Here is a 57,671-nt window from a genome sequence, read left to right as displayed (position 1 = left end):
GCTCTGACTGAAGTCGCCTTGACAGGTGGGGTCAACTATCAATATACTGAACGCCGATTTTACGTCCCGTCTTCGGTACCAAATCCCAGCATTATTTGCAAATTCTGTCCAAAACGCGTAGAATTTGCCACGTTTCAGGCGCGGGGTGGAGCAGCCTGGTAGCTCGTCGGGCTCATAACCCGAAGGTCGTCGGTTCAAATCCGGCCCCCGCAACCACTTTCCCATAAAGTTCTTTTTCAAATATACTGTGAAGACTTAGAGCCTTCGTAGCTGGATTTGAAAAAATTCTTTCGGAGAGTGCTCCAGGCCACAGTTGTGGCTATAGGGTTCAGTTATCTAAAGCCCCGATTTATCGGGGTTTTTTGTTATCTGACTACAGAATAACTGGGCTTTACGCCCTTTTTTTATGTCTTGGGGGTGGGCTTGTCCACATTAGAGCAAAAATTAACAGAGATGATTACTGCACCGGTCGAAGCACTGGGCTACGAACTGGTCGGCATCGAATTCGTTCGCGGCCGTACATCGACGCTGCGCATCTATATTGATAGTGAAGATGGCATCAATGTTGATGATTGTGCTGATGTTAGCCACCAGGTGAGTGCGGTTCTTGATGTTGAAGACCCGATTACCGTTGCGTACAACCTGGAAGTTTCCTCACCTGGCCTCGATCGCCCGATGTTCACGGCCGAACACTATGTGCGTTTTACCGGTGAAGAAGTGGCTCTCGTTCTGCGTATGGCCGTACAGAACCGCCGTAAATGGCAGGGAATTATCAAAGCCGTTGATGGTGAAATGATCACGGTAACAGTCGAAGGCAAAGATGAAGTGTTCGCGCTGAGTAATATCCAGAAGGCGAACCTGGTTCCCCACTTTTAACAGTCTGGATTGAGGTGAAAAGCCCGCGATGAACAAAGAAATTTTGGCTGTTGTTGAAGCCGTCTCCAATGAGAAATCACTGCCGCGTGAGAAGATTTTCGAAGCGCTGGAAAGTGCACTGGCTACAGCAACCAAGAAAAAATACGAGCAAGAGATCGATGTTCGCGTAGAAATCGATCGTAAAAGCGGTGACTTCGATACATTCCGTCGTTGGGTAATCGTTGAAGAAGTGACCCAGCCGACCAAAGAGATCACCCTGGAAGCGGCACGTTTTGAAGACGAAAGTCTGAACGTGGGTGAATACGTTGAAGATCAGATTGAATCTGTGACTTTCGACCGTATCACGACCCAAACCGCGAAACAGGTTATCGTGCAGAAAGTGCGTGAAGCCGAGCGCGCGCTGGTTGTTGACCAGTTCCGCGATCAGGAAGGCGAAATCATTACTGGCGTGGTGAAGAAAGTGAACCGCGACAACATCTCTCTGGAAATCAAATCCGAAGGGATGCCGGGTAACGCTGAAGCGGTAATTCTGCGTGAAGATATGCTGCCGCGTGAAAACTTCCGTCCAGGTGACCGTATTCGCGGTGTTCTGTATGCCGTGCGTCCTGAAGCGCGTGGTGCACAGCTGTTCGTGACCCGTTCTAAACCAGAAATGCTGGTTGAACTGTTCCGTATCGAAGTACCGGAAATCGGCGAAGAAGTTATCGAGATTAAAGCAGCGGCTCGCGATCCGGGCTCTCGTGCGAAAATTGCGGTGAAAACCAACGACAAGCGTATCGACCCAGTCGGTGCTTGCGTCGGTATGCGTGGTGCGCGTGTTCAGGCTGTCTCTACTGAGCTTGGCGGCGAGCGTATTGATATCGTTCTGTGGGACGATAACCCGGCGCAGTTCGTGATCAACGCAATGGCTCCAGCTGATGTGGCGTCTATCGTTGTTGACGAAGATAAACACACCATGGATATCGCTGTTGAAGCGGGCAACCTGGCTCAGGCAATCGGCCGTAATGGTCAGAACGTTCGCCTGGCGTCACAGCTGAGCGGCTGGGAACTCAACGTCATGACCGTTGATGACCTGCAGGCTAAGCATCAGGCTGAAGCCCACGCGGCGATCGATACCTTCACGAAGTACCTGGATATTGACGAAGATTTCGCCACTGTTCTGGTTGAAGAAGGTTTCTCTACGCTGGAAGAACTGGCCTATGTGCCAATGAAAGAGCTGCTGGAAATTGACGGTCTGGATGAGCCAACCGTTGAAGCCCTGCGTGAACGCGCTAAAAACGCACTGACCACCCTGGCACTGGCTCAGGAAGAAAGCCTTGGCGATAAGAAGCCGGCTGATGACCTGCTGAATCTGGAAGGTCTTGATCGTGCGATTGCGTTCAAGCTGGCTGCCCGTGGTGTTTGTACGCTGGAAGATCTCGCTGAGCAAGGCGTTGATGACCTGGCTGATATCGAAGGTTTAACCGACGAGAAAGCCGGCGAGCTCATCATGGCCGCACGTAATATTTGCTGGTTCGGCGACGAAGCGTAATAAACTGTAGCAGGAAGGAACAGCATGACTGATGTAACTGTAAAATCGCTGGCTGCTGAGATTCAGACCTCCGTGGACCGCCTGGTACAGCAATTTGCTGATGCAGGGATCCCGAAGTCCGCTGATGACTCGGTGACCGCGCAAGAAAAACAAACCTTGTTAACGCATCTGAACCGTGAACACGGTTCGACGCCTGACAAGTTAACGCTGCAACGCAAAACGCGTAGCACGTTAAACATCCCAGGTACCGGCGGCAAAAGCAAATCGGTACAAATTGAAGTCCGCAAGACGCGCACCTTTGTAAAACGTGATCCGCAAGAGGCAGAACGCCTTGCCGCGGAAGAGCAGGCACAGCGTGAAGCGGAAGAACAAGCTCAGCGTGAGGCGGAAGCAACCGCTAAACGTGAAGCAGAATTAAAAGCTGAACGTGAGGCCGCAGAAAAAGCGAAACGCGACGCAAGTGATAAAGTGAAGCGTGACGCTGCGGAAAAAGACAAAGTGAGCAATCAACAGACAGACGAAATGACCAAAACCGCCCAGGCTGAAAAAGCCCGCCGTGAAAATGAAGCTGCCGAGCTGAAGCGTAAAGCGGAAGAAGAAGCCCGTCGTAAGCTGGAAGAAGAAGCACGTCGTGTGGCTGAAGAAGCACGTCGTATGGCAGAAGAAAACGAGAAGAACGGTGTTGATACCGCTGAGCAGTCTGAAGATACCAGCGACTATCACGTGACCACTTCTCAGCACGCACGTCAGGCTGAAGATGATAACGACCGTGAAGTTGAAGGCGGTCGTGGTCGTGGTCGCAATGCGAAAGCAGCGCGTCCGGCGAAAAAAGGCAATAAACACGCCGAGTCTAAAGCTGACCGTGAAGAAGCGCGTGCAGCGGTACGTGGTGGTAAAGGTGGCAAACAGCGTAAAGGTTCTTCTCTGCAGCAGGGCTTCCAGAAGCCAGCTCAGGCCGTTAACCGTGACGTTGTGATTGGCGAAACCATCACCGTTGGCGATCTGGCGAACAAGATGGCAGTTAAAGGCTCTCAGGTCATCAAAGCGATGATGAAGCTGGGCGCAATGGCGACCATCAACCAGGTTATCGACCAGGAAACCGCACAGCTGGTTGCCGAAGAGATGGGCCACAAAGTTATCCTGCGTCGTGAAAACGAGCTGGAAGAAGCGGTAATGAGCGACCGTGACACCGGTGCAGCGGCTGAACCGCGTGCGCCAGTGGTGACCATCATGGGTCACGTTGACCACGGTAAAACCTCTCTGCTCGACTACATTCGTTCTACGAAAGTGGCCTCCGGTGAAGCGGGTGGTATTACCCAGCACATCGGTGCTTACCACGTAGAAACTGACAACGGTATGATCACCTTCCTGGATACCCCAGGCCACGCCGCGTTTACCTCAATGCGTGCTCGTGGTGCTCAGGCGACAGATATCGTTGTTCTGGTTGTTGCTGCTGACGATGGCGTTATGCCACAGACTATCGAAGCTATCCAGCACGCGAAAGCGGCGGGTGTGCCGGTCGTGGTTGCAGTGAACAAGATCGATAAGCCAGAAGCGGATCCGGATCGTGTTAAAAACGAACTGTCCCAGTACGGCATCATGCCAGAAGAGTGGGGCGGTGAAAGCCAGTTCGTACACGTGTCTGCGAAAGCAGGTACTGGTATCGACGAGCTGCTGGACGCGATCCTGCTGCAGGCTGAAGTTCTGGAACTGAAAGCGATCCGTAACGGTATGGCGAGCGGCGCTGTTATCGAATCCTTCCTGGATAAAGGCCGTGGCCCTGTAGCTACCGTTCTGGTTCGCGAAGGTACGCTGCATAAAGGCGATATCGTCCTGTGTGGTTTCGAATACGGTCGTGTTCGTGCGATGCGTAACGAACTGGGTCAGGAGGTCCTGGAAGCAGGTCCGTCCATTCCAGTGGAAATCCTGGGTCTGTCCGGTGTTCCGGCTGCCGGTGATGAAGTGACCGTTGTGCGTGACGAGAAGAAAGCGCGTGAAGTTGCACTGTATCGTCAGGGCAAATTCCGTGAAGTTAAACTGGCTCGTCAGCAGAAATCTAAACTCGAGAACATGTTTGCCAACATGACCGAGGGCGAAGTTCACGAAGTGAACGTTGTTCTGAAAGCCGACGTTCAGGGTTCTGTGGAAGCGATCTCCGACTCCTTGCTGAAACTGTCCACCGACGAAGTTAAAGTGAAGATCATCGGTTCTGGTGTAGGTGGTATCACCGAAACTGACGCAACCCTGGCTGCAGCGTCCAACGCCATCCTGGTTGGCTTCAACGTGCGTGCTGATGCTTCTGCTCGCCGCGTGATCGAAGCGGAAAGCCTGGATCTGCGTTACTACTCCGTCATCTATAACCTGATCGACGAAGTGAAAGCTGCGATGAGCGGTATGCTGTCTCCTGAGCTGAAACAGCAGATCATCGGTCTGGCTGAAGTACGTGACGTGTTCAAATCACCGAAATTCGGTGCGATCGCGGGCTGTATGGTTACCGAAGGTATCATCAAGCGTCACAACCCAATCCGTGTCCTGCGCGACAACGTGGTTATCTATGAAGGCGAGCTGGAATCTCTGCGCCGCTTCAAAGATGACGTGAACGAAGTCCGTAACGGTATGGAATGTGGTATCGGCGTGAAGAACTACAACGACGTTCGCGTTGGCGATATGATCGAAGTGTTCGAGATCATCGAAATTCAGCGTACCATCGCTTAATGACCGATTGTAGGCCGGGATCGCCTCGCGCCACCCGGCAATAATTTAAAAAAGGGGCTTTAGCCCCTTTTTTGTCTGGAGAATTTATTATGGCGAAAGAATTTGGTCGCCCTCAGCGCGTAGCGCAGGAAATGCAGAAAGAGATCGCCCTCATTCTGCAACGTGAAATTAAAGACCCTCGCGTGGGTATGATGACCACCGTGTCTGGCGTAGAAATGTCCCGTGACCTGGCGTATGCCAAAGTGTTCGTGACTTTCCTGAACGATCAGGATGAAGCCGCAGTTAAAAACGGTATCAAAGCCCTTCAGGAAGCCTCTGGTTTCATCCGCTCTCTGCTTGGTAAAGCGATGCGTCTGCGTATCGTGCCTGAGCTGACCTTCTTCTACGACAACTCGCTGGTCGAAGGTATGCGTATGTCTAACCTGGTAACCAGCGTGGTGAAACATGACGACGAACGTCGTGTTAACCCAGCGGACGACAGCAAGGAGGACTAATGAGTCGTCCTCGTCGTCGTGGTCGCGACGTGCATGGTGTGCTGCTGCTGGATAAACCCCAGGGCGCTTCCAGCAACGACGTGCTGCAAAAAGTTAAGCGTATTTTTAACGCCAACCGTGCGGGCCACACGGGTGCGCTGGACCCTCTGGCAACCGGTATGCTGCCGGTTTGCCTGGGGGAGGCGACAAAGTTTTCCCAGTACCTGCTCGACTCCGATAAGCGTTACCGCGTTATCGCCAGACTAGGACAGCGTACGGATACTTCCGACGCGGATGGTCAGGTGGTAGAAGAGCGTCCGGTGACATTCAGCGCGGAACAGCTTGATGCTGCGCTGGAGAGCTTCCGTGGGGACACGATGCAGGTGCCGTCGATGTATTCGGCGCTGAAATATCAGGGAAAAAAACTCTACGAATATGCGCGCCAGGGCATTGAAGTCCCGCGTGAAGCCCGTCCCATAACTGTGTATGAACTGCTGTTTATTCGCCACGAAGGGGATGAGCTGGAGCTGGAAGTACACTGTTCGAAAGGCACCTATATTCGTACCATCATCGACGATCTCGGTGAAAAACTGGGCTGTGGCGCGCATGTTATCTACCTGCGCCGCCTTGCGGTGAGTAAGTATCCAGTAGAGCGGATGGTGACCCTTGAACATCTTCGCGCGTTGGTTGAACAGGCTGAAGCCCAGGGGATTGCTCCGGCAGATTTACTGGATCCATTGCTGATGCCAATGGACAGTCCGGCAGCGGACTTCCCTGTTGTTAATCTTCCTTTAACATCGTCCGTTTACTTTAAGAACGGAAACCCCGTTCGTACGGCTGATGCGCCGCTGGAAGGTCTGGTACGCGTGACTGAAGGTGATGAAGGCAAGTTTATTGGGATGGGCGAAATGGATGGTGAAGGGCGCGTTGCGCCGCGCCGTCTGGTCGTCGAATACCCGGTAGAAGCGTGACGGCGATAACGGCTCACCTTGCGATAAGCTGGGGAGGCGAGTAGAATATTGCCGCTTAACGTCTGGTAAATTGTTTAACAATTTGCGGGGCGTACATTGGATTGCTGAATTAGAGATCGGCATCCTTACATTCTTTATACTTTGGAGTTTTAAAATGTCTCTAAGCGTTGAAGCTAAAGCTAAAATCGTTTCTGAGTTTGGTCGTGGTACTAACGACAGCGGTTCTACCGAAGTTCAGGTTGCACTGCTGACTGCACAGATTAACCACCTGCAGGGTCACTTTGCAGAGCACAAAAAAGATCACCACAGCCGTCGTGGTCTGCTGCGCATGGTTTCTCAGCGTCGTAAACTGCTCGACTACCTGAAACGTAAAGATGTTGCACGCTACACCGCGCTGATCGAGCGTCTGGGTCTGCGTCGCTAAGTCTTGCGAGTTTCAGAAAAGGGGGCCTGATGGCCCCTTTTTTCAACCAGACGGCAGCAATTCACTGGAAACTATTGTATTGTTGCTATAAATGATCTTCATTGCAGAGGTTCGCGCGGCTAATGAGAGGCTTCACCCATGAGGGTGTCGGTTGTCATTAGTCGCGAGGATGCGAAGAAGGTCGGGTTAAATCGACAGCACGCCGTGGGTGTGCTGTCAAACATTTAAGAAAGGACAGAACTTTGCTGAATCCGATCGTTCGTAAATTCCAGTATGGTCAACATACCGTCACGCTGGAAACCGGCATGATGGCACGTCAGGCTACTGCTGCCGTTATGGTAAGCATGGATGACACCGCGGTATTCGTGACCGTAGTGGGCCAGAAAAAAGCAAAACCAGGTCAGGACTTCTTCCCGCTGACCGTTAACTACCAGGAGCGTACTTACGCTGCCGGTAAAATCCCAGGTGGTTTCTTCCGTCGTGAAGGCCGTCCAAGCGAAGGCGAAACCCTGATCGCGCGTCTGATTGACCGTCCAGTTCGCCCGCTGTTCCCGGAAGGTTTCGTGAACGAAGTTCAGGTTATCGCGACCGTTGTTTCCGTTAACCCACAGGTTAACCCGGACATCGTAGCGATGATCGGTGCATCTGCTGCCCTGTCACTGTCTGGTATTCCATTCAATGGCCCAATCGGTGCCGCGCGCGTAGGTTACATCAACGACCAGTACGTACTGAACCCAACTCAGGAAGAGCTGAAAGAAAGTAAGCTGGACCTGGTGGTTGCAGGTACTGAAGCGGCTGTCCTGATGGTTGAATCCGAAGCTGAACTGCTGAGCGAAGACCAGATGCTGGGCGCCGTGGTCTTCGGTCACGATCAGCAGCAGGTTGTTATCCAGAACATCAACGACCTGGTGAAAGAAGCGGGTAAACCACGTTGGGACTGGCAGCCAGAAGCGGCAAACGACGCACTGAATGCACGCGTTGCTGCACTGGCAGAATCTCGTCTGAGCGATGCGTACCGTATCACTGACAAACAGGAGCGTTACGCTCAGGTTGACGTGATCAAATCTGACGTTACCGCTGCCCTGGTTGCTGAAGACGAAACGCTGGACGCTAACGAAATTGGCGAAATCCTGCACGCAATCGAGAAAAACGTTGTTCGTGGCCGCGTTCTGGCTGGTGAGCCGCGTATCGATGGCCGCGAAAAAGACATGATCCGTGGTCTGGACGTTCGTACTGGCGTACTGCCACGTACTCACGGTTCTGCATTGTTCACCCGTGGTGAAACTCAGGCGCTGGTGACGGCAACTCTGGGTACTGCCCGTGATGCACAGATCATCGACGAACTGATGGGCGAGCGTACTGACAGCTTCCTGTTCCACTATAACTTCCCTCCGTACTCCGTAGGTGAAACCGGTATGGTGGGTTCGCCGAAGCGTCGTGAAATTGGTCACGGTCGTCTGGCGAAGCGCGGCGTGCTGGCAGTGATGCCAGACGCAGACAAATTCCCGTACACCGTTCGTGTGGTTTCTGAAATCACCGAATCTAACGGTTCTTCTTCTATGGCTTCCGTGTGTGGTGCCTCTCTGGCGCTGATGGATGCAGGCGTGCCAATCAAAGCCGCTGTTGCGGGTATCGCAATGGGTCTGGTGAAAGAAGGCGACAACTTTGTTGTTCTGTCTGACATTCTGGGCGACGAAGATCACCTGGGCGATATGGACTTCAAAGTAGCGGGTTCCCGCGACGGTATCTCTGCACTGCAGATGGATATCAAAATTGAAGGTATCACCAAAGAGATCATGCAGGTTGCTCTGAACCAGGCTAAAGGTGCGCGTCTGCACATCCTGGGCGTGATGGAACAGGCGATTAACGCACCGCGTGGCGATATTTCTCAGTTCGCTCCGCGTATTCACACCATCAAGATCAATCCAGACAAGATCAAAGATGTTATCGGTAAGGGCGGTTCTGTTATCCGTGCTCTGACCGAAGAAACTGGCACCACCATCGAAATCGAAGATGACGGTACAGTGAAGATTGCTGCAACCGATGGCGAGAAAGCGAAATTCGCTATCCGTCGTATCGAAGAAATCACCGCAGAAATCGAAGTGGGCCGTATCTACGCTGGTAAAGTGACCCGTATCGTTGACTTTGGCGCGTTCGTTGCCATCGGTGGCGGTAAAGAAGGTCTGGTTCACATCTCTCAGATCGCTGACAAGCGCGTTGAGAAAGTGACCGATTACCTGCAGATGGGCCAGGAAGTACCGGTTAAAGTTCTGGAAGTTGACCGCCAGGGCCGTATCCGTCTGAGCATTAAAGAAGCAACCGAGCAGTCTCAGCCAGCTGCTGCGCCAGAAGCACAGGCAGCAGAACAGCAAGGCGAGTAAGTTGCCATTTGCCCTCCGCTTTGCGGAGGGCCTATTATCAGGCAGGACGCCTTGTTAAGCCGCCGGGGGACAGGACGTTCATCCAATAGTTGTCTTCGGGAGTGGGAAATGAAGCCTTTTTTGCGCTGGTGTTTCGTTGCGACAGCTCTAACGCTGGCAGGATGCAGCAACTCTGCCTGGCGTAAGAGCGAAGTCCTCGCAGTGCCATTGCAACCGACTTTGCAGCAGGAAGTGATTCTGGCACGCATGGAACAAATTCTTGCCAGTCGGGCTTTAACCGATGACGAACGCGCACAGCTTTTATATGAGCGCGGAGTGTTGTATGATAGTCTCGGTCTGAGGGCATTGGCGCGAAATGATTTTTCACAAGCGCTGGCAATCCGACCTGATATGCCTGAAGTATTCAATTACTTAGGCATTTATTTAACGCAGGCAGGCAATTTTGATGCTGCCTATGAAGCGTTTGATTCTGTACTTGAGCTTGATCCAACTTACAACTACGCGCACTTGAATCGCGGTATCGCATTATATTACGGCGGTCGTGACAAGTTAGCGCAAGATGATCTGCTGGCGTTTTATCAAGACGATCCTAATGATCCTTTCCGTAGCCTGTGGCTTTACATCGTTGAGCGGAAGCTCGATGAGAAGCAGGCAAAAGAGGCACTGAAACAGCGCTTCGATAAATCGGACAAGGAACAGTGGGGATGGAACATTGTCGAGTTCTACCTGGGCAACATTAGCGAAGCAACGCTGATGGAACGCCTCAAGGCGGACGCAACGGATAACACCTCGCTCGCTGAGCATCTCAGTGAAACCAACTTCTATTTAGGTAAGTACTACCTAAGTCTGGGGGATAAGGACAGCGCTACGGCACTGTTCAAATTAGCGGTTGCTAACAACGTACACAACTTCGTTGAGCACCGTTATGCATTGTTGGAATTATCGCTCTTGGGCCAGGAGCAAGACGACCTGGCAGAATCGGACCAGCAATAGCTGACGACATAAACATCAGCCCGTAATCTTTTGATTGCCATCACCTTAACTGGTGAGGGCGTTGTTGTTCGTCAATACATCTAATTTGAGCCGGTTCACACTTTTCAATGAAAATTGCAGATCATTTTCACGATGAGCTAAGTAGACTGGCCGCCATTGACATTGAGGCACTCGTACTACATGGCTGAATTCGAAACCACTTTTGCAGATCTGGGCCTGAAGGCTCCTATCCTTGAAGCCCTTAACGATCTGGGTTACGAAAAACCATCTCCGATCCAGGCAGAATGTATCCCACATCTGCTCTCTGGTCGTGACGTGCTGGGCATGGCCCAGACTGGTAGCGGTAAAACTGCGGCGTTCTCGCTGCCGCTGCTGAACAACATTGATCCGGACCTGCGTGCACCGCAGATCCTCGTCCTGGCTCCAACCCGTGAACTGGCTGTTCAGGTTGCTGAAGCAATGACGGAATTCTCTAAACATATGCGCGGCGTAAACGTGGTTGCCCTGTACGGTGGCCAGCGTTATGACGTGCAGTTACGCGCCCTGCGCCAGGGCCCACAGATTGTTGTCGGTACGCCGGGCCGTCTGCTGGATCACCTGAAGCGCGGTACTCTGGACCTCTCTAAACTGAGCGGCCTGGTACTGGATGAAGCAGATGAAATGCTGCGTATGGGCTTCATCGAAGACGTAGAAACTATCATGGCGCAGATCCCGGACGGTCATCAGACCGCGCTGTTCTCTGCAACCATGCCAGAAGCGATTCGTCGCATTACCCGCCGCTTCATGAAAGAGCCGCAGGAAGTGCGTATTCAGTCCAGCGTCACCACTCGCCCGGACATCAGCCAGAGCTACTGGTCTGTATACGGCATGCGCAAAAACGAAGCGCTGGTACGTTTCCTCGAAGCGGAAGATTTTGATGCGGCGATTATCTTCGTTCGTACCAAAAACGCGACCCTGGAAGTGGCTGAAGCGCTTGAGCGTAGCGGCTACAACAGCGCAGCGCTGAACGGCGACATGAATCAGGCTCTGCGTGAGCAGACTCTGGAGCGTCTGAAAGACGGTCGTCTGGATATCCTGATTGCAACCGACGTGGCAGCACGTGGTCTGGACGTTGAACGTATCAGCCTGGTTGTTAACTACGACATCCCGATGGACTCCGAGTCTTACGTTCACCGTATCGGCCGTACCGGTCGTGCGGGTCGTGCGGGTCGTGCTCTGCTGTTCGTTGAGAACCGTGAGCGTCGTCTGCTGCGTAACATCGAACGCACCATGAAGCTGACCATTCCAGAAGCTGACCTGCCAAACGCAGAACTGCTGGGCAAACGCCGTCTGGAGAAATTCGCCGCGAAAGTTCAGCAGCAGCTGGAAAGCAGCGATCTGGATCAGTACCGTGCACTGCTGTCGCAGATTCAGCCAACCGCTGAAGGCGAAGAGCTGGATATGGAAACCCTGGCTGCAGCACTGCTGAAAATGGCGCAAGGCGAACGTAGCCTGATCGTGCCACCAGATGCACCAATGCGTCCTAAGCGTGAATTCCGTGACCGTGACGATCGCTTCGAACGTCGTGGCGACCGTAACGATCGTGGCCCACGTGGTGACCGTCCAGAGCGCGGTGGTGAAGACCGTCCACGTCGTGAGCGTCGTGACGCGGGCGACATGGAGCTGTACCGCATTGAAGTGGGCCGTGATGATGGTGTTGAAGTTCGTCACATCGTTGGCGCGATCGCTAACGAAGGCGACATCAGCAGCCGTTACATTGGTAACATCAAGCTGTTCGCATCCCACTCTACCATTGAGCTGCCAAAAGGCATGCCGGGCGAAGTACTGCAGCACTTTACTCGCACCCGCATCCTGAACAAGCCGATGAACATGCAGTTGCTGGGCGATGCACAGCCACGTCCTGACCGTGGCGGCGAACGTCGTGGCGGTGGTCGCGGTTTCGGTGGTGAGCGTCGTGAAGGCGGTCGCAGCGAAGGTCGTGGCGGTGAAGGTCGTCGTTTCTCCGGCGAGCGCCGTGAAAACCGTGGCCCACGTCGTGACGAAGGTTCAAGCCGTCGTCGTGACGCGTAAGCCTTACGCCACTGACGTAAAGTAAAATATACAGCCCCGATAAACGCTATCGGGGCTTTTTTTATTTCTTTTGTACTCCTGTACTGGTACAGTGCTGCACATTAAAATGCATCACCGCATTATTGACTGGAGAAATGGCTGTATGGCGACACTAACCACCACCCAAACGTCACCTTCGCTGCTTGGCGGCGTGGTGATCATCGGCGGAACCATTATTGGGGCCGGGATGTTCTCCCTGCCCGTGGTCATGTCCGGTGCGTGGTTCTTCTGGTCGCTGGCGGCGCTGGTCTTTACCTGGTTCTGTATGCTCCATTCCGGGCTGATGATCCTCGAAGCGAACCTGAACTACCGTATTGGTTCGAGCTTCGACACCATTACCAAAGATCTTTTAGGTAAAGGCTGGAACCTGGTGAACGGCCTCTCCATCGCGTTTGTGCTTTACATCCTGACCTACGCCTATATTTCAGCAAGCGGCTCGATTCTGCATCACACCTTTTCGGAGATGTCGCTGAACGTTCCGGCGCGTCTGGCGGGGCTGTGTTTTGCCCTTGGCGTGGCGTTTATCGTCTGGATGAGTACCAAAGCGGTGAGCCGCATGACGGCGATTGTGCTGGGCGCGAAGGTCATCACCTTCTTCCTGACCTTCGGCAGCCTGCTGGGGCACGTCACTCCCGCTACACTGTTTAACGTTGCCGAAGTGAATACCTCCTATACGCCGTACCTGCTGATGACGCTACCGTTCTGTCTGGCGTCGTTCGGCTACCACGGCAATGTGCCGAGCCTGATGAAGTACTACGGCAAAGATCCGCGTACGATTGTGAAATGCCTGGTCTACGGCACGCTGCTGGCGTTGGGTCTGTATGTGATTTGGCTGCTGGGGACGATGGGTAACATCCCGCGTCCGGAATTTATCGGCATTGCGCAGAAGGGCGGTAACATCGATGTGCTGGTGCAGGCGCTGAGTGGTGTGCTGAACAGCCGTAGTCTGGATCTCTTGCTAGTGGTGTTCTCCAACTTTGCCGTGGCGAGCTCTTTCCTCGGCGTAACGCTGGGCCTGTTTGACTACCTGGCAGATCTGTTTGGCTTTGATGATTCTGCTATGGGGCGCTTCAAAACCGCGCTGCTGACCTTCCTGCCACCGATTGTGGGTGGCCTGCTGTGGCCGAACGGCTTCCTGTACGCCATCGGCTATGCCGGACTGGCGGCAACCATCTGGGCGGCAATTGTGCCGGCGCTGCTGGCGCGAAAATCACGTAAACGCTTCGGTAGCCCTAAATTCCGCGTCTGGGGCGGCAAGCCGATGATTGTGCTGATTCTGGTGTTTGGTGTTGGTAACGCGCTGGTGCACGTGCTGTCGAGCTTTAACCTGTTGCCTGTATATCAGTAAACGCCTCTTTTCACCCTCTCCCACCGGGAGAGGGCCGGAGTAACAAAACACACTTCCCTACATTTCTTCTTTCACCTGCATCGCCAGCTCAAACGAATGCAAACGCGCCTGGTGATCGAAAATCTGGCCGTTAACCATAATCTCATCTGCCTGCGTTTCACGCAGCACCGCTTCAAGCCCGTGCCGCACTTTCGCCTTATCGCCCACCAGAGACATGCTCAGCGCCTGCTGCACGCCATACTGCTCGGAAGCGGACCACAGCTGATGCATATTCTCCACCGGCGGCGGGAGTTGACCCGTCTCGCCGCGGCGCAGCTTCACAAACGCCTGCTGCATGGAGGTGAACAGGAATTCCGCGTCGCGATTGCTGTCGGCGGCAATGATGTTGATACACACCATCGCGTACGGTTTTTCCAGACGTTCAGATGGTTTGAAGTTCGTGCGGTAGAGATGCAGCGCCTGATGCAGCATATCCGGCGCGAAGTGTGAGGCAAACGCAAATGGCAGCCCCAGCTGTGCGGCAAGCTGTGCGCTGTAGAGGCTTGAGCCCAGCAACCACACCGGGATCTTCTCGCCGTAGCCCGGAACCGGGCGCACGTGTGGGTTCGGGTCCCGCGCATCGAACCAGTCCACCAGTTCCGCCACATCGCGTGGGAAGTTGTCGATATCCCCACTCATATGGCGACGTAGCGCGCGCATGGTCGGTTGATCGCTGCCCGGCGCACGGCCAAGCCCTAAATCAATGCGCCCTGGATAGAGGGTATTGAGCGTACCAAACTGCTCGGCAATCACCAGGGGCGCATGGTTCGGCAGCATGACTCCACCGGATCCGAGATGCAGCGTGGTGGTGTTCGCCGCCAGATAGCCAATCAGTACTGATGTCGCGGCACTGGCGATACCCACCATATTGTGGTGTTCCGCCAGCCAGTAGCGGTGATAGCCACGTTTTTCGGCAAGAAGAGCAAGATCCAGAGAGTGGGAAAAGGCCTCGCCCGCTGAGGAGCCTTGTGGTATCGGCGCCAGATCCAGCACCGAAAACGGAATGGTTTTATCAGTCATAACAGCTCACTTTGTCGACGGTGAATCTTTTAATAGTGCATTAAAAATTAATAACCGTTGTTAACAAAGTGAGCCTTTACACTTTATCGCTATGCCTGCAGTTCCAGCCCGGCGAGGCGCTTCCAGTAACCGTTGCAGTCGCTGTTAGCGGTCAGCGGCAGCGGAGATGTCCCGTTTTCATTGGCGCGGAAGGCGTCCAGCATTGCGAACACGCTGGTATCCAGCGGCGACAGTCGCACCATGTCTACCAGCCCGTTCATCGATGCCAGCTCATTGCCCAGGTTATAGACATAACCGCTCATGGTCTGAATACCGTTCAGAACAAATACCTGCTGATTCTCCTGAGACAGCATGCTGCGCCCGTTCGGGTACTTGATGCAGCAGGTTTCGCACTCGTCTTTCGGGCGATCTTCCGAGCGCGCGGTAAAGCAACGGGCAGAGTAGGCCAGCGGCAGGTGGCCGTAACTGAGCACTTCCACTTCAAACTGATTGCGAATGCCTAACTCTTCGCACTGAGTCAGCAGGTTTACCAGCCAGTCGCGGGAGAGTTCTACCGGCATGCACCAGCGCGTCATCCCCTGTTTGAGCAGCAGACGCAGGGTGACGGCGTTATAGCAGTTCAGCGCATGACCCGCGACAAACGGCAACTTGCGTTCAGCGCACATGTTCACCACGCCCAGATCGCTCGCTTCCAGCAGGAACTCGCCGTTCTCAACATAACGCTTCAGTTCTCCCAGTTCGGAAGAGGCTTGTACCAGTGCGAGCGTTGAAAGCACCACCTGTTTGCCGCTTCCGGCCAGGTTTTTTGCCATATCCAGCCAGTCGCCGACCTTAGTGGCGCGGCGTTTGCTGCACACGGCTTCACCGAGATAAATCACATCGGCACTGCTGGTGGCGGCCTGTTGGTAAAAATCTTCCAGCGTTTCTTTTGACCAGTAGTAGAGCACCGGCCCTAATGAATATTTCATGGTTATCTCACTGCCATTTACGGTGATACGCGCCAAGCGTGGTTTGCGTGCCTTCGGACATCGAGCCGAGCGTCTCCATCCAGGCCGGTTGTGGGGCGTAGTTCTGCGGATCGGCCATGCAGCGGTCGATGGCCTGACGCCAGACTTTCGCCACCTGGCTCACGTACGCCGGGCTGCGCTGGCGACCTTCGATTTTTACCGAGGCAATATTGGCCGCCAGCAGTTCCGGCAGCAGTTCCAGCGTGTTGAGGCTGGTGGGTTCTTCCAGCGCGTGGTAACGCTCGCCATCGACCAGATAGCGACCTTTACACAGCGTCGGATAGCCAGCGTTTTCACCATCCTGATAGCGGTCGATCAATACTTCATTCAGACGAGACTCCAGCCCCTGCGGCGTTTGCTGCCAGCGAACAAATCGGGCAGGGGAGCAGGCCCCGACGGTATTCGGCGATTCACCGGTTAAATAAGAGGAAAGATAGCAACGGCCTTCAGCCATGATGCACAGGCTACCAAAAGCAAAAACTTCCAGCGGCACTGGCGTGACGCGCGCGAGTTGCTTAACCTGATGAATAGAGAGCACGCGCGGCAACACCACGCGGGCCACGTCAAAGTGTTGATGGTAAAAACGTACGGCCTCTTCGTTAGTGGCAGATGCCTGAACAGAGACGTGGCGCTCAATATGGGGATAGCGTTCTGCCGCATACTCAAGCATAGCGAGGTCGGCCAGGATTAGCGCATCCGCACCCAGTTGTGCCGCCATATCCACCGCACGCTGCCAGCGGGCATAGCCATCAGGATGGGCAAAAGTATTGATGGCGATATGCAGTTTGCGGCGGTGCTGGTGAACGAAGTTAACGGCTTCCTGAAGCTTTTTCTCCGTAAAGTTGAGGCCAGCAAAATGGCGGGCGTTGGTGTCATCTTTAAGCCCGATGTAGACCGCATCGGCCCCATTTTCGATGGCCGCCTTAAGCGCCGGCAGGTTTCCGGCTGGGCAGAGCAGCTCCATAATTTATCCTGATGTAGTCGATCGCAAAATTGTTAACGAGCTGGGATTTTAATTAACCCATACGCGACAATTTTTGATTTAAGGCAGCTAATGGCGTATTGATGGCACCAATAATGAGGTACGGCGGACGACGGTTTGTTGATTTACGCCGCTATGTTGCGCTTCGGATATGGCAAAATAGCAGGACTATAGATATGAGGGAGTAAAGCTCGTGCTGGATAAACTGCGTTCACGTCTCGTACAATTTGGTCCATCAATGCTGAGCGTGCCGGTCAAGCTGGCACCGTTCGCGCTTAAACGCCAGGTGCTGGAGCAGGTCCTGAGCTGGCAGTTCCGCCAGGCGCTGCAGGACGGCGAGCTGGAGTTCCTGGAAGGCCGCTGGCTAAGCATTGAAGTGCGTGACATCGGGCTACGCTGGTTTACCTCCGTTGAGAATGACCAGCTGATCGTACGTGAATCCGCTGACGCGGATGTGAGCTTTAGCGCCAACGCCAGCGATCTGCTGATGATTGCCGCGCGTAAGCAAGATCCGGATACGCTCTTCTTCCAGCGTCGTCTGGTCATTGAAGGCGATACGGAGCTGGGCCTGTACGTTAAGAATTTAATGGATGCCATTGAGCTGGAGCAGATGCCAAAAGCGCTGCGTGTCATGTTGATGCAAATGGCAGATTTCGTTGAGGCTGGGCTGAAGAGCCCGCCGGAAAGCAAACACACTTCAGTAGGTGAGCCATGCTGATTCGAGTTGAAATTGGGATTGATGCGCCGGGGATCGATGCGTTGTTACGCCGTTCTTTTGAGAGCGATGCCGAGGCCCAACTGGTCCACGATCTCCGTGAAGACGGCCTGATTACGCTGGGGCTGGTTGCTACCGATGACGAAGGTCAGGTGGTCGGCTATGTGGCCTTCAGTCCGGTCATCGTTCAGGGCGAAGATCTTCAGTGGGTGGGAATGGCACCGCTGGCGGTAGATGAAAACTATCGCGGGCAAGGGCTGGCACGTCAGCTGGTCTATGAAGGGCTGGATTCGCTCAATGAGTTCGGTTATGCAGCCGTTGTCACGCTGGGCGATCCGGCGTTCTATGGACGATTGGGCTTTGAGCAGGCCGCGCATTACGATCTGCGCTGCCGCTGGCCGGGTACGGAATCTGCTTTCCAGGTCCATCGTCTGGCGGACGACGCGCTCAACGGGGTCAATGGCCTGGTCGAGTACCACGACCATTTCAATCGCTTTTAATCAGGTGCTCGCGTAGCGCCTCAAACGAGCCGTCTCCGCTCACGAGGCGCTCTTTCTGGCGCTTCGTCAATTGCTTAATACGGTATTCCAGTCTTAGCGCCAGCGATCTGTCACCAACAGGTGCTGAAAAGGCGAGTTGTAGTTCTCCTTTCCCCCGCAGTGCTTTTGCCCCTTTTCCCGTTTGATGTTGTAAAAAACGCCGCGCCACATCGGTAGTGATCCCGGTGTAGAGTGCGTTATCAGCGGTTCGGACAAGATAGAGAAACCAGCACACGGTAAACAGATTCAGTATGTTAAGGTGAACGCACCATAGCATGAGAGAGAATGAAAATGGAAACACTGGCCACCATTAACCGCTGGCTGGCGAAACAGCATGTCGTCACCTGGTGCGTGTACAGCGAGGGTGAGATGTGGTGCGCAAACGCGTTTTACTACTACGATCCGGAGCGTGTGGCCTTTTATATCATGAGTGAAGATAAGACACGTCATGCGCAGATGACTGGCCAGCAGGCGGAGGTCGCGGGCACGGTGAATGGCCAGCCTAAAACGGTCGCATTGATCCGTGGGGTGCAGTTTAAAGGGGAAATCCGTCGTCTGGACGGAGAAGAGAGCGACGCGCGTCGTAAGCTTTACACGCGCCGCTTTCCGGTTGCCGCTGCGCTAAAAGCCCCGGTATGGGAAATCCGCCTTGATGAGCTGAAATTTACCGACAACACGCTGGGCTTTGGCAAGAAGCTGCACTGGCTACGCGCCGAGCAGGCGTAGCGCTTCGCGGTTAAATGCCGGAAGATCGTCCGGGGTTCGGCTGGTGATCAGCTGGTCTTTGTCGTTGACCACTTCCTGATCGTAAAACTCGGCTCCCGCATTTTTCAGATCGATAACGATCGGTTTCACAGCCGTGAGCTTACGTCCGCGTACAACCTCAGCGCTGATGAGCAGTTGCGGGCCGTGGCAGATGGCAAAGACCGGTTTGCCGGTAGAGACAAAGTCCCGTGTAAAGGTCACGAAGCGTTCGTCGCCGCGCAGGGAATCCGGTGAATGGCCGCCGGGTAACAGCAAGGCGTCAAAATCTGACGGGCTAACGTTATCGATAGTCTCGTCGATGGTCACGCTGGCCTCACCCTTATGGCCTTTCACCGTTTTGCCCGCTTCTTTCTCAATGGTGATGACCTCATGTCCCGCCTTGCGGAACGCCTCGGCTGGAGAGGTGAATTCTGAATCTTCAAACTCGTCGGTAATCAAGACTGCGATTTTTTTGCCCATGCTTCCTCCGTTGTTTTGGCTTCAGACTGATTTTTCTCCGCTTGTGGTAAATACTTACCTGTAACAGACTTCTAAGTGTGGTCGACGACGCTGAGTTCGCAAACGGACAATTCTGTAAAGGGGATACGATGAGTCAGGTATTGATTACCGGGTCTACCGGGCTAGTGGGCGATCATCTGCTGCGGCTGCTGATTCAGGATCGCCGCGTGAACTACATCGCCGCTCCGACGCGTCGACCGCTGGCGGACATCTCCGGCGTCTTTAATCCGCATGATCCTCAGCTGACGGATGCGCTGGCGCAGGTGCACGACCCGATTGATATCGCGTTTTGCTGTCTGGGCACCACGCTGCGGGAAGCGGGGAGCAAAGAGGCATTTATCCACGCCGACTATACGCTGGTGGTGGACACCGCGCTTACGGCGAAAAAGCTGGGGGCCAGACATTTTCTGGTGGTCAGCGCGCTGGGCGCCAGTGCCGGATCGCCTTTTTTCTACAACAACGTGAAGGGCAAAATGGAGGACGCGCTGATTGCGCAGAGATGGGATTACCTGACGATTGTTCGCCCCTCCATGTTGCTGGGACACCGCGACGAACGGCGTTTTAATGAGTCTATTTTCGCACCGCTATTTCGCATTCTTCCGGGGAACTGGAAATCCATTGAGGCGCAGGATGTCGCGCGTGCGATGCTGAAAGAGGCACTTTCGCCTTCGAAGGAAGGGGTGAACATTATCCCTTCGGCAAAACTGCGTGAAATCGCGCAGGGCGAGGCGTAAACTCCCCCGGCTAATTACCTACTACTCTCCGGGGAATGCTATGACTGGTCAGTCTTCATCTCAGGCGGCAACACCTGTTCAATGGTGGAAGCCCGCGCTCTTCTTTCTTGTGGTCATTATCGGCCTCTGGTATGTGAAATGGCAGCCCTACTACGGCAAAGCCTTCACCGCCGCCGAAACGCACAGTATCGGTAAATCTATTCTCGCTCAGGCTGATGCCAGCCCGCTGCAGGCGGCGTGGGATTACGCCATGGTCTACTTCCTTGCCGTCTGGAAAGCCGCCGTTTTAGGCGTCATTCTGGGGTCACTGATTCAGGTACTTATTCCGCGGAACTGGCTGGTGAAAACCCTTGGGCAGTCGCGTTTTCAGGGCACGCTGCTGGGGACTATTTTCTCTCTGCCGGGCATGATGTGCTCCTGCTGTGCGGCTCCTGTTACCGCGGGGATGCGTCGCCAGCGTGTCTCGATGGGCGGCGCGCTGGCTTTCTGGATGGGTAACCCGCTGTTAAACCCAGCGACGCTGGTGTTTATGGGTTTTGTTCTGGGATGGTATTTTGCGTTCATCCGTCTGGTGGCTGGATTGCTGACGGTGCTGGTGGTCGCGACGCTGGTACAAAAATGGGTGAAAGATAATGCCGTTGAACCGGCGTCAGTTGAGCTGAACGTCAGCGAGCCTCAGGGGAGTTTCTTCATGCGCTGGGGTCAGGCGTTATGGCAGCTTTTCTGGAGCACCATCCCGGTCTATATCCTTGCGGTACTGGTTCTGGGGGCTGCGCGCGTCTGGCTTTTCCCACATGCGGATGGCGCTATCGACAACACGCTGATGTGGGTCATTGCGATGGCCGTTGCAGGCTGCCTGTTTGTGATCCCAACGGCGGCTGAGATCCCGATTGTGCAGACCATGATGCTGGCTGGCATGGGTACTGCACCGGCGCTGGCGCTGCTCATCACACTGCCTGCGATTAGCCTGCCGTCGCTTATCATGCTGCGTAAATCATTCCCGGCCAAAGCGCTGTGGCTGACTGCGGGGCTGGTGGCGTTGAGTGGGGTGGTAGTGGGGTGTTTTGCGTTGGTTTAAGGCAAAAAAATACCCGGCATTGCCGGGTATTGTTTGTTACTTGATATAAGTAAATGCGGTGGTGACGTGTTTCACGCCGCTCACCCGGCTGGCGATATCAGCCGCGGCTTTTCCTTCACGGTCGGTTACCAGACCCAGCAGGAACACTTCACCGTTTTCCGTCGTCACTTTCACGTTGGAAGATTTCACCTGGTCAGAACCCAGCAGTTGGGAACGCACTTTGGTGGTGATCCAGGTGTCAGACGATGCGGTGCCCAGGCTGACAGGCTGTCCCTGGCGCACTTCGTTGAAGACTTCTGTCGTACCTTCTACACCCATCGCAATCTGTTTGGCGCGGGAGGCGAGTTCCATGTTAGGGGCCTGGCCTGCAAGCAGCACTTTGCCCTGATAAGCCGTCACATTGATGCGCGCTTCTTTCTTAATCTGTTCGTCTTTCGACAGCGCACTGTTGACGCGCAGCTCAAGCGTACCGTCATCCACCTGCGTCCCGACAGAACGCGGATCGGTTGCCGCTTTGGTGCCTACAGCAGCAGTACCCACGACAGCCGCAGCGATACATCCCTGAAGCAGTAATGCAGACATAAGGACTGCGAGGGTCGATAAAGCCTTCATAAGAACTCCTTAATCATCCTGGTGAGGGAAAAGCGTGTTATCGATCAGGTCGCATAAGCAATTTACCGTCAGCATATGCATTTCCTGAATACGCGCGCTACGGTGAGAAGGAATGCGGATTTCCACATCCTGCGGCCCCAGCAGACCCGCCAGCTCACCACCGTCATAGCCGGTTAAAGCTACGATAGTCATGTCCCGGGTTACGGCGGCTTCAACGGCTTTAACAATGTCCCGGCTGTTGCCGCGTGTGGATATTGCCAGCAGTACATCTCCGGCATGGCCGAGGGCTCGCACCTGCTTAGCGTAAATTTCGTCATGCAGACGATCGTTAGCAATCGCTGTTAAGACCACATTATCGGTATTAAGTGCAATGGCAGGTAAACTCGGGCGTTCTGTTTCAAAACGATTGATCATGCTGGCAGCAAAATGCTGTGCGTTGGCGGCTGACGTTCCGTTGCCACAACAGAGGATTTTGTTGCCATTAAGCAGGGATTGCACCAGCGTCATCGCGGCACGGGAGATCGCATCCGGTAGCGCTTCCGCCGCGGCAATCTGAGTCTGGATGCTTTCTGTGAAGCACACTTTAATTCTTTCGAGCACGTTATCCCTTTTAAATCTTAATTATGCGTCTTCGCCAAAAGCGTTTTTAAGCCATTCGATCTCATTTCCGGTGAAGGCTATCACATCGAACCGGCAATCCACAGTATCAAAGCTCCCATTATGGCGGGCAAGCCACAAGTGGGCAGTCTGTAATAATTTATGTTGTTTGGCGAGCGTCACGCTGGCGGCAGCGCCGCCAAAACGGGAGGACTGTCGAAAACGGACTTCTACAAACACAATGACCTGAGCCTCTTTCATGATCAGGTCAATCTCGCCGCCGCGCCCACGGACGTTAGCGGCGATAAAGCGCAGTCCTTTGCCTTCAAGCCAGCGACGCGCCTTTAACTCCCACGCATCGCCGGTCTCTTTACGGCTTAACTGGCCGGGACGATTTGCCCCTGCTGGTATTTGAGCCATGATAACTTCCTGTTGATCACGCAATCCTGAGTAGCGGTCAGATCGCCGGTGTTGCCGTTAAGCTCAAAGCCTGGCACCTGACGCATCTGGGTAAAGTGGTTCGCCAGCGCCCACGCATCGACACCCATCGCATACAAACGCGCCAGAGAGTAGTCGTTACGTACTGCCCCCAGCGCCTGCTGCATCAGTGCCGGATTGCTGCCTGCCAGCATAGGGATTTCGCTGTACTGCAGACCGTCCATTTCCAGACGGAAATCCGGGCCTGCAGTGCCCTGCGCGCTGCGTGAACTCGCGTACAGCGTTGCACTGCTCTGGCTGCCGTTACGCATTGCAATCATCGGTTTGATAAAGGCGATCTCTTGCGGCGTGGCGACAATATAGGCGGCATCCACTTTACCGCCACCGCTGATTTGTGCGTCGGTAGGTGGGGCCGGGATTGTCAGACCGCCAATTGTCACGCCCTGCTGCTGCGGCAGGCTTGCGGTTACCGGGCTACCGTTCAGCGCGATGCCTGCTCCGCCATTTACGCCAGCGCGCAGTTCAGAGACTGAACCGAATTTCTGCTGCAGTACTATACCGCCACCGAGCTTCTGCCATTCATTGGCAAAGGCATTCGCGACGCGATCGCCCAGCGTACTGCGTGGGATGAGCAACAGAGGAGCCTGTTTACCCTGCTCGTGGATATGTCGTGCGGCATCGCGGGCTTCATCTTCAGGGGAAAGTGCGAAGTAGCAGATATTGGCGCGGTTCTGAACCTGCTCAGGCTGATTGAGCGCCAGCACGTTCAGCGTGGTATTGCTCTTCATCAGTTCTTCCACGTTGTTTTTCAACAACGGGCCGACAACGATGCTTGCACCGTCCTGTTGAACCTGCGCCAGAACCTGGTCAAGCGGCTGTGAGCTGGTGTCGTAGATTTTTAGCTCAGCACCCGGGTTGGCGCTGGAGGCTGCCACGGTTTGCGGCTGCGCAGCAGGTTGGGCTGCGGGTTGCGCAGGTTGCTGTTCAGACGGTTGTGCTGTGGCAGCAGGTGCCGGCGCCGCTTGTGTCTCAGCCGGAGCCTGTGTTGCAGGCGCAGGCGCAGTTGCGGCTGCCGGAGGTGTCGTTGGTGCGGTAACCGGGTTTTGCATCGTGCCCTGCGCCGGGGTTTGGGCGGTGGTCAGGTCACTGGTCTCGGCTGCGGACGGGCTGACAACATCGTTCACATTTGCTGCCTGTGCTGCTTGTGCTGGAACGGCACTGCCTGTCACCGGCGTGGTACCGTTTTTCGCCGCTTCAAAACCCTGCTGAATAGTGCGACCAAATACCGCCGCCTGACCGTTTAGCGGCAGAAGCAGGGCGATTTTGCTGGTCGATGCGGGCTTAAAGTTCTGCACGTTTACCAGCTGTGTTGGCAGCATTTTCGCGCCCGGATTCTGCGGGTAGCGGGTTTGCCAGTCAGTAATACCGGCTTTCAGCATCTTCGGATCGTTGCGGTTGTTAAACCACATCTGCTGCAGATCCAGCCAGCCCTGCAGTACGTTCTCATCGGCATTGATGACCAGTGCCTGCGCCTGTTCCTGGGTCATGGAGGCAAGCGCCTGCCAGGTGGCATCAATATTTTTCTGCTTGTCGGCACCGCCGAGCAGCGGTTCCTGGGCAATCAGTGCACGGAGCAGTGTCAGGGAAGGACGACCCTGCTCAGCAGCAATACCTGCCTGCCAGAAGCGAGCCTGCTGATTTTTATCCAGCGCGCTGACGTCGATATCACCCAGGAGCTTTTTCGCGCCATCATAATCTTTCAGTGCGACTTTCAGTTCAGCGGAAAGCAAACTCTGCTCACGGCGTTGGGTGTCGTTAAGATCTTTCGGTAACTGATTGAACAGTTCGGCGGCCTGCTGGGTTTTCCCCTCTTTCAACAGTGCACGAATGGCGAGTAATTGCCAGTTGGTCTTGGTATCATTTGAACTCTGCGACATTTGTTGCAGATAAAAACCAGAATCAGCCTGAGCGGAACCCTGCAGATGTGCAGTGCTCTGGTCAGGTGCCTGGGTGCCACAGCCTGCAAAGATCAGCGCTGCCAGCAGAAGCGGCACGCTGCGAGTGGCTTTTTTTCGAAGAAACGTTAACGGTACCATACTGTATCCAGTGATTTTTTTTACGCAATGCTCAATATTAAATCGGCAATACGGACTAAACAATGAAACAACACGAAACGGCGGATAATTCTCAAGGCCAGCTCTATATTGTACCTACTCCTATCGGGAATTTATCTGATATTACCCAACGTGCGCTTACCGTGTTGCAAGCTGTTGATTTGATTGCTGCTGAAGATACCCGGCACACCGGTTTACTGCTTCAACATTTCGCGATCACCGCCCGTTTGTTTGCCCTGCACGATCACAATGAGCAACAAAAAGCCGAAACGCTGGTGGCGAAGCTGAAAGAGGGGCAGAACATTGCGTTAGTTTCCGATGCAGGAACCCCGCTGATTAACGACCCTGGTTACCATCTGGTACGTACCTGCCGCGAAGCAGGGATTCGGGTTGTACCTTTGCCGGGCCCCTGCGCCGCCATTGCTGCGCTGAGCGCTGCGGGGTTGCCGTCTGACCGTTTCTGCTATGAAGGCTTCCTGCCTGCCAAATCCAAAGGCCGCCGCGACGTGTTAAAAGACCTGGAAGCGGAACCGCGCACCCTGATTTTCTACGAATCCACGCACCGCCTGCTTGAGAGCCTGGAAGATATGGTGACCGTGTGGGGAGAAGCCCGCTACGTGGTGCTGGCGCGCGAACTGACCAAAACCTGGGAAACGATCCACGGTGCACCGGTGGGTGAACTGCTGGCGTGGGTGAAGGAAGATGAAAACCGCCGTAAAGGTGAAATGGTGCTGATTGTCGAAGGACATAAAGCGCAGGAAGACGCGCTGCCAGCCGACGCGCTGCGTACGCTGGCGCTGCTGCAGGCGGAACTGCCGCTGAAGAAAGCCGCTGCGCTGGCGGCGGAAATTCACGGCGTGAAGAAAAATGCGCTGTATAAGTATGTGCTGGAGCAGCAGGGGGAGTAAACGTATGAGCCGCTACCTGCCTCCATTCGCTATCACGCCATCAATTCTCAATCAGGTTGTTGAGATTGGTGAGTTGCTGGGGCATTGGGCGGCTCATTCCGGAAGGACATCTCCTTTACTGCGTAAAGAGAACCGTATCCGCACTATCCAGGCATCGCTGGCCATTGAACACAACTCGCTGACTACCGGGCAAGTGACGGCAATCATGGATGGCAAGCGAGTGCTCGCGCCTGAAAAAGATATTCAGGAAGTACGCAATGCTATCCTGGCATATGAGAAATTGTCTGAATGGAAGCCATGGAAGCTCAATGACTTACTCAATGCACACCGGTTATTAATGACTGGTCTGGTCGATCTCCCTGGAAAGCTCAGGAATGGAGACGTAGGGGTATACCGTGGAAACAAGTTAGTCCACATGGCTCCTCCTGCCTCCCAGATGAACAGTCTGATCGACGATCTTCTTTCCTGGCTTAAGCAAACTGATCTCCACCCGCTTATTGCCAGTTCGGTATTTCATTACGAGTTTGAGTTTATTCATCCCTTTTCAGATGGAAATGGCCGCATGGGGCGGCTGTGGCAAACGTTGATCTTAAGCCAGTGGCGTGCGGAACTGGCATGGCTACCCGTCGAGACACTCATCCATTTTCAGCAGGCGCGCTATTACCAGATATTAGGACAATGCGATCGGGCCAGTGATTGCACGGCATTCGTGGAGTTTATGCTGCAAAATATGGCTGAAGCTTTGCGGGAAGGCATAGGTATGTCGTCAGTATTGTCGGAAGAATTGTCGGAAAAGGAAAATACTATCCTTGAGCTTCTTACCGTTCAACCGCAAATGACTGCGGTAATGTTGGCATCTGTTTTGGGCGTAACTTCCCGCACTGCGGAACGTTATCTCCGTTCTTTGCAATCAAAAGGTAAATTAAAACGCGTGGGGGCAAGGAAAGGGGGAAGATGGCAGGTCATAGCTTAACCTGCCAACTGAACACTTTTTATTTTTCTGGTAATGCTTCAAATACCAGCGTTTCCAGCGGTTGCAGCGTAATCACCACCGCGTTTTTGTACGCCTCCGGTACGGTTGAATTACGTCCATACACTGCCTTCAGACTAAACTGCGACGCGTTTCCTGTCGGGACTTCGAAATCTCTCGTCAAATCCAGGTAGTAGCTTTGCGGCTTATCCGACGGGTTACGTAAGCCGAGAATCGCTTTATTCTTACTCCAGGATGCCCAACCGTAAACCTGCAGCGCAGTTGGGTCACCGCCAATCCAGTGCGTATCCGCCAGCACGCTGGCGTTATCCCGCGACCATTTCGCCGCCTGCGCCAGGGTATCCCACTTCGCCTTATTCAGCATTGAAGGGGTGATGTAGAGCTCCTGCAACTGCGTGCCGGTGGCAAAGTAACTCCAGACCTGGTCGGCAAAATCGCTGTCCGTTTGCACTTTCTCCAGCCCGTAATAGGCGTTTTCTGCACTGACGATCCCGTGATACATCAGCGAGTTTAGTGGGAACAGAGGGCCTTTGCGCACAATGGAACGGTACGTTTCAGCGTCGCGGTAAGTCATCCACTGCTGTACCGGCGTACCAGGGCCATAAAGGTTTATGTCATCACCCTGACGCCAGATGGAGTCAGCGTAGAACAGCCAGGATGGACTGGCATTGGTTCCGGTCGTCAGGTTGATAAACAGGTTCGGATTGGCGTTGCGCATGTTATGCAGCAGTGCAATAGAGGCGTCAAAATCCGAGGCGAACGGGCTGCCTTTGATATGCGAATTGGCGTTGCCCATTCCGTCCAGCTTAAACGAGGTAATATGCTCGTTTTTTATCAGCTTACTAATCTGCTCATTAAAGTTTTTAAAGTAGTTCGGGCCTGACAGCGCCAGCTTCCCGTCTACCGTTTCGAAACCATACTCTTTTGCATGTGAGACGCGAGTATCGCGCGGTTTGTTATATCCGCCCCACGGCGAGAGCCACAGGCCAACGGAGCTGCGCAGGCTGTCAGCTTTCTCTCGTACCTTGCCAAAACCGTTGCTAAATGCCGGGCCAAACAGCCAGCGCCCTGTAAGATCATCCCAGCCATCGTCAAGCAGGAAAGCATCCAGCGCTACGCCCCGCCCGGTGATAAATTCTTTGTTCCATTCGTCCATACGCCCCAGCACATCCTGCTCGGAGTAAGGGGTAAAGAAGCCGATGTCCATCCAGCTGTTGTAGTGTAGATAAGGCTTATACGGATGCGGGCGGACGGCATCAATAAACTGGTTTACGCTACGTCGCAGCTGGCTGGTTTCCGGGAAGGTACCGAAGTAGGTGGTATAGCTGACTGGCGTTGCCGGCTGAATGGGCGTTTTCAGCTCCACATTGAGGTTGGTCGTCGCTTCATAGGCGTAAGTATTAACGATGGGTTTATCCGGCAGGATAAAGAACGAGTCTGCGATAATCGGCGAGCTGTTAATTGCCCCGTCTACATAAGGTGCCTGAGACTGCTTTTTGGTTGGGAAGAAGGTGATTTTCGCCACTTCACGAGGCTGCCCGACGGCTGCGATGGTGTAGTCGATGCTGGCGTATTTCCCCTTCACCAGGTTCAGCTTCACCGTGACGTTAAAGTCCGGATGGGTGAAGTCGATGACAATTCCGTTGTCCTGCTTTTCGACATGCTTGATCTTAAAATCCGCCGTGTGGATTTTTTTCTCATCTGGCAGCGTCAGAAAGAACAGCTCCTGCGGTGTCAGAGGATGGTTGGCCCTGGTATCTTTAACCACGACCGTCGAGTTTGCGTCATCAAATGACAGGGCAATATTGTCGTTATTAAGGCTGTAGTTTGCTGCCATCGCGCCATGAGAAACACACAGGGCAAGCATTGAGAGGGAGAGGATTTTTTTCATCAGGGTAAGATCCTTTTCAATCAGGCTTCTGCCGGCAGCAGCAAGCGATTTGCCGAGCCACAAACGGTAATTTTGCTTCTGACCACCTCTTTCATGGCATCCATGCCGACCCGCATATAGAAGCGTGGATCGTTACCTTGCGGGTTGTCGGCAAACCAGGCTTTGACGGCGTCAGAAAAGGCGATTTTCAGCTCGGTTGCCACGTTGACTTTGCACACGCCCAGCTCAATGGTGCGGCGAACATACTCATCCGGTACATCGCTCGCGCCATGCAGCACCAGCGGTACGGTGACCACTTCGCGAATTTCGGCCAGTCGCTGGAAGTCGATTTTGGGTCGTTTGGTATAGAGGCCGTGCGCGGTGCCGATGGCCACTGCAAGGCTATCGACGCCGGTCAGCTCAACAAAGCGCTTCGCTTCTTGTGGGTCGGTGAGAAATGCGCTTTCGGCGTCGACGCTCATGTCATCTTCCACGCCACCCAAACGCCCCAATTCTGCCTCGACGCTACAGTCGTTGAGATGGCAAAAATCGACCACGGATTTCACCAGCTTCACGTTCTGCTCAAATGGATAATGGCTTCCGTCGATCATTGCGCTGCGTACACCGGCATTCACTTTGCGGCGAATATCGTCCAGTGATTCGTGGTGATCGAGATGCAGCGCCAGCGGCATGTCATAAGTGACGGAATAAGCGCTGCACAAGGCGTAGATCTCTTCGAGCGCAATGTGTTTAAACGTCCCGGGCGTGCCCGCAAGGATCACCGGCGATCGCATTTCGCTACACACTTCGAGGATCGCCTGGATCGTCTCTGCGTTATGGATATTGAACGCCGGCACGGCGTAGCCTTTTGCCTGGGCGTCCTGCAGAAGATATTTAGTCGAGATAATGCTCATGATGAGATCCTCTTAAGCCTGCCACGGATGAATAACAACGCCCTGAACCACACGGTTGACCGTGCCGCTGGCGGATGGTGTATCGGGGGTGTTGCCTACGCTGAGCGACTGGGAAAGTGCAAAGACCTGGGCATACATCAGGAAGCAGAACGCCTGTTCCATATCGATAAACGAACGAGAAGGCGGTAGCAGGATGTGCGGACCCGCTTCAATAACCGGATCCGTTTCAGCGGCGATAGCCACCACGCGCAGGGCCTGGCGATCGCGACGCAGTTCGGCCAGCAGATCGAGATCGTACTGACGCGTATACGGATGGCTGGAGACAAACACCACCACCAGCGTTTCATGATCCACCAGCGACTTCGGCCCATGACGGAAACCGGTAGGAGAGTCGTAGAATGCTGCCAGTTTGCCCGCCGTCAGTTCCAGCACCTTCAGCGCTGACTCACGCGCGGCACCCTGCAGGCCACCGCTTCCCAGGTAGACGATCCTCTTCCATGGCGCATTGCCAAAGACATCCTGGCTGAAATCGCCGAGCGACGTCAGGATCGCCTGGCAGCGATCGGCTACGTCGCGGAAGGTCTGGCTGTTGATCGTCTCCGGGGCGAAAACCGCCAGACAGCTTGCCATCATGGTGGTGATACTGCTGGTCATCGCGAAGCCGCGATCGTGCGTTTCGGCTGGCATTAGCAGGGCAAAGGCGTTATCGCTGTTGACGGCGTTCTGGTACAGACTGCCTGCTTCATTGCAGGTGATCGACAGGTGGTAGCATTCCGGCACAAACTGATTGGCCAGTTCTACAGCCGCCACGCTTTCCGGGCTGTTGCCGGAGCGGGCAAACGAAATCAGCAGCAAGGGATGCGCAGGGCTGAAGTAATCCATTGGGTTCGTCACCAGGTCAGTTGTGGGTACGGCGGTGAAGTTTTTCCCGGTGTGGCTGGCAAGCCATGGCGCAATAATGTCGCCGATAAAGGCAGATGTGCCCGCCCCTGTCAGGACGATCCGCAGATCAGATTTGCGCAGCAGCGGAGTCAGAAAACCGTCGATAGACGAACGCAGGCTATCAATGTTGCTGAGCGATCGGATCCAGCTCGCTGGTTGCTGACGGATCTCTTCTTCGGTCCAGGTGCCAGTTGTGGCGGTAGTGATTTGTGGCATAACTCAGTCCTTAGTCGTGTGAATTCCACATCAGACGCTGGCAAATATGTCGCTATCTTTCGTTTCGTTTCACTTGTTCACTTGAGCAGTTAAATAAAATTTATAGAAAAGAAATCGAAAGTTCAATGAAAGAAAAGAAATAAAACGAAAAGTGTGATCGCAAAAGAAAAGGCAATGAAGAAGGAAAGGAAAAGAAAGGCCTTACGATCGCGTGTCGTAAGGCCAACAGGAGACACAATGAAAGGGCTAAAGGGGAAGAGCCTGGCCCTGAATCCAGATCCGCTGGAGGTGTAAACCACCGTCCAGCGCGATGAGCGTGGCGTGTTTGCCTGATGCTAACGACCCGAGCTGGTTATCAATACCCAGCAGCCTTGCAGGGTGCAGCGAGGCCATATGGATCGCGTCTTCAGCGGTGATGCCTGCGTGCTCCACCATATTGCGGACGGCGGCATCCAGCGAGAGCGTACTCCCCGCTAGGCCACCGGTGGCGGTACGCACGACACCATTTTGCATGCAGACCTCTTCACCGCACAGGGTGTAGTCCCCGTCAGGCATACCAGCAGCCTGCATTGCATCGGTGATCAGCACCACGCGGTCTTTCGCGCAGCAGAAGCACAGACGCATGGCTCCAGGGTGGACATGGTGACCATCGGCAATCAGCTCCAGCCATGCACGTTTGTCTGTCAGCCCAGCGCCAACCATGCCGGGTTCCCTGTGATGTAACCCCGTCATACCGTTGTAGCAGTGGACCAACCCATCTGCGCCCGCGTTAAACGCCGACAGGGTTTGATCGTAAGTGGCGGCGCTATGGCCCAGCATCACGCGTAAACCGTGCTGTTTAAGGTGGCGAATCGCCTGTAATGCGCCAGGTTTTTCCGGCGCAAGCGCCACCACGCGCAGCGTGTTTTGCGAAACCTCAATCAGTGCGTTCAGCTCAGTGATATCCAGCTCCCGAAAAAGCTCCGGCGGGTGCGCCCCTTTGTTTTGCGGCGTAAAGTACGGACCTTCAAGATAGCTACCCAGAACCTGCGCGCCGGGACCGCCGGAGCGAGTGCGCCGGGCGATACGCATAAGTGCGCCGTGTATGGCCTCCAGCGGCGCGGTGACGGTGGTGGGCAGAAATGCGCCCACGCCTTCACGCGCTTTATATATCGCCAGAGTATCCAGTATGTCGGGTGCGTCATCCATGACATCCACACCCGCACCGCCGTGAACGTGCGTATCAATATAGGCCGGGCAAAGTAGCTCAGCATCGCGCGGCGCAATGCCCACGGGAATTGGCTCAATCGCCGTGATGATCCCACTTTCAATACGTAGCTGGTGGTCTTCAAGCCAGCCCCGTTCGGTGAGCACGCGGCGAGCGCGTAACAGCTGGCTCATATGCCTTCCTCAGCGGGCGCTTCCTCTCGGCAGCGCCCCAGCTCGTCTACCAGGCTTGTCAGCCCACGATGTCCGCACTCCAGCGCCTGCAATCGAAATGCTTCGCTGCTTAAACCGTCGCGCTCCAGCACCATCTCCAGCAGCAGCTGCAGGTTCGTGCCCGTTATCACTTCACTGCCGGGCCTTTGCATAGCGAGCGTTGACGCTACGCGGAACGGCGTACCGCCCAGCAGGTCGGTGAGAAATACAATATCTTGCTCTGCATTGAGCTCGCTCACCGCCTGCTCAAGCTGGGTGGTCAGCCGCGCCGTGGTGGAGGTCTCCGGAAAATCAATGGCGATAAACTGCGGTTGCTCGCCGAGGATCTGCTTCATCGCCTGCTCAAGCCCACTGGCAAAACCGCCGTGACCCGTCAAAATAATGCCTAACATCGTAACCTCTTTGCTTTTACAGGAAGTGACAGAATTTACCGACAACACCGAGCACCACGGTGATACCAATCAGACGCAGTGGGCTCCAGCCACGGCGTACCAGCCAGAACATCGTCAGGGTATAGACCAGTGGCAGGAAGGCAGGCATCAGCTTGTCGATAACGTCGGCCTGCAGTTTGACGACGGCATCACCGGCCTTGATTTCGAGCGTGGTATTAAGGCGGACATAGGTTGCCACCAGCGCGCCAATCACCGTCATCCCGACAATAGAGGCCGCGTGACCAACCTTTTTGGTATTGGCCTTAATCAGCGGGATCGCTGCGACGCCCATCCGGTAGGCGTAATGCGCCAGACCAAAACGCAGGCCCAGATGCACCACGTTAAACAGCACGATAAAGACCACGGCGCCCAGAATGGAACCCTGCAACGCCAGGCTTGCGCCAATCCCACCGCATATGGGCAGCAAAGTTAGCCAGAACATGGCGTCACCAATGCCGCCGAGTGGTGCGCCCACGGCAATTTTGGTGCTCTGGATGCTGTTCACATCCTGCTTGGAGCGCTCCATGGCCAGGATGATGCCGATAACGAAGGTCACCAGGAACGGATGGGTGTTGAAGAAGCCCATGTGACCTTTCATGGCACGCGCCAGATCCCGCTTATTGGTGTGGATCTTTTTCAGCGCAGGCAGTAAGCCATACAGCCAGCCGGAGGCCTGCATACGTTCGTAGTTAAACGAGGCCTGCAGCAGCATGGAACGCCAGGCTACGCGGTTAATGTCCTTTCTCGTCAGCTCGGCACCGATACTTTGGTCTTCGTAGACGTTCTCATTCACGCCAGTGAGCAGGGTCTCTTCGCTTTCAGAAACGCCAGGCAAAGTTGTTTGATTAGATGCCATCTTCGAATTCCTCTTTCCGGGACGCAGGTGCTGTCGGTTCAGGTGTTTTACGCATCAGGTCGATAAGTGCCATTGCCAGGGCAGCAGCGGCAATCGCCAGTACCGGAAGCTTGAGCCAGGCTGCGGCCACAAAACCGATAATGAAGTAAGGGATGTAGACGTTTTTCATCATGATCTTCAGCAGCACGGCAAAACCGATAGCTGGCATGATGCCGCCCGCGACGCCAAGACCATCAATCAACCGTGCTGGCAGAACATCAATGGCGGTTTTCGCGTGTTCTGCACCGAAGTAAATTGGCAGGAAAGCACACAGGAAGTAGAAGATACCGAGGGCCAGCAGTGCCAGATAGTTGACCCGTTCAATACCGTGAGTATCCGCATTGGCCGCCATGCGATCGCAGCGCGACATCACGCCAGACATCACCGAGAAGAGGAACGTGATCCCCATCTGTACCGCAACGGCAAACGGGACGGCGACGCCAACGGCAACTTCCGGCTTCACGCCCGTGCTGATAGCAAACGCTGTGCCTACAATCGTGCCGATAATCACGTTTGGTGGCTGTGCGCCTGCCAGCGGTGCCAGTCCCATCCAGACCAGTTCTAACGTCCCGCCGGTCAAAATACCGGTGTGTAGATCGCCCAGAATCAGGCCAACCAACGGCCCGAGTACCACCGGGCGGTGCATATGTGTTAAGCCGTTAAACATATCCAGGCCGGCGATAAAGGCGAGAACGCCCAACGCCAGTGCCTGCAACAGACTGATTTCCATTGTGAATCCCTCAGAGCAGTTTAAAGAGATCCAAAGCAGTTTCTGTTGGAACGCCCTGAACGAAGCATTCCACTCCGGCAGATTTCAGACCGTTGAACGCAGTGATATCGTTTGCGTCGACAGAGACCGTTTTGGCAATTTGTTGTTTGCCATTGGCATAGTGCATGTTGCCTACATTGATACGGGTGACAGGTACGCCGCCCTCCACCAGCGTCAGAAAATCAGCGGGTGATTTACAGACCAGCAGAATTTTCTGGCGGTCGGCAGCGCGGTGAATGTTGTCGATCACTTTTTGCAGCGACCAGAAGCGCACGGCGATCCCTTCCGCGAGCACCATTTCCATCAGGTTCTGTTGAACCGGATCCTCAGCGACCTCATCGTTAGCGACCAGCACCAGGTTTGCCCCCGCAAACCCCACCCACTGCACACCCACCTGACCGTGGATTAACCGTTCGTCGATGCGGCATAAGACAATGTTTGGCATAGCGTTTTCCTCTTTTTAATTATGCGTGTTGAGTCGTTACGCCTTCGCAGGCGGCGTGGTACTGCTGAAGTATGTCCTGAATGTGGTCGAGGATGAGCTCCCGTGGCGTTGACTTGAGAGCGCCCTCGCGAACTTTGCTGTACTGCAACGGCAGGTACTGGCTGATCAGCGGCAGAGGAATGGGCTCGTCAGCCAGATTGCGTACCAGTCGCTCAAAGGCATCGTCAATCTGGCTGTCTGGCCAGTAATAGCGGACGCGGTCAGAGTAGCTATAGCCGCGCGCCAGGCGTCGTGCATTGCCGTCACCGTGGTAATGGCTTTGCCAGTATTCCGGGCGATCGAGCATCACGTTTTCCAGTACGTGACGCAGGCCAGAACTGGCTTTGGCAGGCAGCAGTTCTTCTTCAATGGCGGCCAGTGAAAACAACGCTTCTCGCAGAGCGAAGGTCAAAGCTGGGCCGACTTTCAGGATCGCGAAGTGATCTTTTACCAGCTGGCGAAGTGCTTGCGGCCTCTGGTAATCGGTGGAGTGCGCTTCAAACACCAGCGTGTCGTACGCTTTCACCATTTTGCTCAGCGCGACGGCCTTGTGCGGTTGGTAGTCACACACATGGGCATGGTCAAACTCAACGCCAGGCTGAACGACCAGGCCAACAATGCGCGGCCAGATAGCGTTTAAACCTTCTTTCTCGAAAGCGTGACGGTGTGCTTCCAGCGTGGCGCGTGCCGCTTCCGGTGTTGTGACGGCGAGTTCATTCAGGGTTTCATGCGCCCCACCGGGAACAGGCACTTCAGTGCCGATGACGTAGACCAGGTCAGACACGCCAAACTGTTCACGACAGGTCTCTTCGGCAATTTTCGCCAGACGCGCGGCGCGCCCGGCGACGATCGCGTCGGTCAGGGGAACGGGATCGTCTTCGCATGACATACTGCAGTCGAGGTGGATCTTTTTGAACCCGGCAGCAACATAGCTTTTGATCAGATCGTCGGCATTTGCCATCGCCTGTTCCGCAGGTAGATTTTGCCAGCGGTTGGGCCCCAGATGATCCCCGCCGAGGATCAACAGTGAAGTCGGGAAATTAAGGGATTCCGCAAGCTGACAAACAAACCCGTAAAAATCAGCGGGCGTCATGCCGGTATAGCCACCAAACTGATCCACCTGGTTGGAGGTGGCCTCAATTAATATCGGCGTCTGATGCGAGTGGGCGTAACGAATTGCAGCTTCAAGTACCAGTGGATGTGCGGAACAGACGGCATAAATCCCGTTTGAATTCCCCCGTTTATGTTGTTCCACCATTTCTGTCAGATGTTTCACTTTCCTCTCCATTTCGGATGGTGATGGTAGTCATCTTTCGTTTTGTTTCATTTAATCCTGCATCATGGTGGTATAAAAATAAAACGAAAGATAATGGTTTTCCGATCTGTTTCACAAAAGAAACACAATGAAAGGTTTCAGCGCCGGGTGAGCTTGCCCCTGGTCGTCAGACGGGGCTTGCATTCCCGTAAAAGAAAGGCCTTAATAGGCAAAACGAAATGAAACGAAAGTTTATTGATTAAGGAGCTCGCATGAGCAGCACCGATTCATCCGCAGAAAAGCGCATCACCGGCACCAGTGAAAGGCGAGAGCAAATTATTCAGCGGTTGCGGGCGCAGGGAAGCGTGCAGGTTAACGATCTTTCTCATTTATATGGTGTTTCGACGGTGACGATCCGCAACGACCTGGCCTTCCTTGAGAAGCAGGGCATTGCCGTACGTGCTTACGGCGGTGCACTGATTTGTGAAGGTCATGCACAAGGCGTTGAACCCTCAGTGGAAGATAAAAGTTCGCTGAATACGGCCGTTAAGCGCAGTATCGCGCAGGCGGCCGCTGGGCTGGTGAAGCCAGGACACCGTATCATTCTGGATTCCGGTACCACGACGTTTGAAATCGCCCGTATGCTGCGCCAGCATACGGACGTGATTGCTATGACCAACGGCATGAATGTCGCGAACGCGTTGCTGGAAGCAGAAGGGGTGGAATTGCTGATGACCGGTGGGCATTTACGCCGTCAGTCGCAATCTTTCTATGGCGACCAGGCGGAGCAATCATTACAGAATTACCATTTTGACATGCTGTTCCTGGGCGTCGACGCCATCGATCTCGATCGCGGCGTAAGCACGCATAACGAAGATGAAGCCCGTCTGAATCGCAAAATGTGCGAAGTGGCAGAGCGCATTATCGTCGTGACTGACTCCAGCAAGTTTAACCGCTCAAGCCTGCATAAAATCATTGATACCCAACGCATTGATATGATTATTGTCGACGAAGGTATTCCGGCTGAAAGTCTGGAAGGGTTACGCAAGATTGGGATAGACGTGGTGTTGGTTAAGGAATAATTGTGACCCTCTCCCGATGGGGGAGAGGGTCGATGTTAATCAGGTCACGGGCGCCGGGTTAAACACCGCCAGCTGATTATGTAATCCCCATTGGTCAGAGAAGGTTTTCTTGCGACCGCTCGCCACATCCAGAATAAAGTGGAACAGTTTCCAGCCCACCTCTTCAATGCTCTCTTCCCCGGTGGCGATAGTGCCCGCGTTGATATCCATTAAGTCATACCAGCGGTTTGCAAGCTCCGTGCGGGTTGCCATCTTGATCACCGGAACCGCCATCAGGCCGTACGGCGTGCCGCGTCCGGTGGTAAAGACCTGCACTGTAATACCTGACGCGACTTGTTGCGTGCCGCAAACAAAATCGCTGGCCGGGGTTGCCGCGTAAATCAGGCCGCGTCGGGTTGGACGCTGGCCCGGCGAAAGGACTTCAACAATGGCGCTCTGGCCGGATTTCGCAATTGAGCCGAGGGCTTTTTCCACCACGTTCGCCAGGCCGCCTTTTTTGTTCCCCGGAGAGGGGTTGGCGCTACGGTCGGTTTTGCCCATATCGAGATAGTTATCGTACCAGGCCATCTCCTCAAGCAGACGCTTACCTACCTCTTCATTGATAGCGCGAGGGGTAAGCAGATGGATAGCGTCACGCACTTCAGTCACTTCGGAGAACATCACCGTGGCACCACAGCGAACAAACAGATCGGACGCGTAGCCTACCGCCGGGTTGGCGGTCACGCCGGAGAACGCATCGCTGCCGCCGCACTGCGTTCCTACCACCAGCTCCGAGGCCGGGCAGGTTTCACGCTGGCGTTTGTTCAGCTTATCGAGATGGCGTTCTGCCACCTGAACAATATCGTCGACCATCGATCTAAAACCGACGTGGTGCTCGTCCTGCAAACGCACGATACTGGCATCGCTGACCGGGATAGCTTTCACGTCCTCAGTCCCCTGCAGCAGGCGTTCAGGTTGAAGCTTTTCACAGCCGAGGCCAATGACCATCACCTCGCCGCCGAAGTTCGGGTTCAGGGCGATATTGTGAATGGTACGGACAGGCACAACGGCCGCCGGTGCATTGATGGCCACACCGCAGCCATAAAGGTGATTCAGGCCGACCACGCCATCCACGTTCGGGTATTTCGGCAGCAGGTCGCGTTCAATAATTTTCACCACATAATCCACCACGCCTGCCACACAGTGCACGCTGGTGGTAATGCCGAGCAGATTTTTGGTACCGACGCTACCGTCGGCATTGCGATAACCGTCGAAGGTATAGCCTTCCAGTGGAGGGAGTGGTTCAGGCACGCGGGTTGCCAGCGGGAGTGTGTTCAGGGGCGGTGCTTTTGGCAACGCGACCAGCGACTCTTCAATCCAGCTACCCTGAGGAATGGCGCGAACGGCGTAACCAATCACCTCTCCGTAACGCACAATTTCACCGTGAGCGGGGATATCCACAAGCGCGACTTTATGTCCCTGCGGAATATGCTTAATCAACTCCAGCCCGTCCGGGAAACGGGTTCCCGCTTTTAAGCCATTGTCGTTGACAATAATCGCCACATTATCGGTATCGTGGACTTTTATATAAAACGCCCTCGGCGACGCTTGTCGAATTTCAATATCGGCCATTGTTCAGTATTCTCCAGCAAGAGTCTGATAATAAATGCAGCCAATTTTCTTATGGCAGAAATAAAGCATGTCAGGAGATAAGGAACGAGAATGTGATCTCGATCGCCACAGAACCCGTAATGCCTGATTCTGTGCATCAGCGCGCAGTGATTCGTGCAAATGCTCAAAATATTATCAAAACGGATAACAATACTTGAGCATTAAAACAATGTGTCGCGGTGATGTGCGGATTATACTGAATGACGATTTTATAACGCCGGAATTAAGTCAGAAAATAAATATAACGCTGGCAATAAATATACGGAATAAGGCTGCGGAATTTAAAAGGTAAACGCGATGAATAACGATATTTTCCCAAATAAGTTTAAAGCGTCCCTCGCGGCGCATCAGATCCAGATTGGTTGCTGGTCCGCGCTGGCAAATCCCATCAGCACCGAAGTGCTGGGCCTGGCCGGTTTCGACTGGCTGGTACTGGACGGTGAGCATGCGCCGAACGATATCAATACTTTTATTCCGCAGTTGATGGCACTCAAAGGTAGCCAGAGCGCGCCGGTGGTGCGTGTGCCAACCAACGAACCGGTGATCATCAAACGTCTGCTGGATATCGGTTTCTACAACTTCCTGATCCCGTTTGTGGAAACGGAAGAAGAGGCGGCGCGGGCCGTGGCCTCAACGCGCTATCCCCCGGAAGGGATCCGCGGTGTATCCGTTTCGCATCGCGCCAATATGTTTGGCACCGTGCCGGACTACTTCGCGCAGTCCAATAACAACATCAGCATCCTGGTACAGATTGAGAGCCAGCAGGGTGTTGATAACGTCGACGCCATTGCTGCCACACACGGCGTCGACGGCATCTTTGTTGGTCCGAGTGACCTGGCTGCGGCGTTGGGACACCTGGGTAATGCGGGTCACCCGGACGTTCAGCATGCCATTCAACACATCTTTGCCCGCGCCAAAGCCCATGGCAAACCGTGCGGCATTCTGGCACCGGTTGAAGCTGACGCTCGTCGTTATCTGGAATGGGGCGCCACCTTTGTGGCTGTCGGCAGTGACCTCGGCGTATTCCGATCAGCCACGCAGAAATTAGCGGACGCTTTTAAAAAATAACCATCATTGAGGAAACAGATTATGACGCTGAAAGTCGGTTTTATTGGCCTGGGGATCATGGGTAAGCCAATGAGTAAGAACCTCATCAAAGCGGGTTACTCACTGGTGGTTTCAGACCATAATCCGCAAGCTGTGGCTGAGGTCATTGCTGCGGGTGCCGAAACGGCCGCCACAGCCAGAGCCATTGCTGAGCAGTGCGATGTCATCATCACCATGCTGCCAAACTCTCCACATGTAAAAGAGGTCGCTCTGGGTGAGAATGGCATTATCGACGGTGCGAAGCCAGGTCTTGTACTGATTGATATGAGCTCTATTGCCCCCCTCGCAAGCCGTGAAATCAGCGAGGCGTTGAAAGCGAAAGGCGTCGATATGCTGGATGCACCGGTCAGCGGCGGTGAACCGAAAGCGATCGACGGCACGCTGTCGGTGATGGTCGGCGGCGATAAAGCGATCTTCGATAAATACTACGATCTGATGAAAGCGATGGCTGGCTCTGTGGTGCACACCGGTAACATCGGGGCGGGTAACGTGACCAAGCTGGCGAATCAGGTGATTGTGGCGCTGAATATCGCTGCGATGTCCGAAGCGCTGACGCTGGCAACTAAAGCGGGCGTCAACCCGGACCTGGTCTACCAGGCAATCCGTGGCGGTCTGGCGGGGAGTACCGTGCTAGATGCCAAAGCACCGATGGTGATGGATCGTAACTTCAAACCTGGTTTCCGCATCGACCTGCATATTAAAGATCTGGCAAACGCGCTGGATACGTCTCACGGTGTTGGGGCGCAACTGCCGCTGACCGCCGCCGTGATGGAAATGATGCAGGCCCTGCGTGCCGATGGCATGGGGACGGCCGACCACAGTGCCATTGCGTGCTACTACGAAAAACTGGCGAAGGTAGAAGTCGCCCGTTAATAACATCTTGCCCACACCTGAGGGTGACAGCGGCGCGCAAACCCTCTATACTGCGCGCCGAAGCTGACCAGACAGTCGCCGCTTCGTCGTCGTCCCCTTCGGGGGAGACGGGCGGAGGGGAGGAAAGTCCGGGCTCCATAGGGCAGGGTGCCAGGTAACGCCTGGGGGGGAAACCCACGACCAGTGCAACAGAGAGCAAACCGCCGATGGCCCGCGCAAGCGGGATCAGGTAAGGGTGAAAGGGTGCGGTAAGAGCGCACCGCGCGGCTGGTAACAGTCCGTGGCACGGTAAACTCCACCCGGAGCAAGGCCAAATAGGGGTTCACATGGTACGGCCCGTACTGAACCCGGGTAGGCTGCTTGAGCCAGTGAGCGATTGCTGGCCTAGATGAATGACTGTCCACGACAGAACCCGGCTTATCGGTCAGCTTCAACTTCTTCTAAAACAATACGTTGGTGTGTCTCAGGCTTTCTAAGGAAAAACTGTGACACAGACTGTGATACAAAAGAGACACACCAACGGCTGTTCCATCCCGAATACTCTAAAGCGTGGCAACCGCTACTGCCTTCATTTCCGACTACCTTCAGGCGGTTTTTTTCGCGTGTCTCTGGGCTGCGATTCAGCCAGCAGAGCAAGGTTTATATCTTCCCGTCTCTCTATGTTCATTTCTTTTGTAAAATCGTCCAAGATGGAGCCAGCCCGACTATTGGACATAGTGCAAAAAATGAAGAAATTAGAACAAAAAGACATTGATGACTATTTACTAAGCATTCAGGCAGCTTTTTACGCCGCAGCAAAAAGATTCCCTCAAAAGTGCGTAGTACTTTATGAAAGTCAGGATCTCTGACTGATGAAAAATGGAATGCGATAGATTTTGGGCAATTGCTTGATTTTACTTTCAAACAAGACACTGGTCCGTTGTCAATGGATTCAGTTATCGAACAACTTGGTAGCCAGTTTGAAGGAGTGTCTGACAATTATCACCGCATTCGGGATTTCAGGCGTTCGAGTCACACGTATTCTGGACAGTATTGCACTGTTTCGAGGCTATTCGGCGACGATAAGAACGGATCAGGGGCCGGAGTTCACTTGCCGCGCACTGGAACAATGGGCCTTTGAGCATGATGTTGAGTTACGCTTAATCCAGCCGGGCAAACCAACACAGAACGGATTTATTGAGAGCTTTAACGGACAATTTCGCGATGAATGTCTGAATGAGCACTGGTTCAGCGATATCGTTCACGCCAGGAAAATCATTAACGACTGGCGGCAGGATTATAACGAGTGTAGTCCATATTCGGGGTCAGGGTCACCTTGGCGGCGTTAAGAGATAAAGAGATCACTCATTGGCTCACCGAAGTCGATTAAACCTTCGCAGTTCTAGCCCAGTCAGATAACAGAGATTTGGAAGAAAGCTAAAACTGGTTGTGCAACGCACTTATCAGATGTTACGAAACGGGATTTCACTTAAGTCGAATACTTGTTGCGCCTGTGGTTATTGTTTGTAAAATGACCTCTGTGATTATTTCTATAGCAAGTAGAGGGACTTATGAAGCAGTACACCAACGAGATCACACCTGAAATTCGTGAAGTCCAATCAAAACCGCCTTACGACGAAGAGCTTTTGTCACTCTGCGATGACAAAGCCCGGAAAGAACTTGAGGAAATTAATAAACAGCATTTAAGCCGCCCGTTAGCCCACATTTTCCGGTTTGCAGTCGTTGGGAGTCTGACCCGTCTCGGTGGAGTCATTCGCCATGCTTCAGGCGGTGCGACTACCGGAGGGTTACAAGTTGCTCGGGTAGGTGACAAGGTTGTATATGCTGATGGCAGCGAGGCCACGATTATTTCCGGTGCTGGCAAGGCCCGAATCATGCAGGGCGCATCCGCTGCACTCGTTGGGAGTATGCTCGATAACGGAGACGAAATAATCTCTACCCCACAATCATGCAGCAAACTGGTTTTTCGTGAAGGCCGCGAATTTCCGGATGGATTCTTGACCATGCCAGGGAGTAAGCACTGATGGGGGTTAAGGGATACTATTTATTCAGAGGCGATAAGACACGATGTGGTGGCGTTATCACTGAAGGATGGACCGACCACCAGCACTTTGACAGAGATATGTCCTGCGAAGGGCATAAAGTTACTTGTGGTAAACATCCTGGGCTTTACCGTATCTGCGGTGGGCTTGATGATGACATACATGGTAAAAGGATTGCCGGAACACTGCATAGTTATAGTTCGTGTCCCTGTAAATCTAAATTCCTCAATTCAAACTGGGATGATGATTATGAACTTGAGAGCCAGTCAACAACAGCCAAAGACAATTTTCACAAGGTAGAGTTTCCTGTTCTGCCTGGCCCGATTGAGTCAGAACCAGATCAGCACGCCCAAGTAGCGAAAAAGAAAACAGGCATCGACGCTGGTTTTACCATTATCCCTTACGGTGGTACGACAGAAGCCTGGCAGCGACTGCTATTCACTGAGAACCCGCCAGCAGGGGTAAAGGAACTATTCGCTACACTTAACGGCCCGGATGAAAGATACAAAGCCGGTTCTATTATGCTGGTGGTTGACCCTGATAAGCAGGACAGCGAGCAAATTGCCCACATGCAGGCCGCGAAAGCGCGAGTTGATGCAGCGTTAGCCCCTCTTTCAATTCAGCAAGCCAACTTCCTTTTCAAACACAAAGACACCATTGAGATGTTCGCTGCTGCTGCCAGTACGGCGAGTGATGCTTATGGATATTCAGGACAAGCAACCGAGGCTGCTAAGGGGTATTTCGAACAGGTAGAGAAAATTCTTGTCGAGATCGAGAAAACCTACAAGAACCAGTACATCACCAGTGGCACACTGATCGGTGAACAATTCTTCGTTGAACGCCGTCGCCTGTTTGGTCAACTCGATAGCGTCCTCAAAATGTTCATGAAGCATCGTTTCATGTTCAATGAATACACCGACCTGAAAAGCGCCCTTGGTCTGTCCAGCCGTTCAATCACTCATCGGTGGAATGAAACAGGTGTTAGCGATATCGAAGGTTACGCAACACACATCGAGAAGCTGGCGAAGTACGTCAAATGGATGGAAACCGCCGGGAAGATTGGCATCGGCCTTTCTGCCTTTGATACCGCCGCGAAGATCACCGAAGCCTGCACTGTAGGGCGAGAGTGTGCGAAAACCTCGTTTACCTCCATTGGTGAGTTTGCGGGTAGCTTAGCTGGGGGAGCTTTAGCAAGTAGAATTCTCCAGGGAAGTGCAGCAAGTTCAATCTGCGCAGTAGTGCTGGGTGCCGCAACCATTGAGGCTGCTGGCGCTGGAGCACTACTTTGCACGATTGGGGTTAGTGGAGGGATAGCATACGGAACTGATAAAGCTCTAAGCCAATTGTCCGGGGCTACTGGCGAGTTCATTGGGGAAAAACTTGGTCTTTATGAGGCAACCAGCAATGATTGATATAAAAATAATTTTTATAATAATTATGCTTATAGGCTTATCATTCTTGATAGCCAGCGTTATAGCCTCACTGCTGAACAGGAAGAGATTTAAGGAGGTCTGCCAGCTATACAAAGAGAAGTTTGGCAGTCTTCCCGATGCCGTATTACTGTTCGAAAACGTTAACTCGCTTTACTTCAAGGGCGCATACGGCATAAAAACACAGTTCATAATCATGCCGCTATTATGGAATAAAAGCTCAATACTGACCAAAAATGATGATAAAGATTTCATCCGGGGACTACCGAAACGGATTATCAGACCATTTTATGTAGAGGCAATTCTTGGTCTGATTAGTATAGTTTTTTTTGTCATTGCTGGGATTTTGATGCTGGCGATAAAACGCGGTTGGGTGTGAAAGGCGCGTCCATTGTAGGGCTTTACTATTGCATATGGGAGCGATAAAGCCACATCTGCGTTCGGTGGCTTCGTTGGTGAATCTCTATATGAGGTTATAAGCAATGACCATTAATGATCTACTTAGTGCCAAGGCAACAGTAATCATCGGAGCACTTGCTTTCGGCTTCGGTATAGCCAGTATCATAGCCTCAGTTCTGAACAGGGATAGATTTAAAGAGATCTGCATCCTGTACAAAGAAAAATACGGTAGTCTGCCCGATGCTGTATTGCTGTTCGAGAACGTCAACACGCTTTATGTCAAAGTAGCATACAGCACAAAAGTGAGTTTTATATACATGCCGCTGTTGTGGAATAAAAGCTCAATCCTGACCAAAAACGATGACAAGGACTTTATACGTGGGCTACCAAAACGGCTTATTGGCCCGTTCTACGTGGAGATATACTTGGCGGTTGTCAGTCTGTTGTTTTTTATCATTGGTGTGTTGCAAATGTTAGCAATTAGGCATGGCTGGGTGTGAAAAGTGCTTCATTCGATGAATTTGCACTGTAACACAAACAGCGATACAGTCTGCGGCACACGACAACCCCAGCGCTGTAGATGCCTGACGTATGGTTGAACGAAGCCGCCTTATCGGTCAGCTTCAACTTCTTTTAAAACCCCGCTTCGGCGGGGTTTTTGCTTTCAGTACCACCCTGCTCATGTTTACAAATGACATCAATTCTCAAAATTGCGACGCTAAGCACATTTCACTATTTTATTGGTTAATAACTCAATCCTGGCTCGGTAGAGGATCGAAATCACAAAATTTCACGCTAAGAAATGCTGAATTCTCAGTGTTATGGGTTTGTTATGAATATTGTCATTATGATCTCTAATGTTTTCTGATTTGATATGCGTATTTAGAAATCAAATACATTTACCCCGTGAATATGTGATGCATTCCACTCTTTTTCAGTAACCCGAAAATTCAGCCCTGAAAAATTTGATAAATTGAAAAAATGTTGTAATCAAATAATGGTTATTAATTGCCCTTTAATTGCCTGAAAGATAGCCTTTATTGATTTTTTTAGACCAAAGAAATTTATCAGGGTTATCGCCATAAAATAAATTTATTACCGCTATTTTTGTTGATCAATATCAGCGTATCGACGTATTTTATTTGTGTTAACTTATTGATAATTAGGTTATTTTGTGGTGTTTTGCACGGAGGGCTAGCGGTCCTGAAAAGCAAATTGTGAGTAACAGCACATACCCCTTTAAACAATATTGAGTAGAATCCACCCCGTCATAGGGAAATAAGCGCAGAATATTATGAGCACTATTATTCTACCGAAAACACAGCACCTCGTGGTATTTCAGGAAGTCATTAAAAGTGGCTCCATAGGTTCTGCGGCAAGACAACTGGGTCTGACACAACCCGCGGTCAGCAAAATCATCAGCGATATCGAGTCCTACTTCGGTGTTGAAGTGATGGTGCGTAAAAACACCGGCGTAAAACTGACTGCCGCAGGCCAGGTTCTGCTCTCATACTCAGAGTCGATCACGCGTGAGATGAAAAACATGGTGAGCGAGATCAACAGCCTGAGTTTCAGCACCGTTATGGATGTCTCCTTTGGCTATCCGTCTCTGATCGGCTTTACCTTCCTTTCCGAAATGATCAAAAAATTCAAGGAAGTGTTCCCGAAAGCGCGTGTCTCAATGTATGAAGCGCAGCTGTCATCCTTCCTCCCGGCCATTCGCGACGGTCGACTGGATTTCGCCATCGGAACGCTGAGCGATGAAATGCTTCTGCAGGATCTGCATGTTGAACCGCTGTTTGAGTCCGAGTTTGTACTCGTCGCCAGTAAAACACGAACGTGCACCGGTTCGACAACACTGGCATCGCTCACACATGAGCAGTGGGTGATGCCGCAAACCGATATGGGCTACTACAAAGAACTCCTGACCACCCTGCAAGACAATCACATCAGCATTGAAAACATCGTCCAGACCGATTCCGTTGTCACCATTTATAACCTTGTGCTGAATGCCGATTATTTGACGGTCATTCCCCGCGACATGATTGCACCGTTCGGTTCCGATCAGTTTATTGTCCTGCCAGTGGAAGATGAATTACCCGTGGCGCGTTATGCCGCCGTGTGGTCGAAAAATTACAGAATTAAAAAATCAGCGTCAGTATTAGTGGAGCTGGCAAAACAATATGCATCACTCACCAGTGAAAGACGACGATGATGTAATAAAAATCCGATAAGCATTAAATCTGTTTTAAAACACCCAGAGTATATTTTATTGATGCTCTGATACCCTGACTTTGCCCGAAAAGAATGAATTATTATAACGAGGATATTATGCATATTACCTACGATCTCCCGGTAACTATTGAAGATATTCAGGACGCCAGAAAACGGCTGGCAGGTAAAATATATAAAACTGGCATGCCGCGTTCGAATTATCTCAGTGAACGTTGTAAGGGCGAAATATTCCTGAAGTTTGAGAACATGCAGCGTACCGGTTCGTTTAAGATCCGCGGCGCGTTTAACAAATTAAGCTCATTGACTGACGCTGAAAAACGCAAAGGAGTTGTTGCCTGCTCCGCGGGAAACCATGCGCAGGGGGTATCTCTTTCCTGCGCCATGCTCGGCATCGACGGCAAAGTTGTAATGCCAATGGGCGCGCCGAAATCCAAAGTGGCCGCGACGCGCGACTACTCGGCGGAAGTCGTGCTGCACGGTGATAATTTCAACGACACCATCGCCAAAGTGAGCGAAATCGTTGAGATGGAGGGGCGTATTTTTATTCCACCTTATGACGATCCGAAAGTGATCGCCGGCCAGGGCACTATCGGTCTGGAAATCCTCGAAGATTTGTACGACGTCGATAACGTGATTGTCCCTATCGGCGGCGGCGGATTAATTGCCGGGATTGCCACCGCGATTAAATCCATCAACCCGACCATTAATATTATCGGCGTACAGTCTGAAAACGTTCACGGGATGGCGGCCTCCTGGCAGGCCGGAGAAATAACCAACCATCGTGTTACCGGCACATTAGCCGACGGTTGCGACGTTTCGCGTCCCGGTAAATTAACCTTAGAAATCGTTCGTGAACTGGTCGATGACATTGTGCTGGTCAGCGAAGATGATATTCGTAACAGCATGATTGCCCTTATTCAGCGAAATAAAGTGGTGACGGAAGGCGCTGGCGCGCTGGCCTGCGCGGCATTATTAAGCGGCAAGCTTGACCACTATATTCAGGGCCGCAAAACCGTCTGCATTATTTCCGGCGGCAATATTGACCTCTCCCGTGTTTCCCAAATTACCGGCTTCGTTGACGCATAAAGGTGACCTATGAGCAACACAGAAAGCATTATCGTTGGTCAGACAAAAACGTCCTCCTGGCGTAAGTCTGATACCACCTGGACCCTGGGCCTGTTTGGTACCGCTATTGGCGCAGGCGTGCTGTTCTTCCCTATCCGCGCAGGATTTGGCGGGTTGATCCCCATCCTGCTGATGCTGCTTCTTGCATTCCCGATTGCGTTTTACTGCCACCGCGCGCTGGCGCGTCTCTGCCTGTCCGGCAGCAACGTCTCCGGCAACATCACCGAAACGGTGGAAGAGCACTTTGGTAAGACGGGCGGGGTGGTCATCACTTTCCTCTACTTCTTCGCCATTTGCCCGCTGCTGTGGATTTACGGCGTCACCATTACTAACACCTTCATGACTTTCTGGGAAAACCAGCTCCAGCTGCCTGCGCTGAACCGCGGCGTGGTGGCGCTGTTCCTGCTGCTGTTGATGGCCTTTGTTATCTGGTTCGGTAAAGACCTGATGGTGAAGGTCATGAGCTTCCTGGTGTTTCCGTTTATCGCCAGCCTGGTGCTGATCTCCCTGTCGCTGATCCCTTACTGGAACTCAGCGGTTATCGACCAGGTCAACCTGAGCGATATTGCTTTCACCGGGCATGACGGCATTCTGGTCACGGTGTGGCTGGGGATCTCCATCATGGTCTTCTCCTTTAACTTCTCGCCGATTGTCTCCTCATTCGTGGTTTCCAAACGCGAAGAGTACGAACCGGAGTTCGGTAAAGAGTTCACCGAGCAGAAATGTTCCAAAATCATCGGTCGCGCCAGCATGCTGATGGTGGCCGTGGTGATGTTCTTCGCCTTTAGCTGCCTGTTTACGCTTTCTCCGCAGAACATGGCGGACGCCAAAGCGCAGAACATTCCGGTGCTTTCATACCTGGCGAACCACTTCGCCTCCATGTCGGGCACCAAATCGACGTTTGCGACGGTACTGGAATACGGCGCCTCCATCATTGCGCTGGTCGCTATCTTCAAATCTTTCTTCGGCCACTACCTGGGCACGCTGGAAGGGCTGAATGGCCTGATCCTCAAGTTCGGCTACAAAGGCGATAAGAAGAAAGTCTCCGTAGGCAAGCTGAACACCATCAGCATGGTGTTCATCATGGGCTCCACCTGGATTGTCGCGTACGCCAACCCGAACATTCTCGACCTTATCGAAGCCATGGGTGCGCCAATCATCGCTTCTCTGCTGTGCCTGCTGCCGATGTACGCCATCCGCAAAGCGCCGGCTATGGCGAAATATAAAGGCAAACCCGAGAACATCTTTGTCACGGTTGTGGGCCTGCTGACCATTCTGAATATCGTTTACAAACTGTTCTAAGTCATTGCTCAGGAAGAGCGGAGTAACACCATGATTGAGTTTCCGGTTGTACTGGTTATTAACTGCGGTTCGTCCTCTGTTAAGTTTTCGGTGCTCGATGCCAGCAGCTGTGATGCCCTGATGACGGGAATTGCAGACGGCATCAACACTGAAAAAGCCTTTATTTCCGTGAATGGGGGTGAGCCAGTCAGGCTGGCTCACCATGACTACGAAGGGGCGTTGGCTGCCATCGCCCTGGAGCTGGAGAAACGTGACCTGATGAGCAGCGTGGCCTTGATTGGCCATCGCATTGCTCATGGCGGCGACCTCTTCAGCGAGTCGACCCTGATTACGGAGAAGGTGATTGAACAGATCCGTCAGGTTTCCCCCCTGGCACCACTGCATAACTACGCCAATCTTAGCGGTGTAGAAGCCGCTGAGCGCCTGTTCCCGGGTATACAGCAGGTTGCAGTGTTCGATACCAGCTTCCATCAGACGCTGCCACCGCATGCCTGGCTGTACGGGTTGCCGTATCGCTATTTTGAAGAGCTTGGCGTGCGTCGCTACGGCTTCCACGGTACTTCTCATCGCTATGTGTCCGGGCAGGCACATACGCTTCTCGGGCTGTCCCCCGATGACAGCGGCCTGGTGATCGCCCATCTCGGCAACGGGGCGTCTATCTGCGCGGTGCGCAACGGTGAAAGCGTCGATACCTCGATGGGGATGACGCCGCTGGAAGGGCTGGTGATGGGCACGCGCTGTGGCGATGTGGATTTTGGCGCAATGGCGTGGATTGCCCAGCAAACGGGTCAGTCATTCGAGGATCTGGAGCGGGTGGTAAACAAAGAGTCCGGCCTGCTGGGGATCTCCGGGATTTCCTCAGATCTGCGGGCGCTGGAAAAAGCCTGGCACGAGGGCAATGAACGGGCGCAACTGGCAATACACACTTTTGTGCACCGCATCGCGCGGCATATCGCGGGTCATGCGGCATCGCTGCATCGTCTGGATGGCGTAGTGTTCACCGGCGGTATTGGCGAGAACTCCAGGCTCATCCGTGCGCTGGTGGCTGACCATCTCAAGGTCTTTGGTATCACCCTCGACGAGGCTAAAAACGCCCTGCCGGGCAGTGCGGGTGAGCGCGTCATTAGCACCGATTCGTCCCGCGTGGTCTGCGCGGTGATCCCTACCAATGAAGAAAAAATGATCGCGCTGGATGCCCTTCGTCTTGGGCAGGTGACTCCGGCTGCGGCTTACGCCTGATAAAGCGAGAATCAAATGAAAGTAACGATTGATACAGGCGTCGCGCCCTACAGCGACGCATGGGCCGGGTTTCGCGGTGAAGAATGGAAAAACGCCGTCAACGTCCGCGATTTTATTCAGCATAACTACACCCCTTATGAAGGCGATGAAGCTTTCCTCGCGCAGGCGACGCCTGCAACGACGGCGCTCTGGCAGAAGGTAATGGTCGGCATTCGCCAGGAGAATGCCACCCATGCCCCGGTGGATTTTGATACTAACATCGCCACCACGATTACCGCGCATGGGCCTGGATATATCGACCAGGATCTGGAGACCATTGTCGGCCTGCAGACTGACAAACCGCTCAAGCGCGCCCTGCATCCGTATGGCGGGATCAACATGATCCGCAGCTCGTTCGAAGCCTATGGCCGCGAAATGGATCCGCAGTTTGAATACCTGTTTACCGACCTGCGTAAAACCCATAACCAGGGCGTGTTTGACGTCTATTCGCCGGAGATGATGCGCTGCCGTAAATCCGGCGTGTTGACCGGTTTGCCGGACGGCTACGGGCGCGGACGCATCATCGGCGATTACCGCCGCGTGGCGTTGTACGGGATCGCTTATCTGGTGCGCGAGCGCGAACTTCAGTTTGCGGATCTGCAGGGTAGGCTGGAGCGCGGCGAAGATCTGGAGGCGACGATCCGCCTGCGCGAAGAGCTGGCGGAACACAAGCGTGCGCTGCTGCAGATCCAGCAGATGGCGGCGAACTATGGCTTTGATATTTCTCGTCCGGCGATGAATGCCCAGGAAGCTGTGCAGTGGGTTTACTTTGCCTACTTGGCGGCGGTGAAATCTCAAAATGGCGGGGCGATGTCGCTGGGGCGTACGGCCTCGTTCCTCGATATTTATATTGAACGTGACATGCGGGCCGGGCGTCTGAATGAGGTCCAGGCACAGGAGTTGATCGACCACTTCATTATGAAGATCCGCATGGTGCGTTTCCTGCGTACGCCGGAGTTCGATACGCTCTTCTCCGGCGATCCGATCTGGGCGACGGAAGTGATCGGCGGCATGGGGCTGGATGGGCGCACGCTGGTGACCAAAAACAGCTTCCGCTATTTACACACCCTGCACACCATGGGACCAGCGCCGGAGCCAAACCTGACGATCCTCTGGTCTGAAAAACTGCCGATTGCGTTCAAGAAATATGCCGCGCAGGTGTCGATCGTCACCTCGTCGCTGCAGTATGAGAACGACGACCTGATGCGGGCCGACTTCAACAGTGACGACTACGCGATAGCCTGCTGCGTCAGTCCGATGGTGATCGGCAAGCAGATGCAGTTCTTTGGCGCCCGCGCCAACCTGGCGAAAACGCTGCTGTACGCAATCAACGGCGGGATGGATGAGAAACTGAAGATCCAGGTGGGCCCGAAAACCGAGCCGTTGCTGGATGAAGTGTTGGATTACGATACCGTGATGGCGAGCCTCGATCACTTTATGGACTGGCTGGCGGTGCAGTACATCAGCGCGCTGAATCTCATTCACTACATGCATGATAAGTACAGCTACGAAGCCTCGCTGATGGCGCTACACGACCGGGACGTATACCGCACCATGGCCTGCGGCATTGCCGGCCTGTCGGTAGCGGCGGACTCCCTGTCGGCCATTAAATATGCCGCGGTGAAACCGGTGCGTGACCATACCGGTCTGGCGGTTGATTTCGTGATTGAAGGTGATTACCCGCAGTACGGCAACAATGACGACCGCGTGGACAGTATTGCCTGCGATCTGGTCGAGCGCTTTATGAAAAAAATTCAGGCGCTGCCAACCTACCGAAATGCAGTACCGACCCAGTCGATTCTCACCATCACCTCTAACGTGGTGTACGGCCAGAAGACCGGGAACACGCCGGACGGACGCCGCGGCGGCACGCCGTTTGCCCCAGGCGCGAACCCGATGCACGGCCGCGACAGAAAAGGGGCGGTGGCTTCGCTGACGTCGGTTGCCAAGCTACCGTTCACCTATGCGAAAGACGGCATCTCCTATACCTTCTCGATTGTGCCGCAGGCGCTGGGTAAGGACGAACTGGTGCGCAAAACCAACCTGGTGGGGCTACTGGACGGCTACTTCCACCACGAAGCGGCTATCGAAGGCGGACAGCATCTGAACGTCAACGTCATGAACCGGGAAATGCTCCTGGATGCCATTGCGCATCCGGAGAATTACCCAAACCTGACGATTCGCGTTTCAGGGTATGCGGTGCGCTTTAATGCGCTGACGCGTGAGCAGCAGCAGGATGTGATTTCGCGAACGTTCACTCAGTCAATCTGACGAAATGAGCCTTCATGCCCCCTTCCTGACAGGGGGCATTTTTTTGCCCGCTAAACATACAAAATTGTTTATATAATTATTCACACATATTCATCCGCTCTTGAAAAACAATGCTCCTGCTTTTCCCTATAACAGAATGTAAGGACAGTAAGATGATGAAAATGACCCGTATTGCTTTGGTTGCAGTATCGCTGGCAGCATGCAGTTTTACGGCGCAGGCCGCTAACGTGGAAGCCGCTCCGTCACCGTCACAGGATCCACTGGTACAACACCTTAAGCTCAGCAATGAGCAGGTTAAGAAGATTGAAGGTCTGCATAATCAGCTGGAACAAAATGTCAGCAAGATCCCAATGACCGGCGTAAAGGATCGGGCGCTAATTGATATGTTCCAGGCAGGAAAATGGGATGAAAACACGGTGAAAAGTCAGCTTGCTGCCTTCAGCAAAATTGAAGAGCAGACCCGTTACTACCGCGTGAAATATTACTTCGATGTCAGCCAGGTTCTGACGCCGGAACAGCGTAAGCAGATTAGAACCGATATGGCGAATGCGCTGGCAAACTGATTTCGTACCCGCGCCTGGCGCGGGTTTTTATTTCTTGATCACCATCACTTTTAGAAAATTAATGACCTTTCTCGTAATTGAGGAGTAAATTTTCCTTTCGACTCAGTAAATCCTCATAAAACTTGTGACTTTTTTCTCCCTCTCTCCAGATATGATCTTTCCACACCAATAACACACACCTGCAGCTGTCTGAATCGCAATCGCTGGCGATCGGAATCCTATAAAAACAACTGTTTACCCTACAAAATAAGCGAGTGCCCAATGGATACGGCAACAAACAGCAGTGTGATTGTGAATGATTCCCCGGCGGCAAGACGGGCGGGAATGCGTGAAAGCGAATGGCAAGAGGCGATTAAATTCGACAGCACCGACACAGGTTGGGTCATCATGAGTATCGGGATGGCTATCGGAGCGGGGATTGTTTTTCTCCCGGTACAGGTAGGATTAATGGGGCTGTGGGTCTTTTTACTTTCCTCGATTATTGGTTATCCGGCCATGTATCTGTTCCAGCGTCTGTTTATTAATACGCTGGCCGAATCCCCGGAATGCAAAGATTACCCGAGCGTCATTAGCGGTTATTTAGGTAAAAATTGGGGCATCTTATTAGGCGCGCTCTATTTCGTGATGCTGGTGATCTGGATGTTTGTCTATTCCACGGCCATCACCAACGACAGCGCCTCGTATTTACATACCTTTGGTGTCACAGACACTCTGCTTTCGGAAAACCCGTTCTATGGTTTATTCCTGATCTGCATTCTGGTTGCCATTTCGTCGCGCGGTGAACAACTGCTGTTTAAAGTATCCAGCCTGATGGTGCTGACCAAATTATTCGTGGTTGCCGCGCTGGGGCTGTCAATGATGGGTCTTTGGCATTTAGCCAATGTCGGCATGCTGCCTCCAATGGGCCTGCTGATTAAAAACGCCATTATTACGCTGCCTTTTACATTAACGTCGATTCTCTTTATTCAGACCTTAAGTCCGATGGTCATCTCCTATCGTTAACGGGAAAAATCGGTTGAAGTGGCGCGGCACAAAGCATTACGGGCAATGAATATTGCTTTTGGCGTGCTGTTTGTGACGGTCTTTTTCTATGCTGTCTCCTTCACGCTGGCAATGGGCCACGATGAGGCGGTAAAAGCTTACGAACAGAATATTTCTGCCCTGGCGATCGCGGCGCAGTTTATCAGTGGTGATGGTGCAGGCTGGGTCAAGATTGTCAGCGTGATCCTGAATATCTTTGCCGTAATGACCGCATTCTTCGGGGTCTATCTCGGCTTTCGCGAGGCTACGCAGGGTATCGTGATGAACATCCTGCGCCGCAAAATACCGGCAGAAAAAATCAATGAAAACCACGTTCAGCGCGGCATTATGCTGTTCGCTATCCTGCTGGCCTGGAGCGCAATTGTATTAAACGCGCCGGTGCTGAGTTTCACCTCTATTTGTAGCCCCATCTTCGGCATGGTGGGCTGCCTAATCCCTGCATGGCTGGTCTACAAAGTCCCGGCGCTGCACAAATATAAAGGCGTATCGCTGGTGATCATTGTCATCACCGGGTTGCTGCTTTGTGTTTCTCCTTTCCTCGCATTCTCCTGAGGGTAAATAAGGTCGTAACGATGTCTGAGCAAACTCAAACTTTATGGAAGCAATTTATTCGCACGGTGCAGGAAGAAGTTAAACCTGCACTTGGGTGTACCGAACCGGTGTCTCTGGCGCTGGCCTGCGCGATTGCTGCGGCGTATCTGCCGGGTGACGTCACGCAGATTGAGGCGTGGGTATCACCGAATCTGATGAAAAACGGGCTTGGCGTGACGGTGCCGGGCACCGGCATGGTCGGGTTACCCATTGCGGCGGCGCTGGGGGCCATTGGCGGCAACGCGCAGGCCGGGCTGGAGGTGTTGAAAGATGTCACTGCCGATGCGCTGTCACGTGCTAAAGCTCTGCTGGATGCAGGTCAGGTGCAGGTGAAACTGCAGGCGCCGTGCGATGAAATTCTTTACTCCAGAGCCTGCGTTTACGCCGGGAATTCCTCGGCAATGGTGACTATCGCTGGTGGACATACGCGAGTAGTGGAGGTGGTTTGCCAGGGGACAACGCGCTTTGCGCTTGACGATCGGCAAGGCGAAGTGAGTGACGATCCGCTGGCGGTGCTGTCAAACACTACGCTGTCGCAGATCCTTGAGTTTGTAGAACACGTTCCGTTTGAGGCTATCCGTTTTATCCTGGAGGCCGGAAAGTTGAATGATGCCCTCTCCCGTGAAGGGCTCAGCGGGAAGTGGGGGCTGCACATTGGCGCAACACTCAATAAACAGCGCTCGCGTGGGTGGATGGCGCAGGATCTGGGGTCGGACATTGTTATCCGCACCAGCGCGGCATCCGACGCCAGGATGGGCGGTGCGACGCTACCTGCGATGAGCAATTCAGGATCCGGGAATCAGGGGATCACTGCTACCCTGCCGGTAGTGGTCGTCGCTGAACACGTTCAGGCTGATGACGAACGACTCGCACGAGCCCTGATGTTGTCACATCTTTCGGCAATCTACATTCATTCCCAGCTTCCACGTTTGTCGGCACTGTGTGCGGCTACCACGGCAGCGATGGGGGCTGCGGCAGGAATGGCCTGGCTGTTGGGCGGAAGCTACCAGACTATCTCAATGGCGATTGGCAGTATGATCGGTGACGTCAGCGGGATGATCTGCGATGGGGCGTCTAACAGCTGCGCCATGAAGGTTTCTACCAGCGTGGCAAGTAGCTGGAAAGCGGTGATGATGGCGCTGGATGATTCTGCTGTGACGGGAAATGAAGGGATCGTGGCGCACGATGTAGAGCAGTCAATAGTGAACTTGTGCGCGCTGGCGTGCCGCTCAATGCAGGCAACGGATCAGCAAATTATTGAGATTATGGCGAGCAAAGTGTCGTGAATTTTCCCCCCTCTCTTCAGAGGGGGAATATATTACACTGGCAAATCAATCAACAGCGCGCGCAGTGGTGTATCAGCAACCAGCGTGATATTCGCTTCATCACGAATAAACGCCCCGTCACCACAGGTGAGCGCTTCTTTCTCTTCCGTGTGCGTCACCGCATGCACCGTGCCGTGAATTGACTGCAGATAGGCGCGCGGGCCATGCAGCTGGAAGCTTGCCTGTTCGCCTTTCTTCAGTTCAATGTGATGCAGCCATACCTGCTGACGCAGTTGCAGGCTGCCTTTACTACCGTCCGGGGAGGCAATCAGCTGCTGCTTATCGCCCGTCAGGTCAACCTTCTGTACCGGTGGATTTTCCCGCTCCGGACAGGCATCGAGCCAGAGTTGCATACGGGTCAGCGTCTTCTCTTTGCTGAGGTTATGCTCGCTGTAGCTGATGCCTGGCTGCGTGGAAATCAACAACGCTTCGCCAGCCTTTGCCTGGACATGATTGCCCTCGCTATCGCGGTATTCTGCCTCGCCTTCCAGGATCAGGTTCAGGATATCGACTTTCGGATACGTACGCGGCTGGAAGGAGGCGCCCGGGGCGAGCACTTCCTGATTTAACACGCGCAATGAAGCGTAACCGAGGAGTTTCGGGTCAAAGTAGTGTCCAAAGGAAAAGGTGTAGCGGGCCTGCAGCCAACCGAAATCGGCTTGTCCGCACTGTTTAGCTGTTCTTGTCGTAATCATAAACTTGACCTCTCTTTACACTAAAACAATGGTAAAGGTATGGACGCTTCATTGTTAGCCAGATATTCTGCCGGGTATGTTCAAATTTCCTGAATGAGAACGAGATGGCTAAAGAGAGAGCATTGACGCTTGAGGCGCTTCGCGTCATGGACGCGATTGACCGACGTGGCAGTTTTGCGGCGGCGGCAGATGAACTGGGTCGCGTTCCGTCTGCGCTAAGCTACACCATGCAGAAGCTGGAGGAAGAGCTGGACGTGGTGCTGTTTGACCGCTCCGGTCATCGAACAAAATTCACCAACGTTGGGCGGATGCTGCTGGAGCGCGGTCGTGTCCTGCTGGAAGCGGCGGACAAGCTGACGACGGATGCCGAAGCACTGGCACGAGGCTGGGAAACCCATCTGACGCTGGTCACTGAAGCACTGGTCCCCACTGAAGCACTGTTTCCGCTGGTGGACCGCCTCGCAGATAAGGCGAATACCCAGCTGTCGATCATTACTGAGGTACTGGCAGGTGCTTGGGAGCGTCTGGAGACGGGCAGGGCGGATATCGTTATTGCCCCGGACATGCACTTCCGTTCCTCGTCGGAAATCAACTCCCGCAAGCTCTACA

The 57,671-nt window shown here is 53.5% G+C and carries 52 protein-coding genes, 1 tRNA gene, 1 other RNA gene and 3 pseudogenes (1 of these 57 running past the window's edge); 37 read left to right on the top strand and 20 right to left on the bottom strand.

Features of this window, described 5'->3' with window-relative positions:
• The first annotated feature begins 139 nt into the window (after positions 1–139).
• From LCD46_20040 to mtr, 12 genes and pseudogenes are all read left to right on the top strand, one after another.
• Positions 140–216: transfer RNA gene (locus LCD46_20040), tRNA-Met, on the top strand.
• Between the two features lie 207 nt (positions 217–423).
• Positions 424–876, top strand: coding sequence for a ribosome maturation factor RimP (gene rimP / locus LCD46_20035; protein UOY70295.1), 453 nt, complete (start codon positions 424–426; stop codon positions 874–876).
• Between the two features lie 28 nt (positions 877–904).
• Positions 905–2,407, top strand: coding sequence for a transcription termination factor NusA (gene nusA, locus LCD46_20030; GenBank protein UOY70294.1), 1,503 nt, complete (start codon positions 905–907; stop codon positions 2,405–2,407).
• A gap of 24 nt (positions 2,408–2,431) precedes the next feature.
• Entirely contained in the window at positions 2,432–5,122 is a 2,691-nt protein-coding gene (gene infB, locus LCD46_20025; GenBank protein ID UOY70293.1) for a translation initiation factor IF-2, read from the top strand.
• Between the two features lie 89 nt (positions 5,123–5,211).
• Positions 5,212–5,616, top strand: coding sequence for a 30S ribosome-binding factor RbfA (rbfA, locus tag LCD46_20020; protein UOY70292.1), 405 nt, complete (start codon positions 5,212–5,214; stop codon positions 5,614–5,616).
• A complete protein-coding gene (gene truB, locus LCD46_20015; GenBank protein UOY70291.1) occupies positions 5,616–6,566 on the top strand; it encodes a tRNA pseudouridine(55) synthase TruB in 951 nt (316 codons plus the stop codon). Before rbfA ends, truB begins: the two co-directional genes overlap by 1 nt.
• Before the next feature lie 154 nt (positions 6,567–6,720).
• Positions 6,721–6,990, top strand: a complete 270-nt coding sequence (gene rpsO / locus LCD46_20010; protein UOY70290.1) for a 30S ribosomal protein S15 — start codon at positions 6,721–6,723, stop codon at positions 6,988–6,990.
• 242 nt (positions 6,991–7,232) lie between these two features.
• A pseudogene (gene pnp, locus LCD46_20005) lies at positions 7,233–9,429 on the top strand (polyribonucleotide nucleotidyltransferase).
• Between the two features lie 50 nt (positions 9,430–9,479).
• A complete protein-coding gene (gene nlpI / locus LCD46_20000; protein UOY70289.1) occupies positions 9,480–10,364 on the top strand; it encodes a lipoprotein NlpI in 885 nt (294 codons plus the stop codon).
• A 107-nt stretch (positions 10,365–10,471) separates the two neighbouring features.
• Positions 10,472–10,552 carry a protein YrbN gene (gene yrbN / locus LCD46_19995; protein UOY73011.1) on the top strand — a complete coding sequence of 27 codons (81 nt, stop codon included), beginning with the start codon at positions 10,472–10,474 and terminating at the stop codon, positions 10,550–10,552.
• Positions 10,545–12,434, top strand: coding sequence for a DEAD/DEAH family ATP-dependent RNA helicase (locus LCD46_19990; protein UOY70288.1), 1,890 nt, complete (start codon positions 10,545–10,547; stop codon positions 12,432–12,434). The genes yrbN and LCD46_19990 overlap by 8 nt, the downstream gene beginning before the upstream one ends.
• A 142-nt stretch (positions 12,435–12,576) precedes the next feature.
• Positions 12,577–13,821, top strand: a complete 1,245-nt coding sequence (gene mtr / locus LCD46_19985) for a tryptophan permease (protein ID UOY70287.1) — start codon at positions 12,577–12,579, stop codon at positions 13,819–13,821.
• Positions 13,822–13,878: 57 nt separating this feature from the next.
• Here mtr and LCD46_19980 read toward each other — a convergent pair whose 3' ends face one another.
• The 3 genes from LCD46_19980 to LCD46_19970 form a co-directional block, all read right to left on the bottom strand.
• Positions 13,879–14,880: a luciferase-like monooxygenase gene (locus tag LCD46_19980; protein UOY70286.1), complete on the bottom strand. Its 1,002-nt coding sequence runs from the start codon at positions 14,878–14,880 to the stop codon at positions 13,879–13,881.
• Positions 14,881–14,969: 89 nt separating this feature from the next.
• The gene (locus tag LCD46_19975) at positions 14,970–15,848 is read right to left on the bottom strand and encodes a U32 family peptidase (GenBank protein UOY70285.1); all 879 of its coding nucleotides are present in this window, start codon (positions 15,846–15,848) and stop codon (positions 14,970–14,972) included.
• Positions 15,849–15,855: 7 nt separating this feature from the next.
• Entirely contained in the window at positions 15,856–16,851 is a 996-nt protein-coding gene (locus LCD46_19970) for a U32 family peptidase (GenBank protein UOY70284.1), read from the bottom strand.
• A gap of 211 nt (positions 16,852–17,062) precedes the next feature.
• Between LCD46_19970 and LCD46_19965 the strand changes: the two genes are divergently transcribed.
• Both LCD46_19965 and LCD46_19960 read left to right on the top strand, forming a co-directional pair.
• Entirely contained in the window at positions 17,063–17,587 is a 525-nt protein-coding gene (locus LCD46_19965) for an SCP2 domain-containing protein (protein UOY70283.1), read from the top strand.
• The gene (locus LCD46_19960) at positions 17,581–18,084 is read left to right on the top strand and encodes an N-acetyltransferase (protein UOY70282.1); all 504 of its coding nucleotides are present in this window, start codon (positions 17,581–17,583) and stop codon (positions 18,082–18,084) included. Before LCD46_19965 ends, LCD46_19960 begins: the two co-directional genes overlap by 7 nt.
• Here the strand turns inward: LCD46_19960 and LCD46_19955 are convergent.
• Positions 18,071–18,400, bottom strand: coding sequence for a GIY-YIG nuclease family protein (locus LCD46_19955; GenBank protein UOY73010.1), 330 nt, complete (start codon positions 18,398–18,400; stop codon positions 18,071–18,073). The two genes, LCD46_19960 and LCD46_19955, sit on opposite strands and share 14 nt — an antisense overlap.
• Positions 18,401–18,414: 14 nt before the next feature.
• Here LCD46_19955 and LCD46_19950 point away from each other — a divergent pair, with 14 nt between their 5' ends.
• Positions 18,415–18,849: a YhbP family protein gene (locus LCD46_19950; GenBank protein ID UOY73009.1), complete on the top strand. Its 435-nt coding sequence runs from the start codon at positions 18,415–18,417 to the stop codon at positions 18,847–18,849.
• Here LCD46_19950 and LCD46_19945 read toward each other — a convergent pair.
• Complete coding sequence (locus LCD46_19945; protein UOY70281.1) at positions 18,829–19,347, bottom strand: type 1 glutamine amidotransferase; 519 nt, start codon at positions 19,345–19,347, stop codon at positions 18,829–18,831. The two genes, LCD46_19950 and LCD46_19945, sit on opposite strands and share 21 nt — an antisense overlap.
• 128 nt (positions 19,348–19,475) lie before the next feature.
• On the opposite strand from LCD46_19945, the gene LCD46_19940 reads away from it, so the two are divergent.
• Together LCD46_19940 and LCD46_19935 are read left to right on the top strand one after the other, a co-directional pair.
• On the top strand, positions 19,476–20,120 hold the full coding sequence (locus tag LCD46_19940) for an NAD(P)H-binding protein (protein ID UOY70280.1): 645 nt from the start codon (positions 19,476–19,478) through the stop codon (positions 20,118–20,120).
• 40 nt (positions 20,121–20,160) lie between these two features.
• Complete coding sequence (locus LCD46_19935) at positions 20,161–21,198, top strand: permease (GenBank protein ID UOY70279.1); 1,038 nt, start codon at positions 20,161–20,163, stop codon at positions 21,196–21,198.
• A gap of 36 nt (positions 21,199–21,234) precedes the next feature.
• On the opposite strand, the gene yraP is transcribed toward LCD46_19935, so the two are convergent.
• The 4 genes from yraP to LCD46_19915 are packed head-to-tail and all read right to left on the bottom strand — an operon-like array spanning position 21,235 to position 24,941.
• Complete coding sequence (yraP, locus tag LCD46_19930; protein ID UOY70278.1) at positions 21,235–21,810, bottom strand: divisome-associated lipoprotein YraP; 576 nt, start codon at positions 21,808–21,810, stop codon at positions 21,235–21,237.
• Between the two features lie 9 nt (positions 21,811–21,819).
• Positions 21,820–22,410: a DnaA initiator-associating protein DiaA gene (gene diaA, locus LCD46_19925; protein UOY70277.1), complete on the bottom strand. Its 591-nt coding sequence runs from the start codon at positions 22,408–22,410 to the stop codon at positions 21,820–21,822.
• A gap of 21 nt (positions 22,411–22,431) precedes the next feature.
• A complete protein-coding gene (locus LCD46_19920; protein ID UOY70276.1) occupies positions 22,432–22,827 on the bottom strand; it encodes a YraN family protein in 396 nt (131 codons plus the stop codon).
• Complete coding sequence (locus LCD46_19915) at positions 22,785–24,941, bottom strand: penicillin-binding protein activator (GenBank protein UOY70275.1); 2,157 nt, start codon at positions 24,939–24,941, stop codon at positions 22,785–22,787. Before LCD46_19915 ends, LCD46_19920 begins: the two co-directional genes overlap by 43 nt.
• 62 nt (positions 24,942–25,003) lie before the next feature.
• On the opposite strand from LCD46_19915, the gene rsmI reads away from it, so the two are divergent.
• Positions 25,004–25,867, top strand: a complete 864-nt coding sequence (rsmI, locus tag LCD46_19910; GenBank protein ID UOY70274.1) for a 16S rRNA (cytidine(1402)-2'-O)-methyltransferase — start codon at positions 25,004–25,006, stop codon at positions 25,865–25,867.
• A 4-nt stretch (positions 25,868–25,871) separates the two neighbouring features.
• Positions 25,872–26,840 carry a Fic family protein gene (locus tag LCD46_19905; GenBank protein UOY70273.1) on the top strand — a complete coding sequence of 323 codons (969 nt, stop codon included), beginning with the start codon at positions 25,872–25,874 and terminating at the stop codon, positions 26,838–26,840.
• A gap of 19 nt (positions 26,841–26,859) precedes the next feature.
• Here the strand turns inward: LCD46_19905 and LCD46_19900 are convergent, their stop codons facing one another.
• The 9 genes from LCD46_19900 to kbaZ form a co-directional block, all read right to left on the bottom strand.
• Positions 26,860–28,749: an enterotoxin gene (locus tag LCD46_19900; GenBank protein UOY70272.1), complete on the bottom strand. Its 1,890-nt coding sequence runs from the start codon at positions 28,747–28,749 to the stop codon at positions 26,860–26,862.
• A gap of 20 nt (positions 28,750–28,769) precedes the next feature.
• The gene (kbaY, locus tag LCD46_19895; GenBank protein UOY70271.1) at positions 28,770–29,642 is read right to left on the bottom strand and encodes a tagatose-bisphosphate aldolase subunit KbaY; all 873 of its coding nucleotides are present in this window, start codon (positions 29,640–29,642) and stop codon (positions 28,770–28,772) included.
• A gap of 12 nt (positions 29,643–29,654) precedes the next feature.
• A complete protein-coding gene (locus LCD46_19890; GenBank protein ID UOY70270.1) occupies positions 29,655–30,800 on the bottom strand; it encodes an SIS domain-containing protein in 1,146 nt (381 codons plus the stop codon).
• A gap of 246 nt (positions 30,801–31,046) precedes the next feature.
• Positions 31,047–32,180, bottom strand: coding sequence for an N-acetylglucosamine-6-phosphate deacetylase (nagA, locus tag LCD46_19885; GenBank protein ID UOY70269.1), 1,134 nt, complete (start codon positions 32,178–32,180; stop codon positions 31,047–31,049).
• A complete protein-coding gene (locus tag LCD46_19880; protein UOY70268.1) occupies positions 32,177–32,611 on the bottom strand; it encodes a PTS sugar transporter subunit IIA in 435 nt (144 codons plus the stop codon). Before LCD46_19880 ends, nagA begins: the two co-directional genes overlap by 4 nt.
• A 16-nt stretch (positions 32,612–32,627) precedes the next feature.
• A complete protein-coding gene (locus LCD46_19875; GenBank protein ID UOY70267.1) occupies positions 32,628–33,506 on the bottom strand; it encodes a PTS system mannose/fructose/sorbose family transporter subunit IID in 879 nt (292 codons plus the stop codon).
• The gene (locus LCD46_19870) at positions 33,496–34,275 is read right to left on the bottom strand and encodes a PTS mannose/fructose/sorbose/N-acetylgalactosamine transporter subunit IIC (GenBank protein ID UOY70266.1); all 780 of its coding nucleotides are present in this window, start codon (positions 34,273–34,275) and stop codon (positions 33,496–33,498) included. The genes LCD46_19875 and LCD46_19870 overlap by 11 nt, the downstream gene beginning before the upstream one ends.
• 10 nt (positions 34,276–34,285) lie before the next feature.
• Positions 34,286–34,759, bottom strand: coding sequence for a PTS N-acetylgalactosamine transporter subunit IIB (agaV, locus tag LCD46_19865; GenBank protein UOY70265.1), 474 nt, complete (start codon positions 34,757–34,759; stop codon positions 34,286–34,288).
• Between the two features lie 19 nt (positions 34,760–34,778).
• A complete protein-coding gene (gene kbaZ, locus LCD46_19860) occupies positions 34,779–36,086 on the bottom strand; it encodes a tagatose-bisphosphate aldolase subunit KbaZ (GenBank protein ID UOY70264.1) in 1,308 nt (435 codons plus the stop codon).
• Positions 36,087–36,325: 239 nt separating this feature from the next.
• Here kbaZ and LCD46_19855 point away from each other — a divergent pair, with 239 nt between their 5' ends.
• Complete coding sequence (locus LCD46_19855; protein ID UOY70263.1) at positions 36,326–37,135, top strand: DeoR family transcriptional regulator; 810 nt, start codon at positions 36,326–36,328, stop codon at positions 37,133–37,135.
• Positions 37,136–37,174: 39 nt separating this feature from the next.
• Here LCD46_19855 and garD read toward each other — a convergent pair whose 3' ends face one another.
• Positions 37,175–38,746: a galactarate dehydratase gene (gene garD / locus LCD46_19850; protein ID UOY70262.1), complete on the bottom strand. Its 1,572-nt coding sequence runs from the start codon at positions 38,744–38,746 to the stop codon at positions 37,175–37,177.
• 336 nt (positions 38,747–39,082) lie between these two features.
• On the opposite strand from garD, the gene garL reads away from it, so the two are divergent.
• From garL to LCD46_19770, 16 genes and pseudogenes are all read left to right on the top strand, one after another.
• Positions 39,083–39,853: a 2-dehydro-3-deoxyglucarate aldolase gene (garL, locus tag LCD46_19845; GenBank protein ID UOY70261.1), complete on the top strand. Its 771-nt coding sequence runs from the start codon at positions 39,083–39,085 to the stop codon at positions 39,851–39,853.
• 21 nt (positions 39,854–39,874) lie between these two features.
• Positions 39,875–40,765, top strand: coding sequence for a 2-hydroxy-3-oxopropionate reductase (gene garR / locus LCD46_19840; protein ID UOY70260.1), 891 nt, complete (start codon positions 39,875–39,877; stop codon positions 40,763–40,765).
• A 59-nt stretch (positions 40,766–40,824) separates the two neighbouring features.
• Positions 40,825–41,201: RNase P RNA component class A (rnpB, locus tag LCD46_19835), an RNA gene on the top strand.
• A 526-nt stretch (positions 41,202–41,727) separates the two neighbouring features.
• Positions 41,728–42,093 (top strand): annotated as a pseudogene (locus LCD46_19830) (integrase core domain-containing protein).
• Positions 42,094–42,315: 222 nt separating this feature from the next.
• Positions 42,316–42,789: a PAAR domain-containing protein gene (locus LCD46_19825; protein UOY70259.1), complete on the top strand. Its 474-nt coding sequence runs from the start codon at positions 42,316–42,318 to the stop codon at positions 42,787–42,789.
• Positions 42,789–44,219 (top strand): PAAR domain-containing protein, encoded by a 1,431-nt coding sequence (locus LCD46_19820; protein ID UOY70258.1) that lies wholly within the window; start codon positions 42,789–42,791, stop codon positions 44,217–44,219. The genes LCD46_19825 and LCD46_19820 overlap by 1 nt, the downstream gene beginning before the upstream one ends.
• Entirely contained in the window at positions 44,212–44,616 is a 405-nt protein-coding gene (locus tag LCD46_19815) for a hypothetical protein (GenBank protein UOY70257.1), read from the top strand. Before LCD46_19820 ends, LCD46_19815 begins: the two co-directional genes overlap by 8 nt.
• A gap of 103 nt (positions 44,617–44,719) precedes the next feature.
• Positions 44,720–45,136 (top strand): hypothetical protein, encoded by a 417-nt coding sequence (locus tag LCD46_19810; GenBank protein UOY70256.1) that lies wholly within the window; start codon positions 44,720–44,722, stop codon positions 45,134–45,136.
• Between the two features lie 794 nt (positions 45,137–45,930).
• On the top strand, positions 45,931–46,851 hold the full coding sequence (gene tdcA, locus LCD46_19805) for a transcriptional regulator TdcA (GenBank protein ID UOY70255.1): 921 nt from the start codon (positions 45,931–45,933) through the stop codon (positions 46,849–46,851).
• Positions 46,852–46,967: 116 nt separating this feature from the next.
• Complete coding sequence (gene tdcB / locus LCD46_19800) at positions 46,968–47,957, top strand: bifunctional threonine ammonia-lyase/L-serine ammonia-lyase TdcB (GenBank protein ID UOY70254.1); 990 nt, start codon at positions 46,968–46,970, stop codon at positions 47,955–47,957.
• A 9-nt stretch (positions 47,958–47,966) separates the two neighbouring features.
• The gene (tdcC, locus tag LCD46_19795; protein UOY70253.1) at positions 47,967–49,298 is read left to right on the top strand and encodes a threonine/serine transporter TdcC; all 1,332 of its coding nucleotides are present in this window, start codon (positions 47,967–47,969) and stop codon (positions 49,296–49,298) included.
• 30 nt (positions 49,299–49,328) lie between these two features.
• Positions 49,329–50,537, top strand: a complete 1,209-nt coding sequence (gene tdcD, locus LCD46_19790; protein UOY70252.1) for a propionate kinase — start codon at positions 49,329–49,331, stop codon at positions 50,535–50,537.
• A gap of 15 nt (positions 50,538–50,552) precedes the next feature.
• Positions 50,553–52,847, top strand: a complete 2,295-nt coding sequence (pflB, locus tag LCD46_19785) for a formate C-acetyltransferase (GenBank protein UOY70251.1) — start codon at positions 50,553–50,555, stop codon at positions 52,845–52,847.
• 152 nt (positions 52,848–52,999) lie between these two features.
• Positions 53,000–53,410: a hypothetical protein gene (locus LCD46_19780; protein UOY70250.1), complete on the top strand. Its 411-nt coding sequence runs from the start codon at positions 53,000–53,002 to the stop codon at positions 53,408–53,410.
• Positions 53,411–53,671: 261 nt separating this feature from the next.
• Positions 53,672–55,003, top strand: a pseudogene (locus LCD46_19775) (amino acid permease).
• Positions 55,004–55,023: 20 nt separating this feature from the next.
• Positions 55,024–56,328 (top strand): serine dehydratase subunit alpha family protein, encoded by a 1,305-nt coding sequence (locus LCD46_19770; GenBank protein ID UOY70249.1) that lies wholly within the window; start codon positions 55,024–55,026, stop codon positions 56,326–56,328.
• 32 nt (positions 56,329–56,360) lie between these two features.
• On the opposite strand, the gene LCD46_19765 is transcribed toward LCD46_19770, so the two are convergent.
• On the bottom strand, positions 56,361–57,062 hold the full coding sequence (locus tag LCD46_19765) for a pirin family protein (protein ID UOY70248.1): 702 nt from the start codon (positions 57,060–57,062) through the stop codon (positions 56,361–56,363).
• Positions 57,063–57,166: 104 nt separating this feature from the next.
• Here LCD46_19765 and LCD46_19760 point away from each other — a divergent pair, with 104 nt between their 5' ends.
• Positions 57,167–57,671, top strand: the 5' portion of a protein-coding gene (locus tag LCD46_19760; GenBank protein ID UOY70247.1) for a LysR family transcriptional regulator. The gene runs 398 nt beyond the window's last position; the window shows 505 of its 903 coding nt (coding positions 1–505); it begins with the start codon at positions 57,167–57,169; its stop codon lies beyond the right edge, outside the window.

This window comes from Enterobacter ludwigii (assembly GCA_023023105.1).
In the GTDB taxonomy this organism is placed as follows: Bacteria; Pseudomonadota; Gammaproteobacteria; order Enterobacterales; family Enterobacteriaceae; genus Enterobacter; species Enterobacter adelaidei.
The sequence above is the reverse complement of the archived record's forward strand: the minus strand, read 5'-3'. Positions and strand labels throughout refer to the sequence as shown.

What these genes read in the sequence shown, in the direction of transcription:
- nusA (UOY70294.1), top strand. Translation starts at nt 905, where the DNA reads ATGAACAAAGAAATTTTGGCTGTTGTTGAAGCCGTCTCCAATGAGAAA.
- garD (UOY70262.1), bottom strand. Translation starts at nt 38,746, where the DNA reads ATGGCCGATATTGAAATTCGACAAGCGTCGCCGAGGGCGTTTTATATA.
- LCD46_19945 (UOY70281.1), bottom strand. Translation starts at nt 19,347, where the DNA reads ATGGGCAAAAAAATCGCAGTCTTGATTACCGACGAGTTTGAAGATTCA.
- yraP (UOY70278.1), bottom strand. Translation starts at nt 21,810, where the DNA reads ATGAAGGCTTTATCGACCCTCGCAGTCCTTATGTCTGCATTACTGCTT.
- LCD46_19970 (UOY70284.1), bottom strand. Translation starts at nt 16,851, where the DNA reads ATGGAGCTGCTCTGCCCAGCCGGAAACCTGCCGGCGCTTAAGGCGGCC.
- LCD46_19880 (UOY70268.1), bottom strand. Translation starts at nt 32,611, where the DNA reads ATGTTAGGCATTATTTTGACGGGTCACGGCGGTTTTGCCAGTGGGCTT.
- LCD46_19905 (UOY70273.1), top strand. Translation starts at nt 25,872, where the DNA reads ATGAGCCGCTACCTGCCTCCATTCGCTATCACGCCATCAATTCTCAAT.
- LCD46_19900 (UOY70272.1), bottom strand. Translation starts at nt 28,749, where the DNA reads ATGAAAAAAATCCTCTCCCTCTCAATGCTTGCCCTGTGTGTTTCTCAT.
- LCD46_19975 (UOY70285.1), bottom strand. Translation starts at nt 15,848, where the DNA reads ATGAAATATTCATTAGGGCCGGTGCTCTACTACTGGTCAAAAGAAACG.
- LCD46_19815 (UOY70257.1), top strand. Translation starts at nt 44,212, where the DNA reads ATGATTGATATAAAAATAATTTTTATAATAATTATGCTTATAGGCTTA.
- LCD46_19915 (UOY70275.1), bottom strand. Translation starts at nt 24,941, where the DNA reads ATGGTACCGTTAACGTTTCTTCGAAAAAAAGCCACTCGCAGCGTGCCG.
- nlpI (UOY70289.1), top strand. Translation starts at nt 9,480, where the DNA reads ATGAAGCCTTTTTTGCGCTGGTGTTTCGTTGCGACAGCTCTAACGCTG.
- LCD46_19935 (UOY70279.1), top strand. Translation starts at nt 20,161, where the DNA reads ATGACTGGTCAGTCTTCATCTCAGGCGGCAACACCTGTTCAATGGTGG.
- yrbN (UOY73011.1), top strand. Translation starts at nt 10,472, where the DNA reads ATGAAAATTGCAGATCATTTTCACGATGAGCTAAGTAGACTGGCCGCC.
- garL (UOY70261.1), top strand. Translation starts at nt 39,083, where the DNA reads ATGAATAACGATATTTTCCCAAATAAGTTTAAAGCGTCCCTCGCGGCG.
- infB (UOY70293.1), top strand. Translation starts at nt 2,432, where the DNA reads ATGACTGATGTAACTGTAAAATCGCTGGCTGCTGAGATTCAGACCTCC.
- rbfA (UOY70292.1), top strand. Translation starts at nt 5,212, where the DNA reads ATGGCGAAAGAATTTGGTCGCCCTCAGCGCGTAGCGCAGGAAATGCAG.
- LCD46_19825 (UOY70259.1), top strand. Translation starts at nt 42,316, where the DNA reads ATGAAGCAGTACACCAACGAGATCACACCTGAAATTCGTGAAGTCCAA.
- agaV (UOY70265.1), bottom strand. Translation starts at nt 34,759, where the DNA reads ATGCCAAACATTGTCTTATGCCGCATCGACGAACGGTTAATCCACGGT.
- LCD46_19855 (UOY70263.1), top strand. Translation starts at nt 36,326, where the DNA reads ATGAGCAGCACCGATTCATCCGCAGAAAAGCGCATCACCGGCACCAGT.
- LCD46_19890 (UOY70270.1), bottom strand. Translation starts at nt 30,800, where the DNA reads ATGCCACAAATCACTACCGCCACAACTGGCACCTGGACCGAAGAAGAG.
- LCD46_19810 (UOY70256.1), top strand. Translation starts at nt 44,720, where the DNA reads ATGACCATTAATGATCTACTTAGTGCCAAGGCAACAGTAATCATCGGA.
- LCD46_19780 (UOY70250.1), top strand. Translation starts at nt 53,000, where the DNA reads ATGATGAAAATGACCCGTATTGCTTTGGTTGCAGTATCGCTGGCAGCA.
- LCD46_19950 (UOY73009.1), top strand. Translation starts at nt 18,415, where the DNA reads ATGGAAACACTGGCCACCATTAACCGCTGGCTGGCGAAACAGCATGTC.
- kbaY (UOY70271.1), bottom strand. Translation starts at nt 29,642, where the DNA reads ATGAGCATTATCTCGACTAAATATCTTCTGCAGGACGCCCAGGCAAAA.
- LCD46_19940 (UOY70280.1), top strand. Translation starts at nt 19,476, where the DNA reads ATGAGTCAGGTATTGATTACCGGGTCTACCGGGCTAGTGGGCGATCAT.
- LCD46_19980 (UOY70286.1), bottom strand. Translation starts at nt 14,880, where the DNA reads ATGACTGATAAAACCATTCCGTTTTCGGTGCTGGATCTGGCGCCGATA.
- mtr (UOY70287.1), top strand. Translation starts at nt 12,577, where the DNA reads ATGGCGACACTAACCACCACCCAAACGTCACCTTCGCTGCTTGGCGGC.
- rsmI (UOY70274.1), top strand. Translation starts at nt 25,004, where the DNA reads ATGAAACAACACGAAACGGCGGATAATTCTCAAGGCCAGCTCTATATT.
- tdcA (UOY70255.1), top strand. Translation starts at nt 45,931, where the DNA reads ATGAGCACTATTATTCTACCGAAAACACAGCACCTCGTGGTATTTCAG.
- pflB (UOY70251.1), top strand. Translation starts at nt 50,553, where the DNA reads ATGAAAGTAACGATTGATACAGGCGTCGCGCCCTACAGCGACGCATGG.
- LCD46_19820 (UOY70258.1), top strand. Translation starts at nt 42,789, where the DNA reads ATGGGGGTTAAGGGATACTATTTATTCAGAGGCGATAAGACACGATGT.
- nagA (UOY70269.1), bottom strand. Translation starts at nt 32,180, where the DNA reads ATGAGCCAGCTGTTACGCGCTCGCCGCGTGCTCACCGAACGGGGCTGG.
- LCD46_19765 (UOY70248.1), bottom strand. Translation starts at nt 57,062, where the DNA reads ATGATTACGACAAGAACAGCTAAACAGTGCGGACAAGCCGATTTCGGT.
- LCD46_19960 (UOY70282.1), top strand. Translation starts at nt 17,581, where the DNA reads ATGCTGATTCGAGTTGAAATTGGGATTGATGCGCCGGGGATCGATGCG.
- tdcD (UOY70252.1), top strand. Translation starts at nt 49,329, where the DNA reads ATGATTGAGTTTCCGGTTGTACTGGTTATTAACTGCGGTTCGTCCTCT.
- LCD46_19770 (UOY70249.1), top strand. Translation starts at nt 55,024, where the DNA reads ATGTCTGAGCAAACTCAAACTTTATGGAAGCAATTTATTCGCACGGTG.
- garR (UOY70260.1), top strand. Translation starts at nt 39,875, where the DNA reads ATGACGCTGAAAGTCGGTTTTATTGGCCTGGGGATCATGGGTAAGCCA.
- LCD46_19875 (UOY70267.1), bottom strand. Translation starts at nt 33,506, where the DNA reads ATGGCATCTAATCAAACAACTTTGCCTGGCGTTTCTGAAAGCGAAGAG.
- LCD46_19920 (UOY70276.1), bottom strand. Translation starts at nt 22,827, where the DNA reads ATGGCTCAAATACCAGCAGGGGCAAATCGTCCCGGCCAGTTAAGCCGT.
- LCD46_19955 (UOY73010.1), bottom strand. Translation starts at nt 18,400, where the DNA reads ATGCTATGGTGCGTTCACCTTAACATACTGAATCTGTTTACCGTGTGC.
- LCD46_19990 (UOY70288.1), top strand. Translation starts at nt 10,545, where the DNA reads ATGGCTGAATTCGAAACCACTTTTGCAGATCTGGGCCTGAAGGCTCCT.
- rpsO (UOY70290.1), top strand. Translation starts at nt 6,721, where the DNA reads ATGTCTCTAAGCGTTGAAGCTAAAGCTAAAATCGTTTCTGAGTTTGGT.
- truB (UOY70291.1), top strand. Translation starts at nt 5,616, where the DNA reads ATGAGTCGTCCTCGTCGTCGTGGTCGCGACGTGCATGGTGTGCTGCTG.
- LCD46_19870 (UOY70266.1), bottom strand. Translation starts at nt 34,275, where the DNA reads ATGGAAATCAGTCTGTTGCAGGCACTGGCGTTGGGCGTTCTCGCCTTT.
- kbaZ (UOY70264.1), bottom strand. Translation starts at nt 36,086, where the DNA reads ATGGAGAGGAAAGTGAAACATCTGACAGAAATGGTGGAACAACATAAA.
- tdcB (UOY70254.1), top strand. Translation starts at nt 46,968, where the DNA reads ATGCATATTACCTACGATCTCCCGGTAACTATTGAAGATATTCAGGAC.
- tdcC (UOY70253.1), top strand. Translation starts at nt 47,967, where the DNA reads ATGAGCAACACAGAAAGCATTATCGTTGGTCAGACAAAAACGTCCTCC.